Origin of the sequence: Actinoplanes oryzae (assembly GCF_030757795.1) — a bacterium.
Lineage (GTDB): Bacteria > Actinomycetota > Actinomycetes > Mycobacteriales > Micromonosporaceae > Actinoplanes.
Map to the genome: position 1 here is coordinate 1 of NZ_JAUQWH010000007.1, position 57,671 is coordinate 57,671.

The 57,671-nt window shown below is 71.3% G+C and carries 32 protein-coding genes (1 of these 32 running past the window's edge); 14 read left to right on the forward strand and 18 right to left on the reverse strand.

The window, feature by feature from the left end:
- Positions 1–46: 46 nt before the first annotated feature.
- The 3 genes from RBH18_RS04220 to RBH18_RS04230 are packed head-to-tail and all read left to right on the forward strand — an operon-like array spanning position 47 to position 4,119.
- Positions 47–1,909 carry a S8 family serine peptidase gene (locus RBH18_RS04220; protein ID WP_306204558.1) on the forward strand — a complete coding sequence of 621 codons (1,863 nt, stop codon included), beginning with the start codon at positions 47–49 and terminating at the stop codon, positions 1,907–1,909.
- Between the two features lie 16 nt (positions 1,910–1,925).
- On the forward strand, positions 1,926–3,053 hold the full coding sequence (locus RBH18_RS04225) for a zf-HC2 domain-containing protein (RefSeq protein WP_306204559.1): 1,128 nt from the start codon (positions 1,926–1,928) through the stop codon (positions 3,051–3,053).
- A 55-nt stretch (positions 3,054–3,108) separates the two neighbouring features.
- On the forward strand, positions 3,109–4,119 hold the full coding sequence (locus tag RBH18_RS04230) for a CE1758 family FMN-dependent luciferase-like monooxygenase (protein WP_306204560.1): 1,011 nt from the start codon (positions 3,109–3,111) through the stop codon (positions 4,117–4,119).
- A gap of 7 nt (positions 4,120–4,126) precedes the next feature.
- Here RBH18_RS04230 and RBH18_RS04235 read toward each other — a convergent pair whose 3' ends face one another.
- From RBH18_RS04235 to RBH18_RS04260, 6 genes are all read right to left on the reverse strand, one after another.
- Complete coding sequence (locus RBH18_RS04235) at positions 4,127–12,502, reverse strand: hypothetical protein (RefSeq protein WP_306204561.1); 8,376 nt, start codon at positions 12,500–12,502, stop codon at positions 4,127–4,129.
- A gap of 12 nt (positions 12,503–12,514) precedes the next feature.
- Positions 12,515–14,629, reverse strand: coding sequence for a hypothetical protein (locus tag RBH18_RS04240; RefSeq protein WP_306204562.1), 2,115 nt, complete (start codon positions 14,627–14,629; stop codon positions 12,515–12,517).
- Positions 14,630–14,641: 12 nt separating this feature from the next.
- Positions 14,642–14,956 carry a YbaB/EbfC family nucleoid-associated protein gene (locus tag RBH18_RS04245; RefSeq protein ID WP_306204563.1) on the reverse strand — a complete coding sequence of 105 codons (315 nt, stop codon included), beginning with the start codon at positions 14,954–14,956 and terminating at the stop codon, positions 14,642–14,644.
- 92 nt (positions 14,957–15,048) lie between these two features.
- A complete protein-coding gene (locus tag RBH18_RS04250; protein WP_306204564.1) occupies positions 15,049–15,360 on the reverse strand; it encodes a WXG100 family type VII secretion target in 312 nt (103 codons plus the stop codon).
- A 12-nt stretch (positions 15,361–15,372) separates the two neighbouring features.
- Positions 15,373–15,702 carry a WXG100 family type VII secretion target gene (locus RBH18_RS04255; RefSeq protein ID WP_306204565.1) on the reverse strand — a complete coding sequence of 110 codons (330 nt, stop codon included), beginning with the start codon at positions 15,700–15,702 and terminating at the stop codon, positions 15,373–15,375.
- 13 nt (positions 15,703–15,715) lie between these two features.
- Positions 15,716–20,224, reverse strand: a complete 4,509-nt coding sequence (locus RBH18_RS04260; RefSeq protein WP_306204566.1) for a hypothetical protein — start codon at positions 20,222–20,224, stop codon at positions 15,716–15,718.
- A 144-nt stretch (positions 20,225–20,368) separates the two neighbouring features.
- Between RBH18_RS04260 and RBH18_RS04265 the strand changes: the two genes are divergently transcribed.
- The gene (locus tag RBH18_RS04265) at positions 20,369–20,983 is read left to right on the forward strand and encodes a response regulator transcription factor (protein ID WP_306204567.1); all 615 of its coding nucleotides are present in this window, start codon (positions 20,369–20,371) and stop codon (positions 20,981–20,983) included.
- A gap of 45 nt (positions 20,984–21,028) precedes the next feature.
- Here the strand turns inward: RBH18_RS04265 and RBH18_RS04270 are convergent, their stop codons facing one another.
- From RBH18_RS04270 to RBH18_RS04295, 6 genes are all read right to left on the reverse strand, one after another.
- Positions 21,029–22,387, reverse strand: coding sequence for an EsaB/YukD family protein (locus tag RBH18_RS04270; protein WP_306204568.1), 1,359 nt, complete (start codon positions 22,385–22,387; stop codon positions 21,029–21,031).
- A gap of 7 nt (positions 22,388–22,394) precedes the next feature.
- Positions 22,395–26,411 (reverse strand): type VII secretion protein EccCa, encoded by a 4,017-nt coding sequence (eccCa, locus tag RBH18_RS04275; protein ID WP_306204569.1) that lies wholly within the window; start codon positions 26,409–26,411, stop codon positions 22,395–22,397.
- On the reverse strand, positions 26,408–29,164 hold the full coding sequence (locus RBH18_RS04280) for a right-handed parallel beta-helix repeat-containing protein (RefSeq protein WP_306204570.1): 2,757 nt from the start codon (positions 29,162–29,164) through the stop codon (positions 26,408–26,410). Before RBH18_RS04280 ends, eccCa begins: the two co-directional genes overlap by 4 nt.
- Positions 29,154–29,954, reverse strand: a complete 801-nt coding sequence (locus RBH18_RS04285; RefSeq protein ID WP_306204571.1) for a hypothetical protein — start codon at positions 29,952–29,954, stop codon at positions 29,154–29,156. The genes RBH18_RS04280 and RBH18_RS04285 overlap by 11 nt, the downstream gene beginning before the upstream one ends.
- A gap of 83 nt (positions 29,955–30,037) precedes the next feature.
- Positions 30,038–37,549: a hypothetical protein gene (locus RBH18_RS04290; protein ID WP_306204572.1), complete on the reverse strand. Its 7,512-nt coding sequence runs from the start codon at positions 37,547–37,549 to the stop codon at positions 30,038–30,040.
- A 4-nt stretch (positions 37,550–37,553) separates the two neighbouring features.
- Entirely contained in the window at positions 37,554–38,039 is a 486-nt protein-coding gene (locus RBH18_RS04295; protein ID WP_306204573.1) for a hypothetical protein, read from the reverse strand.
- 125 nt (positions 38,040–38,164) lie between these two features.
- On the opposite strand from RBH18_RS04295, the gene RBH18_RS04300 reads away from it, so the two are divergent.
- The 3 genes from RBH18_RS04300 (at position 38,165) to RBH18_RS04310 (ending at position 40,238) form a co-directional block, all read left to right on the forward strand.
- A complete protein-coding gene (locus RBH18_RS04300) occupies positions 38,165–38,842 on the forward strand; it encodes a hypothetical protein (protein ID WP_306204574.1) in 678 nt (225 codons plus the stop codon).
- A gap of 86 nt (positions 38,843–38,928) precedes the next feature.
- Complete coding sequence (locus RBH18_RS04305; RefSeq protein ID WP_306204575.1) at positions 38,929–39,561, forward strand: LuxR C-terminal-related transcriptional regulator; 633 nt, start codon at positions 38,929–38,931, stop codon at positions 39,559–39,561.
- 71 nt (positions 39,562–39,632) lie between these two features.
- A complete protein-coding gene (locus RBH18_RS04310) occupies positions 39,633–40,238 on the forward strand; it encodes a TetR/AcrR family transcriptional regulator (RefSeq protein WP_306204576.1) in 606 nt (201 codons plus the stop codon).
- 96 nt (positions 40,239–40,334) lie between these two features.
- On the opposite strand, the gene RBH18_RS04315 is transcribed toward RBH18_RS04310, so the two are convergent.
- The 5 genes from RBH18_RS04315 to RBH18_RS04335 form a co-directional block, all read right to left on the reverse strand.
- On the reverse strand, positions 40,335–41,462 hold the full coding sequence (locus tag RBH18_RS04315; RefSeq protein ID WP_306204577.1) for an NAD(P)/FAD-dependent oxidoreductase: 1,128 nt from the start codon (positions 41,460–41,462) through the stop codon (positions 40,335–40,337).
- A gap of 117 nt (positions 41,463–41,579) precedes the next feature.
- On the reverse strand, positions 41,580–42,251 hold the full coding sequence (locus tag RBH18_RS04320; protein WP_306204578.1) for a response regulator: 672 nt from the start codon (positions 42,249–42,251) through the stop codon (positions 41,580–41,582).
- Positions 42,248–43,558, reverse strand: coding sequence for a sensor histidine kinase (locus RBH18_RS04325; RefSeq protein WP_306204579.1), 1,311 nt, complete (start codon positions 43,556–43,558; stop codon positions 42,248–42,250). Before RBH18_RS04325 ends, RBH18_RS04320 begins: the two co-directional genes overlap by 4 nt.
- Before the next feature lie 25 nt (positions 43,559–43,583).
- The gene (locus tag RBH18_RS04330) at positions 43,584–44,414 is read right to left on the reverse strand and encodes an ABC transporter permease (protein WP_306204580.1); all 831 of its coding nucleotides are present in this window, start codon (positions 44,412–44,414) and stop codon (positions 43,584–43,586) included.
- Complete coding sequence (locus RBH18_RS04335) at positions 44,411–45,331, reverse strand: ATP-binding cassette domain-containing protein (protein WP_306204581.1); 921 nt, start codon at positions 45,329–45,331, stop codon at positions 44,411–44,413. The genes RBH18_RS04330 and RBH18_RS04335 overlap by 4 nt, the downstream gene beginning before the upstream one ends.
- A 553-nt stretch (positions 45,332–45,884) precedes the next feature.
- Between RBH18_RS04335 and RBH18_RS04340 the strand changes: the two genes are divergently transcribed.
- The 4 genes from RBH18_RS04340 (at position 45,885) to RBH18_RS04355 (ending at position 54,768) form a co-directional block, all read left to right on the forward strand.
- Entirely contained in the window at positions 45,885–50,987 is a 5,103-nt protein-coding gene (locus RBH18_RS04340; protein WP_306204582.1) for a hypothetical protein, read from the forward strand.
- Positions 50,908–52,830 (forward strand): hypothetical protein, encoded by a 1,923-nt coding sequence (locus RBH18_RS04345; protein ID WP_306204583.1) that lies wholly within the window; start codon positions 50,908–50,910, stop codon positions 52,828–52,830. The genes RBH18_RS04340 and RBH18_RS04345 overlap by 80 nt, the downstream gene beginning before the upstream one ends.
- A 127-nt stretch (positions 52,831–52,957) precedes the next feature.
- Positions 52,958–53,638, forward strand: coding sequence for an SDR family NAD(P)-dependent oxidoreductase (locus RBH18_RS04350; RefSeq protein WP_306204584.1), 681 nt, complete (start codon positions 52,958–52,960; stop codon positions 53,636–53,638).
- Between the two features lie 125 nt (positions 53,639–53,763).
- Entirely contained in the window at positions 53,764–54,768 is a 1,005-nt protein-coding gene (locus tag RBH18_RS04355) for a helix-turn-helix transcriptional regulator (protein WP_306204585.1), read from the forward strand.
- Positions 54,769–54,795: 27 nt separating this feature from the next.
- Here the strand turns inward: RBH18_RS04355 and RBH18_RS04360 are convergent, their stop codons facing one another.
- Positions 54,796–55,746 carry an NADP-dependent oxidoreductase gene (locus tag RBH18_RS04360; protein WP_306204586.1) on the reverse strand — a complete coding sequence of 317 codons (951 nt, stop codon included), beginning with the start codon at positions 55,744–55,746 and terminating at the stop codon, positions 54,796–54,798.
- A 69-nt stretch (positions 55,747–55,815) separates the two neighbouring features.
- On the opposite strand from RBH18_RS04360, the gene RBH18_RS04365 reads away from it, so the two are divergent.
- The 3 genes from RBH18_RS04365 to RBH18_RS04375 all read left to right on the forward strand — a co-directional run.
- Positions 55,816–56,274, forward strand: coding sequence for a winged helix-turn-helix transcriptional regulator (locus tag RBH18_RS04365; RefSeq protein WP_306204587.1), 459 nt, complete (start codon positions 55,816–55,818; stop codon positions 56,272–56,274).
- Positions 56,275–56,361: 87 nt separating this feature from the next.
- Positions 56,362–57,528 (forward strand): MFS transporter, encoded by a 1,167-nt coding sequence (locus tag RBH18_RS04370; RefSeq protein ID WP_306204588.1) that lies wholly within the window; start codon positions 56,362–56,364, stop codon positions 57,526–57,528.
- Positions 57,525–57,671, forward strand: partial view of a TetR/AcrR family transcriptional regulator gene (locus tag RBH18_RS04375; protein WP_306204590.1) — the beginning only. Its footprint extends 432 nt past the window's final position; the window shows 147 of its 579 coding nt (coding positions 1–147); it begins with the start codon at positions 57,525–57,527; its stop codon lies off the right edge, out of view. Before RBH18_RS04370 ends, RBH18_RS04375 begins: the two co-directional genes overlap by 4 nt.

The window sequence follows — 57,671 nt, forward strand, 5'->3', positions numbered from 1 at the left end:
CCCCTCTCGGTAGCCCGGCCGCACCGCCTCCCACGAAGGTGAAAGCATGTCCCTGATCACTCGAGCGGCTCTGCACGCGAGCCTCGCCGCAAGCGTGGTGACCGCAGTGCTCGGTCTCGGCGCCACGGCCGCGCAAGCCGGCGACGAATACGTGAAGTACTACACGGTGACCTCCTCCTACAACGGCGCCCAGGAGAACCTCAGCGAGATCGCCGCGCGCTTCCTCGGCGACCAGGCCCGCTCCCCCGAGGTGTTCAACCTCAATTCCGGCCGGCCCCAGCCCGACGGCGGCGCGCTGGTGGATCCGGCCCGGCTCAGGGCCGGCTGGCTGCTCGTCCTGCCGTGGGACGCGGTCGGCGGTGGCGTGCAGTACGGCGTCCTGCCGACCGAGTCACCGAAGGCGGCCGTGACTCCCAAGCCGGTGCCGTCGGCCACCCCGGCGCCGAGCAGCACCCGTGACGCCGGGGCCGGCACTCCGGGGCCCCGCGGAACCACCGAGGCGCCCCGGCCCGCCCCGTCCGGGAAGCCCGGCAAGTCCGGGAAGTCAGGCAAGTCCGGGAAGTGTGCGGAGACGGCCCCAACCGGATCCGCCAGCTCCACCAACTGGGCCCAGCTGCGACTCGCCGCCGATCAGGCCTGGCCACAGAGCCGCGGCAAGGGCCAACTCGTGGCCGTGGTCGATTCCGGCGTCGACGGCAACCTGTCGCCGCTCACCGGGCACGTCGCCGTCGGCTCGGACATCGTCTCGGGCAGCGGCCGCGGCGACGTCGACTGCCTCGGCACCGGCACCGCCATGGCGGGACTCATCGCCGCGCAGGGCGGCTCGGGCGGCGGCGTCACCGGCGTCGCGCCCGACTCCACGGTCCTGCCGGTCCGGATCACCGGCTCCGCGGGCAAGGGCGTCAAGGTGCGCGCCGCGGACGCGGCCGCCGGCATCACCGCGGCAGCCGGCGCGGGTGCCACGGTCATCGCTCTCGGATCGTACGTCGACGTCCAGGACCCGGCCGTCGCGAAAGCCGTCGCCGACGCCACCGAGCACGACATCGTCGTGGTGCGCGGCGCGTCGTCGCAGTCGGCCGCCGGCGCGGCGGACGCCGCCTCCGGCAAGGGCACACTGCGCGTCGGCGGGGTCGGCGTGGACAGCCAGGGCGCCGCAGACTATCAGCGCGGTGGCGTCGACGTGGTGGCGCCCGGTGTGAACGTCACCAGCCTCGGCATCACCGGGGCCGGTCCGGTCACCGGCAGCGGCACCCACTACGCCGTGGCCCTGGTGGCCGGTGTGGCCGCGCTCGTCCGGAGCGCCTATCCGGAGCTGAGCGCCGAGCAGGTGGCCCACCGGGTGGAGGTGACCGCGGACAAGGTCGGTTCCGCCACCCCGCCGAGTGGCAGCTTCGGCTGGGGACTGGTCAATCCGGCCGAGTCGGTGACCAAGGTGCTGCCCGAGGAGGCCGTGCCGGCCGAGTCGGACGAGCAGAGCCTCGCCCGGATGACCTCCGGAACCGGGAGCGGCCGGGTGGCCCTGCTGGTGGTGGTGACCCTGGTCGCCCTGGCCGCGGCCGTCCTGCTGGTGTTCCGGATCCGCCGTCTGCTGCGTGACGACACGCCGCCGGAGGAGGATGCCGCCGAGCCGCCCGCCGGGGACGACACCCCGCCACCGGCCACCCGCCCACCGGCGGTCAAGCCGTCCGCCGCGCGGGAGACCGAACCGCTCACACCGGGGGTACGGCCGGGAGCCGGCGTACCGTCGGCGCCCGCACCGGCCCCCAGCCGTGTTCCGTCGGCGCCCACCCCGGCGCCCAGTGTCCCCTCGGCGCCCGCACCGGCCGAAGCGGGCACGAACGAGCAGCAGGATCCCGACACCGATCTCAAGGCATCCGTGGGCGCCAAGTCGGCGCAGACGAAGTCCTGACCGGACGATGACGCGCATGGCGGACGACGCCGGGCACGTGGAGGAACTCGTCGGCCTCTATCATCTCGGCGAGCTCGGCCCGGCGTCGGCGGCGCGTGTCCGCGAGCATCTGGAGACGTGCGGCCGGTGCCGGGACGAGGCGGCCGCCGTGTGCGACCTGCTCGGCGCCCTCGCGCTGCTCACCGAGGAGCGGCAGACGCTGGCGAACGCGTACGGCGCCCTGGGGACCGCGGTGCCGCCGGCGTTCCCGGAACGCTTCGCGCCGGTCGAGGAGCCGGAGGACGAGCCCGGCCCACGGCGCCGTGTTCCGTGGCCGCACCGGCCTCGTCGCACCGACCCTGCCCCGGCGGCGGGACCGGCGCCCGTCGCCGCCCAGCCCGCAGCACCCCCACCCGCAGCACCTCCACCTGCCGCGGAACCGCCGCCTTCCGCTCCGCCGGCGCCGGCGCCGAGAGTGGTCGCCGCACCCGCTTCACCGGGTCCATCGGCCGCATCCACCGAGCAGGCGAGCCTCATCCCGGCCCGCACGTTTCCCCGGACGCGTCCGGCCCCGTCCGCCGCGCGGGTTCCCCGGCCCACCCCCGCACCTCCCGCCGCAGCGTCGTCCGCCCGGGAGCCGGCACCGGCCGCACGGACGACCGTGGACGCCCCCGCGACGGCCGGTGACCCGTCGTCGCGTCAGCGTCGCCGCGCGCTGCTGGCGTCCACGACGATGCTCGCCGCCACGGTCGCCCTGGCGGGCGTGGCCGTGACCGCGCTCCTCCGCGACGGCTCCGACGACGCGGAAGCGCCCGGGGTGCCGGTCGTGGTGAGCGCGGCGGCGTCCACGACCGATGTGGACAGCCGGGCCACCATGACGGTCGCCCTCACGGAGAACGGCGAATCCGTCCACGTCCGGGTGGAGCTCACCGGTCTCGCCAAAAAGGCCGGCTACCGGCTCTACGGGTACGGCCTCGCCGGCAACCGCTGGCCGGTCGTCAACTGGACGAGCAGGACCGGCAAGAAGCAGTCGCTCAGTGGCACCGTACCCGCTCGTATCGCCGACATCTCGCACTTCGCGGTGGTGCGCAGCAACCGCAGCGTGGTGGTGACCGTCTACATCCAGCACGGCGAAGCCGCCGTCATCGGACCGAACGGCTCGTAAGTCGTTCCATCGGGCCGCTCCTGAACGTGATCGTGCGGCCGGCCGTCGTACGGGCATGCAGATCGGGGTCTACAGCATCGGCGACCGCACGGCCGACCCGCACACCGGGCGGCGGCCGACGGAGCGGGAGAAACTCCAGTCCGTGGTGCGGATCGCGGAGCACGCCGAGGACGCCGGTTTCGACGTCTTCGCGCTCGGCGAGCACCATCTGCCGCCGTACGCGTCATCCGCGCCGGTGCCGATCCTCGCGTACGTCGCCGCCCGTACGCGCCGGATCCTGCTGTCGACGGCCGCCACGCTGATCACCACCGGCGACCCGGTCCGGATCGCCGAGGACTACGCGACGCTGCACCATCTCGCCGACGGGCGACTGGACCTGCTGCTCGGGAGAGGCGCCTCCGGCCCGGTGTATCCCCTGTTCGGCCGGGACCTGCGCGACAGCTACCAGCTCGCCGCCGAGAACTACGCCCTGCTGCGCCGCCTGTGGACCGAGCACGACGTCGACTGGACAGGCGAATTCCGTACGCCCTTGCGTGCTTTCACCGCCGTGCCGCGCCCCCTCGACGATGCGCCGCCCTTCGTCTGGCACGCCGCGGTCGCCAGCGAGCAGACCGCCGACCTGGCCGCCCGGCACGGCGACGGCCTGTTCGCCATGCACCTTTTCTGGCCCTGGCAGCACACCGCTTCCCTGGTCGGCCACTATCGGCAACGGTTCGCCGAGCACGGGCACGGCCGGCCGGACCAGGCGATCGTCGGCCTCGGCGGCCAGGTGTTCGTCCGGCCCCGCTCGCAGGACGCGATCGAGGAGTTCCGGCCCTATTTCGCCGGCGCGGGGTACGGCCCCTCCTCGCTCGAGGAGCACATGCGGCAGACGCCCGTGGCGGTCGGCAGCCCTCAGCAGATCGTCGACAAGGTGCTGGGTTTCCGCGACTACGTCGGTGACTACCAGCGTCAGCTCTTCCTCATCGATCACGCGGGGCTGCCGGAGAAGACGGTCCTGGAACAGCTGGACCTGCTCGGCGCCGAGGTGCTGCCCGTGCTGCGCCGGGCAGCACGGGTGCCGTAGCGGCGGGTCAGCACTCGGCGATCGCCGCCTGCAGGTCGAGGAACTGCTGCTTGGCCACGTCGGTGAGGTCCCGGGTGGAATCCCGGAGCTGGCCGACGGCTGTGGTCCACGCGTTGATCTGCTCTCCCGTCAGCTTGCCCGCACCCTTCATCCCGCGGACCAGTGCCTCCGCGTCGGCGAACTGTCCGGCCCGGGCTTTCTCGATGCTGTCGAGCATCAGGCCGGTGACGAACGGGCCGTAGCCGTGCTGGGTCTCCCGGTCGGCGCCCCGGGTCGCCGCGTCGCTGATCGTGGCGAGCTTCTCCGCGTCGGCCGTGCCGTCCGCGAGCCGGTCGGCGAACACCTTGGCGAGCACGGCCGGACGTTCGCTCACCGGCCTGGTCATGACCTGCACCACGGTGTCGTCCTCGGGACCGAAGTCCAGCAACGGCTTCGCCAGCGCCATCGCCGCGACATCCGGGACACGGTCGACGGTGGTCTTGATCTGCTCCCGCGTGCTGTCCTGGCTGAAGTGCTGCCATTGCGCCTTCAGCGCCCCGAACCGATCCTCGACCGAGCTGAGGCTGTAGAGGAAACCACCGACCGCCTCGTCGATTTCGGGCAGTTCGACGGGCTGCGCCGACCGGCTCAGCGCCGCGTCGTCCAGCATCTCGACGCCGATCGTCTCCGACTGCAAGGCCGGGTCGTAGACGAAGTCCTCGGCCGGGGAGGCACTGACGAAGACGCGGCCGAGCCCGGCCGGGATCTCGAGCACGACGCCGGCGCCGTACTCGCTCAGCACCCGGTCGATCTGCGGGCCACGCGTGCCCCGGACCACGGGCGTCACCGTGCGCCCGCCCGCTTGGAACTGCACGAGGGCGAGGTTGAGCTGGGCCACCGCTTCAGCCGGCAGCTTGCCCGATCTACCCCCGTCGACGACCAGGAACTGGCGGTCCGGCCGTTGCCGGGCCGCGTCGGCCAGACCCGCCGGCAGCTTCACCGCGGTGGCCGACTCTGCCGCGAAGACGGTCACGTTGGGCACGTTCTCGTCGGCGGGGACCAGGCCCGCCCGCACCTGGGCCATCCAGGCCGGCTCGGCCAGCTCGTCCGGGCCCGGCATGAACGCGCCGGGCGACAGCGCCTCGTGCTCGTCGGCCCAGACGAACGTCTGCCGCATCGCCTCCTCGCCGAGCACGCCGCGGCCCGGCGCCCGCGTCGTGGTCGCGGTCCCCCGGCTCGTGGCCGGCGCGAACAGCGACTCGGCGGCCGGGACCCGGCCCGGCGCGATCCGGTACTTGTCGGCGAACCGGCCCAGGTGATGACCCACCCGCTCGACCATCCAGGCCCGGACCGAGGCAGCCCGCAGCCGACCGGTCTCCTGGGCCCGCGCGTTCTCGTCGTGCCCGGTCAGGTGCTCGAAGCCCCGCCGCAGCGCGTTGTGACCGTGCCCACCGCCTTCGACGTGCACGGTCAGCAGATCGGTGGCGCGTCCGGTGGACAGGCTCAGCGCCACCGCCCGGCGCGCGATCCAGGACGCCTTCTGCTCCATCGCCCACGGATCGTGCTCGGGGTGCCTGCCCGCGGCGGTCAGACCGAGGTCGCTGTGCCCGTGATCGACGCTCAGCACGTCCTGCGGTTCCCAGACGAAGTCCGTGAACCATGACGGGTCGAGCACCTTGTGCAGGTTGTACTCGTCGGAGTCGGTGCTGGTCGGCGCCATCGGCTGACCCCACTCGAGGCGGCCGTCCTCGGTGCGGAACACCTTCGTGAAGCTCGTGCCCGCGAACGGTTCCGACCACGTCCCCCGGACGAGGACCTCACGCTCCCGGCCGTCACTGCCGGTGATCTTGTACGAGTAGGAGTTGCGCCCCACCGTCCGGTTCTTCCAGACATGCTGCGGGACGTACGACCCGTCGTCGAGGCGCACCGGCGTGAACTCGCCGGTCTCACCGTCGAGGGAGCCCCACACCTTCGCACCGTGGTATTCGATCTGGACCTGCGACTGGTGCGCGTCGGCGGCGAGTACCCGGTGACCGTGGATCGTCCGCTCGGGAACACCTTCCGGGAGCGGCCCGAACGAGGTAGCCCGCGAGATGGTGGGCACCGGCTGGTACCCGTCGGTCACGTGCGCGCCGGCCAGCGCACGGATACTGTCGAGCATAGTGCTCTCAGTGACCGGGTGTTCCGGATGCAGCGGGATGATTGCCTTGACGATCTCGATGATGCCGGCCACGGCGATGTCCGAGCCGATCCCGGCCAGCCCGAGTACGTCGGCCTCACCGGTGGCGGCACCGTAGAGCGTCATGAGCGTCGAAGGATCCTTGACCTTGTCATGGATCTCGGTCCGGACACTGGTCCAGATGTCCTCCGCCAGCCTCCAGCTGAGCACCCGCTCCTCGACCACCCGGTCGGGGTGCTCCAGCATGTCCTTGGCCAGTTGCAGTTCGGCGTCCAGGTAGGCGTTCCCGATCTTGGCGAGAGCAGCCGAGATGATCGCCCAGCCGGGCACGTAGCCGCCGCCGATGCCCGCGGCGGCCATGAACAACCCGAAACCCTCCTTGACAGCCTTCAGGTTCTGCTCGGCCATGAGCAGGGGGTTCCTCTGGTGCTCGTGCAAGGCCTCGGTGAGGGTGTGCTCGTCGGAGAAGTGCCGGCTCTGCCACTGCTGGTACATGTGCGTGGCCGCTTGCGTCGCGCCCGTCGTACCGAGGTTGACCAGAGCGGTGGCCCACGACATGCCGGTCGGGATCAACATGCCCGCGCCCATGTTCGCCGCGGTGGACGCCGTGGCGAGGAACTTGTCCAGCGCCGCGCCGAACCTCGTTTCCTGCTGCCCCACCACCGCGTTCACGGCACGGTGCTCGATCGTCGTCTTGACCTGGTGCGCGATGGTCTCGCTGTATTTCGCCAGCGCCTCGGACGAGTGCGCGACATCGGCGTACGCCTGGTTGAAGCCGGCCTGCTCGGCAGCGGACGGGACCACGCCCGTGGGCAGCCGCCGGCGGGCGTCCTTGAGCCGCTCGGCCGCATCGGTGAGCAGATGACGGAAACCCACCAGCGTGACCTGCCGGCGCACAGTCTCCGCGGCGTTGGACCCGAGCAGCGACCCGGTCAGCCACTTCTCGTGCGACAACTCCCCCAGGATCTGGGACAACTCGCGCGCACTCTGGAGCCGCTGGGCGGCCAGGTGGTCGAGCTCGGCGGCCTGCGCCGTGGACGGCTGCTCGCCCAATGGCTGCGCCCGCCGCAGCGTACGGGTCGGCAACTCCTGCTCATCCAGCTGGGCGGGGTACGCCTCCACCCCCGTGTCGACCGGTTGCGCCGTGAAGTAGCTCGGTGCCAGCGTCTGCTCGATCGGCGGCAGCGGATGTGCGGCGGCCGGGTCCAGATCGGCCAGCTCCTGATGCACCTGCTCGTAGAGGTTGACCAGGGTCTGCAACCCGGACCGCCCGAGCGTACCGGCCGCGAAGGTGTAGCTCTCCCACAGCGCCTCGACCGTCTCGTGGGCGGCGAGGCCCTGCCGCTCGCCGAGGTACCGGGCCACGCCGGTCGCGGATGCGCTGTCCTTGGCGCCCAACCCGGCCAGAACCTCGCGAAGGGCAGACACATCGCCGGAGGCCAAATCGCTTTTCAGTACGCGCAGCTTAGCAGACCCGGCGGTCACCAAACCGATCGACGCCATGTTGATGTAGTAATCGTTGGCCGGGCCGGCAACGGCGCGGTGCTGCTGATCGGGTAGATCGATGCGGAAGCGGTATTGGTATTGACGGCGAAAGTCACGCAGTCGCTCAGCCTGTTGAGCCACGCTGGGACTTCCTCCTGAAATGACGACCCGCTCAACGTCCGCCCACCCGAGATCACCATGGATCTGCGCCTCGAAATAAGAGAGCACAAATTGACCGTTAGCGACGTCGCCGTTGCGCACCTCGCTGAGCATGCCAGGGTCATAGCGAAAGTTCGTTGCCTCAGCAAGGACTAACCGGACGACATCTTCTCGCCCATAGGCTAGAAGCGGGTAGGCGTGCTGAGAGCTGCTGTAACTGCCAGCGCCCAGCGCACCAGAATGGAAGCTGTCGCCGGGCGTGATAGTGGATCGCCCACGAACTGTCGCTGACCAATGGAAAGAAACATTCCCAAATTGGGCGATCCCCCTGGACCGCTCAGGCGACACAAGAGCGGCATACTTAGGCAGATCACGCCTGTCCATATCACCGGGATTGAACCGATCGCGATCATCTGGGTGGGAACTCTGGAATGCGCCTCCGCCATTCCTTTCTCGGCGCAACGTGGCGGCGTAGCCAAAGCGCTCCTCAGCCACTCCACGGCGGGCACTATCGGCTGCACCCCCAGTTGTGCTGGTTTCCCAGAAATTGCGGAATCGGGCGTCACTACCTGAGATCAACTCATCCAGTACAGTCCGGCCGCCAGCAGTCATCCTATTTAGATTAGTCGTTGTGACTAGGTTATATTCGTGGACCAGCCGATTGTGGGCACGATCCAGAATACGCTCGAAATCATGACTGCGCACATCAGGGTAGGATTCCAGCCACGACCATTGCGCTCGCTGGAAGCGGCGCATTGCGGCGTTTCGTTCGCGTTCTGCGTAACGCCGCCCGCGGCGGGCAGCCAAAACTAAGGCAGTGGCCGGCGCATCCCGCAACGCCTCCCAGTTAGTGCGGTGGGAGATTTCGTTGAAGATGTCGAGGTCTTCATCGAGAGAGGCGACTCGATCGCGGAGAACATTCCTCGTAGCTGTTGTGCCGGATGCATCACGGGGCAGACCTTCCAGCACACGCTCAACCGCAGCGCGATCGTCCTCGAGCTCGCGCCGCGCCGTCGATGTCGGCTGGCGGAGAAGCTGGACCAGACGCAGATCGCGCGCGGCCGGAACCATTCGCTGAGTGGCTCTCTGGGCGGCCCGGTTAGCAAGCTCCACATTGAGGGTGAAAAGTTGATCAGTGAGCAAGACGTGATAATTACGAGCATCGCCTAGCTCCGCTTCTCGATCAGGGCGCTGCTGCAGATGACTGATCCGCCGATCCAGCTCGCGCAACTCCCGTTCCCGTTCCCGCTGACCGCGATTCAGCAGCGGGGTTGATGCAGTCAGGAAGGACTCGAAAAGGCGGTCGGCGTTGTCCATTTCTTCACGAGACATACGGACATCGGCCAGAATGTCAGCACGACCGGAAGACCGGGTACGCCGGTATGCGCGGTGCGCCTCGGTGATCTCCTGCCAGGCATCCTGCATAGTTCGTAAGGGGTCACTACTTGGCGGACCCGGCCTTTCGCGCGGTAGATCGTCGGGATGGATCGCCAGCGACATCCGGCGCCATGCCGTAGAAGGAGGAGCCGAAAGCGCCGTCGGCGCCTCCTCGACTACATAGTCAGCGTTCGACACCCGGCGTGGCGCTCGGGCGTAGTAGTCGTCATCGTCGAAGTCGCGGTGCTCCCAATACTTAAGGTCGTGATGCTTGTCGTCGTGCTGCTTGGGCCTGTGATGAGAGCGGGAGGACGGCGAACCGCTGAAGGACGAATCGCGCTCCCCCGTCGAGCGGTAGCGGGGCGAGGGCAGCGGCTGCCTGTGCAACGATCCGCCGGAGCTCGGGCCGCCGAAGACGGGCGACGGTGCGAAGGTCTGCGGATAGCCGTACGGCGCGTGCGTCGTCGGGGGCGAGAACCGCTGAGCCGCGGAGCGGGGAGCGTGGGCGCGCGAAGCGAGCTGCTCCGTGACGTGGAATCCGTACCGGCGGAACATCTCGGCCCGGACTCGGTTGACCGCCTCGTCGACGGTCAGCTCCGACCGGTTCTCCGCCGCACGCTGCTGATTGACGAAGGCGGCGATACCAGCCGCTGTCCTGGGGCTGGCCGGAAGGGTGAAGCTGTACGTCGCTTCGGCCTCCGGCTCGAAGGTGCGTACCGGCGGGATGCGATTGCCGTACTGATTCGCCCCGCCCGGATAGTTCGAGTCCCGGACGAAGCCACGGCCCGTGGTCAGTACCCCGACCGCGGCGCTGTCCGGCACTTCCATGGACACGAAGTTGCTCGTCCGCGGCACGGAGCCCGTCAGCGTGTAGACGTAGGTCCGGTCCCGGCCCCCGGTCGGCAGGCCGATCCCCTCCGCCGCCCCCGGGCGGAGGCCCTGCTGACCGATCCCGGCGTAGTTGCCGCGGTTGGTCAGGTGGATCTGCACCTGCACGCCCTGGGGCAACGGGCGCACGTTGTCGAACTCTCGCCGGAGCTCCGAGAGGCGCACGGGCGAAGGCGAGCCGTCGGGCGATATCGCCGCACCTTCCGGCAACGCGTTCATGCGCATGGCGATCGGTACCGCTTCGCCCCGCTCCTCGCGCCGGGCAACACTCCGCGCTGCCGCCGTCTGCAGGCGAGCGAGGTCGTCGTATTCCCGGCGCACCAGCTGCCGGAGTTCCTCGCCGAGCCGGCGCAGCCTGTCGACCCGGCCCCGGTTGAAAGTGCGCAGATTGGTGGCCAACGATGAATGATGCTCCACCCAGTTGTCCAGCGAGCCGCTGATGACAGCGAGCTGTGCACGCCGGCCACCGACGTCCCCGTCCTGCAGCGAGATGTAGCCGCGCACCGCTTCCTCGACCGGCCACCACCGCGAGGAGGGCGAGGATGACTCCCGCATCACCGCATTCGCCACGTCCGAGCCGATCCAGCCCGTCGGCCCCACGGCCGGGGGCGGCGATGCGTCCCTCGGCCGGCCGGGGCGCGGGCCGCGGGCGGAGAGCGGCTCGGCCTCGGACCCGCTGGAGGTCTCCGGATGTGCGTTGCCCGTCGTCGCGCCGTCCGGCTGGAAGGCTCCTCGCGGCACATTCGCGATCCGGTCGAGGTGGCGCTGCTCGAGCCGGGGATTGTCGGCCGGATCCGTGGTCTGCATGATCGATCGGCCGGGGCCGGGATCATGCCGCTTCAGGGCCCACCGCAGGGGGACGCCGTCGCGATCGATGAAAGCGTTGACGCCCTCGAGGACGTACTCGTCGAACAAGCCGAGGGTGTGCGCGAGCTCGTGGACGATGTCGAGATCCGTGGTTTCCGGCGTCCAGTGCCGCTGTGTCGTCACTCCCTCGGTCATCGTGGTGACCTCGAGGTGGGCGTCGGCCGCGTTGTCGACGAAGACCAGCCGGACGTTGAACTGGTCGTCACCGGGACCGATACGATATTGGGCGTTGTAGAAGTCGCCGGCCGCCCGCTCGATCCGGCGTAGTCGCTCCGGGGAGAAAAGTCGTCCCGCGTCCCCGTCGTCCGGCCGCACATGCAGCCGGATCTCGAAGTCCTGGACGCGGGAGCCGTTGCCGGCGATCAGTTCTCTGTGGTCGTACGCCAGGTCGCGCCGGATGCCCCGCAGTTGCGGCTTGACCGGGGCGAAGGGGGCCATCTGCCGCCGGGCCAGCCGATAGGAGTCCCGCACGATCCTGGGCACGGACGGCGTCGTGGACGCCAGGCGCTCGGCCACGTCGATGACAGTCGTCGACCGGAGGACTCGGGGTGGCACTTGAGCCCGCAGGACGGCGATGTCCCGTTCCGACACCCAGGAAGATTCGTCCCGTTGCTGTTCGCCCGGGTCGCCGATGCTGTCGCCGGCCTGCGTGATCCCGGCGTACCGGAGGGTGCTGAACTGCCGGGGCAGCAGGCCCGGGGCGACCTGGCCGTCCGTCACCCGCAGGGTGGAAAGGCCGTCGCGATCGTTGATGACGAGGAACGTGGTGCCGTCGGCGACGACCGAGGTACGGCTCCCGACCGGCAACGCGCCGAGATGGGCCAGCAGGTCCGCGTAGCCGGCGGCGGCGATCGTCTCCGCGGGCGCCGCCGGAATGGTCGTCTCCCCCGCGTGCCGCTCGGCCACCACCGAGCTCGGCAGGCCCAGCAAGGCGTGCTCGCCGGCGAACCGCAGCTGTCCCGGGAACGGCAGGTCGCGGGACATGGCCGACGGCAGGGTCAGCCCGTGGTCCCGGTCCAGCACGTGGGTCCGGGGCAGGACCCGTACGCCGGAGGCCGAGCTCGGGCTCACCACCCGGTGGTCGTTGTCGATCGGCAGGCCGCGGTCCCCGAACGCCCCGATCAGGTCGGCCCGGCCCACCACATCGATCGGAAGGCCGTGCCGGTCGCCCCGCCGGTCGACCTCCGTGTCCGTGAGGGCGCCGGCGGCCTCTCCGTCCACGACGTCGACCCACCGCGCGAGCGTCGACGCGTTGCGCAGCAGCACGCCCTCGACGCTGAGGGCGCCGATGCTGCCCTCGTCGAAGAACACCCGCACGACGCCGTCGATGCGCGGCGCGGCCCGTACCTGGGCAGGCGGTGTGGCGCCACGGTCGAGGGAGAGAAAGACGCCGCTGTCGACCAGCGAGAAACCCTCGAGGCAGATCGCGGGGGTGACGGTACCGGGCATGACGAACCTTCCTCAGTGGCAGGTCACGATGGTGTTGACGAGCTCCGTGAGCTGCGCGTCGGCCGCGGGGAAATGCGGCCTGACCTGGTTCTTGACGATGTAGAGCCAGGCGACCCGGTCCTCGCCGGTGAGGCAGTCGATGGACTCGAGCAGCGCCTGGCGATCGGCGTCGGCGCCCAGGCCCTGGGCAGGGAAGATGGTGCCGAACAGAGTTTCGGCGATGACCGCATGGGCGCGCAGGGTCTCGGGCTGCATGACCGGGCGGGCGGCTCGTTCGCCGTCCAGCTCGCCCTTGGCCTTCATCACCGCGATGCCGTCGGCCGGCGCGAGGCCGGTGGCCGCGGTGAGCATGGCCTGCACCATCTCGCGCAGCCAGAGCAGGGTCAGCATGTAATCGCCGACCTCGGCGTCGAACGGGACCCGGCGGTCGGTGAGATAGCCCAGCAGGAACCGGTCGTCGGCGGTGCGGGTGTGCGGCCCGATGGGCTCGGTGATCCACGCGTTCGCCGGCGCGATCGGCGGCTGCCCGGCCAGGGCCGGATCGGCGGCGGCCCGCAACGCGGTGGTCACCAGCGTCCGGTACGCGGGCAGGGCCACCTCGGGCTCGGCGAACGGGCTGGCGCCGATGGTTCCGCCCAGCAACCGGTCGGTCTTGAGCAGGCGCTGATCGTGCTGCTCGATCAGGCGCGCGATGAGATCGGCGGCGTCCTGTGTGCGTACGGAATCAATGTGCTCGTGGAAACGCCCGGCGGCCTCTTCCCACGTGTTCGACGCCAGCAGGTTCCGCAGTTCGGGCGGGACGATGTCGGGCGCCGTCCGGGCCAGCGATCTTCCGCGGGCGAGGATCTCGGGAGCGAGAGCGCCGTACCGGTCGCGCCGGCCGTCAGGGCCCATGACGTCCCAGACCCGCACGAAACCGTCGGGTACGGGCTGGATCGCCGAGCGCTGGTGCTGCTGGGTGACCAGCCACATGAGCTGGTCGTTCGCCTCGGTGGCGAGGACCAGGGGCATTTGGGGGTTGTTCTTCAGGATCGAGTGCAGGGCACGGCTCTGCGCCGGTTCGAGCGTGCTGGGCCCGTTCACAGACCGGCCACCCCGGACGTTGACCAGGACGACGTCGGCGTCGGTCCGTCCGGCCTCCGCCAGCAGCTCGCGCTGGGTCGGCGTCAGAAGCCCTTCGTCCCACGGGCCGACGAGCATGGTCCGGCCCGGGCCAGAGGTGTCGACGCTCAGCCGGAAGGTGTCGTCGGCAACCACGGCCGGGGCGTACGCGGTCCCGTCCGGGCCGAGGAACAGCGCCGTCGTGCCGGCCTGTTCCAGAAGCCGGGTACGGGGGTCCGCGGCGCCGTCGCTGGTGAAAGCGGGCAGGATGCCGTCCGGCGCGTTGACCGCCCACCTCGCGACACCGTCGTCGTCGCGGATCAGCCAGCGCAGCTCCGGCTCGGTCGCTCCGGGACTCCACCCGTGGACCAGCACGGCCCGGGCCCGCCCCTCGGCGATCTCGTCGACGATCTGCGGCAGGGCGATCCGCGCGAAGGTGCCGCCCAGAGCCTCTTCCAGGCCCGTACGTGTGACCGGGGCCGGCGATCCGAGCACCCGCAGGTCGTATCCGGGCTCGGCCCCGAACAGCGACAGCGGTACGCCGAGCAAACCCGAGCGGTCGGCCAGCCACCCGGGCTCGTCGGTCAGACCATCGGGCCGGCCGCTCAGATAGTCGGTGAGCTTTTCCTGCGACGGCGGGCTGGCATCGGCTCGCAGGCTCGCCACAGCCTCGCGCTGCGCGACGGTGGACGGCGGCCTCAGGTCCGCCACGTCGACGCCGAGCTGATCGCGGGCCCGCTCGAGGAGCGCCAGGTCGTCGACCACCGTGAACTGCCCGGGGTCGAAGACCGTCACCGCGACGTGCCCGCCCTTGGTGACCTCACCGCGTACGTAGTCCCGCAGCTGCGGCCGGGCGATGTCCTCGCTCGACGCGAAGAGGGTGACCGTGCCCGGCGGGACGGTCACGTCGCCGATCAGGTCGATCAGCCGGTCGGGGAGCCCTTCCGCCGCCGAGCCGTGGCGGAACAATGCCTTGCCCGCCCCCATGACAGTGACGAAATCAGCGCAGTCCTCGAGCACGCCCACGTTCGCTCCTCGTTACTGACCGAACGCCGTGAGCGCCTCGGTCACTTCGCCCATCCGTTGCTCGGTCAACCGGCGCAGCTGCGCGCCGGCGTCCTTGAGCGCCTCCAGCACGAGGTCTTCCACCTCGTCGGGACGGCGACGCTCGAACAGTTCCGCATCCAGCCGGACGTCGCGGAAGTCGGCGTCCGCGGTCATCGTCACCGCCACGGTGCCGTCGTGCGACGTGCCGACGACCTCGCTGTGCGTCAGACGGTTCCGCATGTCCGCCATCTGCTCGGAGACCATCCGCGCCCGCTCGAGCAACTGATCCAGATCATCCGACGCCATCGCGTTCCTCCTTCAGGACCGCACATTCCCATGGAGAACGGGAGCACCGGCCAGGTCCCCGAAGGGGGACCTGCCGGACCACCGCGGCCTGCTCAGCCCTTCCAGGTACGTACGTTGTCCGACTCACTGACGACGTAGTTGTTCCACGACACGTTCACGGCCGAGGCGATATGGCCGAGAATCCCGTTCTCCCCGAAGAGGCCCTCCGCGGCCATGTTCCACTGGTTCTGCAGGTCCTGGTAGTACGACCACGCCGGGCCCTGCCAGGTGTCCTGCAGGGGCGCCAGCTTGGCCCGGAGGGCGTCGAGCTGCTCGAGGATCAAGGTCGCCTTGGCCTGGAGCTGCTGGCCGGCAAGTTCCAGCTCGGCGGGGACGCGCAGGTTGCTGTTGGCGACATCAGCCATGGTGAACTCCTCTTACAGGTTGGCTACGGGGAAACCGCGAGTAGCGCTGTCGACGGCGGTCAGGGTGGAGACGTTGGCCGTCTCGGCCTCGACATAGTTGGTCGACGTCCTACGCAGACCGGCCGCGATGCCAGTAAGCGCGTTGTGCAAATTCCTGCCGCACGTGTCGAAGTCGTACGTCACGTTGCTGAAATTGTTTGCGGCCGTGCCGTGCCAGAGCGCCTCCAGATTGACGACGAACTTGCGGACCGACGCCAGTTCAGCGTCGATCTCGGCGGCGGTGTTGTCGCAACTCACCGCCGCGTCGGAGATCATCTCCGGTGTTACGAGAATGTGGTCCATCGCTAACGCCTCCTCATGCGCTTGTCATGTTCTTGGTGTTCGTGCTCTCGGCTCCGACATAGTTGTCGTACGACTTCTGCATGGCCAGAATCGCGTCGTCGAGCAGACCCTTGGTATCGGCCGCCAGCTTGCCCATGTCCTTGGCGAGTTCCTGATACTTGGCCCCGGACGGGCTCACCCAGACGGAGCCGATCGCATTCTCGAAGTACGACTTCAGCGTGTGCAGGTCGCCTTCGATCAGGTCCCGGCGGCCCTCGATCGTCTTGATCGCGGCGCCGAGCTTGGGGATCTCGACGGCGTACTCCGCCTTCTCCCCGTTGACGATCTGATAGACCGGGTTGCCGTCCTGGTCGGTGCCCACCACGGTGCCGTCGCTGAACGTCGACTCCGTGATGCCGTCCGCCTTGTACTGGATCTCGACGGCGGTGCCTTTGCTGTCGTACCCGTGCGTCGGCTTCCCGTCCGCGGTGAACTCGTCGTAGGTCCAGCCGTTCGACTGCATAGTCTCGACGTCACCGTCGGCGTTGCGGGTGACCACGGTGCCGTCGCTGTAGGTCCAGACGCTCCCGCCGTCCTCCGCGTTGACGATCGTCACCGTGTTGCCGGTGCCGTCCTCCTTGCCGGCCGTCGGCGCACCGTTCGCGTCGAACTGGTCGAACGTCCACCCGTCGGACGACAGCCGGGTGACATCACCCTGGCCGTTGTGGGTCACGGTCGTCCCGTCGCCGTACGACCAGGTGCTCGAACCGTCGGCGCCGTAACCGATCGACACTGTCTGCGGCGGCCGGCCGTCACCGGCCGGGATCGTGCCGTGCAGCGGCCGGCCGTCCCCGTCGAACTTGTCGTAGACGGTGCCGTCGGCAAGGACCTGCTTCGTGACCTCGCCGTCCGGATCGCGGTGGACCTGGGTGCCGTCCGACTCGTACGTCCAGACGCTGGCACCGCCGCCCTTCTGCTCGATGTCCACCGTCTGACCGCCGACGACACCGTGCACCGGCGCCCCGTCCGCGTCGAACTGGTCGAAAACCGAGCCGTCGGCCAGCTCCTGCCGGGTGACCACGCCGTCCGGGCCGCGATACACCTTGGTGCCGTCACCGTCGTACGCCCAGACGCTGCCGCCGTCGGCACCGTAGGAGATGTCGACCGTCTGCCCACCGACCGTCCCGTGCGTCGGCTTGCCGTCACCGGTGAAGGCATCGAAGGAGGCGCCGTCGGCCGTCGTCTGGCGGACCACCTCCCCGGCCGAGTTCCGCTCGACGGTCGTACCGTCGGAGAAGCTCCAGGTGCTGCCGCCCCCGTCGGAATAGCTGATGCCGACCTGCTGGCCATTCACCGTGCCGTGCGTCGGCCGGCCATTGCCGTCGAACGCATCGAAGGACGCGCCGTCGGCGGTGACCTGGCGCTCGACGTCGCCGTCCGCCGCCCGGTCAACCCGCGTACCGTCGCCGTACGACCAGGTGCTCGAGCCATCACCGTCGTAGGACACCGACACCTGCTGCGCCGGTCCGCCGTCCGCACCCGGCAGCGTGCCGTGCGTGGGCTTGCCGTCCTCGGTGAACGCGTCGAACGAGGCCCCGTCGCCGGTCGTCTGATCAACCACGTCACCGTCGGCGTTGCGGGAGACGCGCGTGCCGTCGGCGTACGACCAGGTGCTCGAACCGTCATCGCCGTACGAGACGGACACCTGCTGCGCCGGCCCGCCATCGGCACCCGGCAGCGTGCCGTGCGTCGGCCTGCCGTCGCCGTCGAAGCGATCGAACACCGCACCATCGGCGGTGCTCTGACGGGTGACATCGCCGTCAGCATCACGCGCCACCGACGTGCCGTCGGCATACGACCAGATACTCGAACCGTCGTCGCCGTAGGACACCGACACCTGCTGCGCCGGCCCGCCGTCCGCACCCGGCAACGTGCCATGCGTGGGGCGACCGTCGGCGTCGAACCGGTCGAACACCGCACCATCACCGGTCGTCTGACGGATCACGTCACCGTCAGCATCACGAGAAACCCGCGAACCATCCGCGTACGACCAGGTACTCGAACCATCATCGCCGTACGACACCGACACCTGCTGCGCAGCACCACCATCAGCACCCGGCAACGTGCCATGCGTGGGGCGACCGTCGGCGTCGAACCGGTCGAACACCGCACCATCACCGGTCGTCTGACGGATCACGTCACCGTCAGCATCACGAGAAACCCGCGAACCATCCGCGTACGACCAGGTACTCGAACCATCATCGCCGTACGACACCGACACCTGCTGCGCAGCACCACCATCAGCACCCGGCAACGTGCCATGCGTGGGGCGACCGTCGGCGTCGAACCGGTCGAACACCGCACCATCACCGGTCGTCTGACGGACTACGTCACCGTCAGCATCACGAGAAACCCGCGAACCATCCGCGTACGACCAGGTACTCGAACCATCACCGTCGTAGGAGACGGACACCTGCTGCGCCGGACCGCCGTCCGCACCCGGCAACGCGCCGTGCGTCGGCCTACCATCGGCATCGAACCGGTCGAACACCGCACCATCACCGGTCGTCTGACGGACTACGTCACCGTCAGCATCGCGAGACACCCGCGAACCATCGGCATACGACCAGGTACTCGAACCGTCATCGCTGTAGGAGACGGACACTTGCTGCGCTGGCCCGCCGTCCGTGCCCGGTAACGTGCCGTGCGTGGGGCGACCGTCGGCGTCGAACCGGTCGAACACCGCACCATCACCGGTCGTCTGACGGATCACGTCACCGTCAGCATCGCGAGACACCCGCGAACCATCGGCATACGACCAGGTACTCGAACCATCACCGTCGTAGGAGACGGACACCTGCTGCGCCGCACCACCACCAGCACCCGGCAACGCGCCATGCGTGGGGCGACCATCAGCGTCGAACCGGTCGAACACCGCACCATCACCAGTGCTCTGCCGCGTGACGTCACCGTCAGCATCACGCGACACCCGGGAACCATCCGCGTACGACCAGGTACTCGAACCGTCATCGCTGTAAGAGACCGACACCTGCTGCGCCGGCCCACCATCAGCACCCGGCAACGACCCATGCGTCGGCCGACCATCCGCGTTGAAGCGATCAAAAGAAGCACCATCGGCGGTGCTCTGCCGGACTACGTCACCGTCAGCATCACGCGAGACCCGGGAGCCGTCGGCGTACGACCAGGTACTCGAACCATCGTTGCTGTACGACACCGACACCTGCTGCGCCGGCCCACCATCAGCACCCGGCAACGACCCATGCGTCGGCCGACCATCAGCATCGAAACGATCGAACACCGCACCATCGGCGGTCGTCTGACGGATCACGTCACCGTCAGCATCACGCGACACCCGCGAACCATCCGCGTACGACCAGGTACTCGAACCATCGTCGCCGTACGACACCGACACCTGCTGCGCCGCACCACCATCAGCACCCGGCAACGACCCATGCGTCGGCCGACCATCAGCATCGAAACGATCAAACGAAGCACCATCGGCGGTGCTCTGGCCGGTGACATCACCGTCAGCATCACGAGACACACGCGAACCATCGGCATACGACCAAGTACTCGAACCATCACCGTCGTAGGAGACGGACACTTGCTGCGCAGCACCACCATCAGCGTCCGGCAACGTGCCGTGCGTGGGGCGACCGTCGGCGTCGAACCGGTCGAACACCGCACCATCGGCGGTGCCCTGCCGCGTGACATCACCGTCAGCATCACGCGACACCCGGGATCCATCCGCATACGACCAGGTACTCGAACCGTCATCGCGGTAAGAGACCGACACCTGCTGCGCCGGCCCGCCGTCCGCACCCGGCAACGTGCCGTGCGTCGGCCTACCATCGGCATCGAACCGGTCGAACACCGCACCATCGGCGGTGCCCTGCCGCACCACATCACCGTCAGCATCACGCGACACCCGGGAACCATCCGCATACGACCAAGTACTCGAACCATCATCGCCGTACGACACCGACACCTGCTGCGCCGCACCACCATCAGCGTCCGGCAACGTGCCATGCGTGGGGCGACCGTCGGCGTCGAAACGGTCGAACACCGCACCATCACCAGTGCTCTGCCGCACCACATCACCGTCAGCATCGCGAGACACCCGCGAACCATCGGCATACGACCACGTGCTCGAACCATCACCGCCATAGGACACCGACACCTGCTGCGCCGGACCGCCGTCCGCACCCGGCAACGTGCCATGCGTCGGCCGACCGTCGGTGTCGAACCGGTCGAAGACCGCGCCGTCAGCGGTTTCCTGCCGGACCACGTCGCCGTCCGCCGAGCGGCCCACCGACGTCCCGTCGGCATAGGACCAGGTGCTCGATCCGTCGGGGCGGTAGTCGATGGTGACCTCGCCCGACCCGGCGATCACGCCGTGGAGGGGATGGCCGCCGGCGTCGAAGCTGTCGAAGACCGTGCCGTCGCTGAGCTGTTGACGCACGACGGCACCGTCGGCGCCGTATTCGACGACGGTGCCGTCGGTGAGCTTCTCGGTGGGCACAGGACGCTCCTGCCATTGAACGACTGGACAGCGAGCAGAGCGTACGAGCGGACCGGGAGCAGGCGGCAAGACATCCGTTAGGGGACGTCCCCGTGCCCTCGACCTCGTTCGAACAGCGGAACCCCGGCGTACGTCGTGTGGACCGTGTACGAGATTGCTGTGGTGGCGAAGTTGCCGATCTGGCGGGCCGGGCTGGAAAAGCTGGCCGGGGACGACCCGGAGGCGACGGTCCGTTCCGCGGTGCCCGGCATCGACGCGCTGAGCGGACGGTACGACCTGGTGCTGCTGGCGCTCGCGCGGCCGGATCCGGCCGCGGGCGAGCTGGTCGAGCGGGCGCTTCCGTACGGGCCGGTGCTCGTCAATGCGGAGTGGCCGGGGCGCGACGCCCTGCGTAAGTCGATCGTGACCGGCGTACGCGGCTGGGTGAGCCGGCACGCCGAGCAGGCAGCGGTACGCGAGGCGCTCCGGGTGACCGTGCGGGGCGGCTTCTACTTGTGCTCGCACCTGTCGGGCCGGCTGTGGGAAGAGCCGGCGGAGCAGAAGCAGGAGGCGCTGGCGCCGCGCGAGGCCGAGACTCTGCGGTGGATCGCCTCGGGCTACACCCATTCGCAGATCGCGCTGCGCATGGGGCTGTCGCAGGCGACGGTGAACACGTACGCGAAGCGGATCCGCGCGAAGTTGAACGTCGGCAACAAGGCCGACCTGACCCGCCGTGCGATCGAGCTGGGCCACCTGCGCGACAGCGCGCACACCCGATGACCGGCCGGGGGTGTCACCTTATCGGCGGCACCCCCGGCGAAGGCCTCAGAACAACGTCCGGCCCACGGTGACGAGGTGGCCGAGCACGCCGAAGACACCGATCGTCAGCGGGGCGATCACGAGCGCGGACGCCGCGCCGACGACCTCCGAACGACTGCGGCGCACCGGCGGCTTCGGCCCGGAGCCGGTGTGCCTTGTCCGCGGCGGGACCAGCACGCTCAGCCCGATACCGGCCAGCACGACGATGAGGCCGCTGCCCACCAGGAGCAACGACCCGGTGGCCGGGGCCAGGGTGTCGGTCACCGCGGCGAGCAGGCTGAAGAAGGTGAGGGCGGTGGTCACGCCGAGGATCCACATCTCGGCCGTGAACGCGGCGATCCGGCTGCGGGTGAACAGCACCAGGCAGCAGACCCAGGCGAGGACGATGGCGAAGGCGCGGCCGGAGAACGCCAGCACGGGCACGGCCACGGCGAGCGCGACGACCGGGCCGGCCATGACCACCGCAGTGATCTGGGCCGAGCGGTCGACCAGGCCGGTGGTGGCCTCGGCGAAGGGCTGACGGCCGCGGGGCAGCTTCTGGCCCCATACGGTGACGGTGGCGGCCAACCGGCGGGCGATCGCCAGCATGCCGATGGCGACCGCCGCCACGACGGCACTCGATTCGACCGCGTCGGATTCCAGCCCGGCGGTCAGCGCGACCAGACCGCCGCCCACGGCCAGCCAGAGCTCGACCGCGACGATGAGGACGTCGCCCAGCGTGGCGATGGCCATGACCGCCGCGATGTTGGCGCCGACGGCGGCGCCGGCCCAGGCCGAGCCGGCGAGCCCCTCGGCGATCAGCGCGCCGGCCCCGGCCAGCACCGGCACGGCGGCCAGCGCTATCAGCTGGATCAGCAGCGGCGGGGTGGCGGATTCCTTCTGCCGTACGCCCCACGCCGCGCCGAGCAGGGCGAGGCCGCCGGCCGTGAGCCCGACCGCGCTGCCGGTGTCGGCGTCGTAGCGCCACCCGGCCAGCACCGCGGTGGCCACCAGCAGCAGCAGGCCGACGCCGATGACGACCGGCCCCGGGTGCACCGAGCGCAGCCGCAGCTCCTCGGTCTCCTCCGCGACGATCTCGTCGATGTCCATGACGATCGGGGAGTCGACCGCGCCGCCCGCCAGGTCGTACAGATAAAGCACCTCGCCGTCGACGACGCCGGCCTGCAGCAGGCTGGTGTCGAGCCCCAGCGGTCCGGTGTCCGGGCGCGACAGCGTCCACACCGGCGGCAGCTGATCGTTGGTGTCCTGGCCGCACAGCTCGGCGAGGCGGGCGGTGAACTCGCCGAGCGGGCTCAGCGACGGGAGCGCGATGTCGGCACTGCGGTAGGTGCCGACCACGGTGACGCGGGTCTGTTCGTGGGCCATGAGTGGTCTACCCCTGCGTGTTCTCGGTGAGCGCGATCTGGATGAGCTGGCCGGGCCGGCCCCGCCGGACGAGCGTGCCGCGGCCGGGTGGTCGCTGCGCCGCTCGTTCGTCGCCGAGGACCACGCCCTCCTTGGGATCGCCGGACAGGATGACACCGCCGCAGCCCATGTCCCGGATGCGGGCGGTCAGCGTGTCCGACATGCCGCTGCGGATCAGTCCGGCGACGCGGCGGGCAAGGACCAGGTGCAGCCCCACCTCGCGCGCCTGCGGGATGAACGGCAGCAGTGGCGACAGCACGTTCTGCGGGCCGGTGATCAGGTCGTAGTCGTCGACCACGACGTAGATCTCGGTGCCTTCCCACCAGTCGCGGGCCTTCAGCTGGGCGGGGCTGATGCCGGGCGGGGGCACACGTTCCTTGAGCTTCTCCACCACCTGCTGGACGTACACCTGGGCGCTCTCGGCGTCGCCCGCGTACGCCCCGAGGTGCTCCCCCGGCACGGCTTCCATGAGCGTGTGCCGATAGTCGACCAGCACGACCCGCATGTCGTAGGGCGAGACCCGTTCGGTGAGCCCGGCGAGCCAGGTCCGCAGCAGCGTGCTCTTGCCGGAGCCGGCGTCGCCGTACACCAGGAAGTGGGGGTCGCCGCCGACCAGGTCGAGCCCGACCGTGGACAGGTCGTGCTCGGCGAGGCCGATCGGCACCTCCGCGCCGTCCAGCGGCGGCAACTCACCGGCGAGCACGCGCGACGGCAACAGCCGGACCGGTGGGGCCGCCGGTCCGTTCCAGTGCTCGGAGATCTTGTCGAGGGTCTGTTCCTGGGCTTCCCGCAGCTGATCGGCGGAATCGACGCCGTCCAGGCGGGGCAGCACCAGGTGGAAGAACACGCCGGGCGCGGCCACGCCACGACCGGACATCGTGGCCGGGATCCGCGCGGCGAGCCGGCGGTTGACGTCGGACTCGGTGGGGTCGTTGAGCCGCAGCTCGATGCGCGTGCCGATGCTGTCGCGCAGCGCCGGCCGGATGTCGTTCCAGCGTCCGGAGGTCAGCACCAGGTGCACCCCGGCGCCCAGCCCCCGGGCGGCGAACTCGGTGACGTACGCCTCCGCCGCTTCGAACTCGGCGCGTACGGCACCCCAGTTGTCGATCAGCAGGAAGATGTCGGCCGAGCGCAGCCCGTCCGGCAGCAGGCCGGCCTGGCGGCGTTCACGCAGCTCGGCTATCGACTCGATGCCCAGCTCGCGCATCTGCCGCTCACGCTGCACGATCAGGGTCCGGATCTCCGCGAACATGCGGTTGACCAGCTCGGGCTCGTTGCGTCCGGCCACGCTGCCGACGTGCGGCGCGACGGCGTACGGGTGCAGCGTCCCCCCGCCGAAGTCGATGCAATAGAACTGCATCTCGTCGGGCGTGTGGGTGAGCATCCCGGACATCAGCACGGTGCGCAGGAACGTGCTGCGCCCGGTGCGCGGGGCGCCGACCGCGGCGAGGTGACCGTGCACCCCGCCGAAGTCCATCACCAGCGTCTCCTGGTCCTGCTTGAGCGGCAGGTCGATGAGGCCGATGGGCACGCTCAGCCGGCCCGAGAGCGGCCACACGCGAGCGGCGTATCCGCGGCCCGCCTTCGGCGCCGGTCGGCCGATCAGGTGGTCGAGGGCGAGGGCGGCCGGAAGCGGCGGCAGCCAGACCTGGTGCGCCGGGCTGGCGATCGAGGTCATCCGTTCGGCGAGGATCTGCAGCTCGGTCGGGCCGGGACGCGCGGCGAGCCGGGCGAGCTCGTCGTCCTCGCGCTCGACGACGACCGCGTCGGACCGCAGGTCGAACGGCACGATCGAGGTGTCGCCCGCGCCCATCGCGGCGCGCCGCTCGGCCGGGCTGACGTACGGGGCGGAGACGTGCGCAACCCGGAACCGCTGGTAGATCGACTCGTCCACCTTGAGATACGCGGACCCCGGAATCGAGGGCAGCTTGTACGCGTCGGTCGTGCCGATCACCGTACGGCTCTCGGCCGCGGAGAACGTCCGCAGGCAGATGCGGTACGACAGGTGCGAGTCGAGCCCCCGCAGCTTGCCCTCCTCGAGCCGCTGGGTGGCCATGAGCAGATGCATGCCCAGCGACCGCCCGACCCGGCCGATCTGAACGAAGAGCTCGGCGAACTCGGGGCGCCCGGACAGCAGCTCGCCGAACTCGTCGACGATGATCAGCAGCGTCGGCAGCGGTTCGAGGGGATCGCCACCGGGCCCGGTGGCGCCCGCGGCCCGGCGGATCTGATAGTCACGCACCGTGTCGAAGTTGCCGGCGTCGCGCAGGATGCGCTGCCGGCGTTGCTGCTCGCCCATCAGGGCGGCCAGCACCCGGTCGATCATCGCGGCGTCGTCGGCCAGGTTGGTGATCAGGCCGGAGACGTGCGGGAGCTCCCGCAGCGGCGCGAACGCCGCACCGCCCTTGAAGTCGATCAGGACGAACGACAGCAGCTCCGGCGAGTGGGTGAGCGCCAGGCCGGTCACGAGCGTGCGCAGCAGCTCCGACTTGCCGGAGCCGGTCGCGCCCACGATGAGCCCGTGCGGCCCGGATCCGCCCTGACCGGACTCCTTGATGTCGAGGATCACCGTCTGGCCGTCGCCGTCGGTGCCGATCGGGGCGCGCAGCATCCGCGGGTCGCCCGCCCGGACCCACCGGCTGGTGACGTCCGCGCGGCCGGGATCGCTGCCCAGGACCATCTCGCTCAGCGAGCGCGTACGTGCCAGCACCTGCTCCCTCTCGTCGCTGAGCCGCAGCGGGGCGAGGTTGCGGGCGATGAGCTCGGCGAGCTGCGGGGTGAGCTCGTCCGGCCGGCACCGGTGCGCGGGCGTGACGACCGTGTCCGGGTGGCCCTCGGTGACGAGGTGTCCCTCCTGGTCGAAGCGGATCCGCAGGTCCACGCGGCTCGGCTCGTCCCGGTCCTTCTCGCCCAGGAAGATCAGGGTGATCCCGAGCTGCCGTCCGGCCGCCTGCAGCAGCGCGGCCATGAGGTCCGACCGGCCCCACTCGGAGAACGGCGCGAACCCGGTGAAGACCACGATCAGCCGGCGCTGGGGCGCGTCGGCGGACCGCTCGCTGCTGAGCATGTTGCGCCGGTTCGACGCCTCGTCCCGCCGCCTGGTCAGCTCCGCGGTGAGGAAGGCACCGAGCACCTCGGGGTGCTCGGCGACCAGGGACACCGAGCCGCTCTCCCCCTTGGCGTCGGGCTCGAAGGTGTGCGGGAGCCACTTGGTCCACTCCCATTGCTCGGCGCCCGAGGTCTCGATGGCGATGGTCACGTCGTCGGGTGCGTGCAGCACGGCGATCTGGGTGAGCATCGCGCGGGCGACCGCCTCGGTCCGCGCCGGGTCGCCGACCACGCTGAGCACGCCGGCCCGGCCCAGGTCGACGACCATCGGCTGGTCCTCGACGTGACCCATCCGGTCGATGAGCCGGTGCGCGCTCTGCAGCGAGTCCCAGTCCCAGTCGCCGAGCGGGTCGAGGTTGGGGTCCAGCCCCAGCGGTGTGGTCAGCCGGACGGCACCGTGGCCGACGCGTACCTGGAGAAAGTCGCCGTCGCCCGGTCGCCGTTCCCAGACCCGGTTGCGGTTGGTGCTGATCGACCAGAGCCGCAACGGATCCGGGTCGGCGAGCGTGGCCACCGCTCGCTGGGCGGTGCTGACCTCTCGCGCCTGGTCGCGGGCGAGCGCGAGGTGGCGGCGGTACCGGGCGCGGGCCTTGCGGGCCTGTTTGCTGTTCTCGCTGCGCTGCGACAGCCGCAGGCCGATGACCGCGCCGGTGGAGGTGACGAAGAACAGCACCCCGATGATGATCAGCGCGGGTTTGCCGAAGGTGACCATGTACGCGGCGATGCCCACGCTGGACAGCAGCGGCAGCACCAGGCTCCAGGCGTTGTTGCCCGGAGCCTCCTTGGGCGGCTCGGGCGGGTTGGGCAGCGTGACCGGTTGAGCGGGCAGCTGCGGCAGCAGCATGCGCGCGGGCCGGTGGAACGCCAAGCGGGTCATCGGGCTTCTCCGCCTCTCAGGTCGAAGGCGACGCCGGTGACGTCGGCGGCCTCCAGGGTGCTCAACTGCTCGTCGCTCGGGTCGTCGAGCTCGGCGATGCGGCCCGCGTGGTTCTCGGTCATCTCCTGGAAGACCTTGCGGGCGAAGCGGCCGTTGCCGAAGCCCTCTCCCCGGTCGACCGACTCGAAGTACTGGACCAGCCGGGTACGGGCCTCGCCGGACAGCTGGTAGTCGTGGTCCTCGGCCTGCTTGTCGACGATCCGCACCAGCTCGCTGCCGGTGTAGTCGTCGAACGTCAGGGTGCGGGAGAACCGCGACGACAGCCCCGGGTTGGCGCCGATGAAGCGGGTCATCTGGTCGGGGTAGCCGGCCACGATGACCACGACCTCCTCGCGGTGGTCCTCCATCAGCTTCACCAGCGTCGAGATCGCCTCGTTGCCGAAGTCGTTGCTCTGTCCCTCGGGCACCAGGGCGTACGCCTCGTCGATGAACAGCACACCGCCGAGCGCGCGCTGGAAAGCGGCCTGGGTCTTGGGGGCGGTGTGCCCGACGTACTCGCCGACCAGCATGCCGCGGTCGACCTCGACGAGATGGCCGCTGGTGAGCATCCCGAGCGCGGCCAGCAGCTGGCCGTAGAGGCGGGCGACGGTGGTCTTCCCGGTGCCGGGGTTGCCGGCGAAGACCAGGTGACGCGACATCGGGGGCGGTGCCAGCCCGGCGTCCCGGCGGCGCTTCACCAGGTGCATGAGCTTGACCATCTGGCCCACGTCGCGTTTGACACCGACCAGCCCGATCAGTTCGTGCAGCTGGTCGAGCAGCGGCTGCAAGGTGTCCTGCTGCTGCTGCTCCTCGGCGTTGTCGTCCTTGGTCGCGGCGCGGACGGGGGCGGGGGCGGCCTCGGCGGTGGCGGGCCATGCCGCTGTCCCCACCCGTTCGCTGCGGCACTGCTCAAAGACCGGCTCGGCCCCCTCGGCCAGGCTGACATCCTCGTCGGCGTCCAGCACGGCGCAGCGGCGCAGCACAGGATCCGCCCCGGCGCCGACGTAGAGCGCCGGGTAGCCGGTGCGGGAAATGGTGGTGTCCTCGGCCGTGCCGTGCGCTCCCGGTCCGAAGTAGAGACCGTTCTTCTTGACGCCCGCGATGGTCACTCGCCGCAGCGCCGGGCGGGCGCCGGTCCACACCGCGACACCGCTGCCGCCGATCGTCTCGATCGTGCAGTCCTCGAGCACCGGCTCGGCGTCGACGTCGACGAAGACGCCCGCCGCCGCGCACTCCCGCACGGTGGTGCCCACCAGCATGGGCGCCGAGCCGGGAGCGATCTCCACACCGCTGCCGGCGATGTCCCGTACGGTGCATCCCGCCAGCAGCGGACGGTGGGCGGTGTCGACGTGCACGCCGGTGCGGCAATGGGCGACGGTCACGTCGCGCAGCACGGCGTCGGCCGTCTCGTCGATCTGCACGCCGGCGAGCGCCGCACGATCGACGCCGGTCCCACTCGCGTAGAGCACGGAGTGCCCGGCGGCGCGGATGCCGAACTCGGCGCTGCCGGCCACGCTGACGCGCAGCAAAGTGACGGCCGCGGTCCCGGTCAGGTGGATCGCGGTGAAGCCGGTCCCGCGGACCTCCACATCGCTCAGCTGCAGGCGACTGTCGCCGACCGCGTAGACACCGTTGGCCTCCGAATCGGTCAGCGACCCGCCACGCCAGCGCACCTGGCTGTTGTCCCGCACCGCCACGCCGGTCTGGGCGCCGGCGGTCACCCGCACCGAGCTGACCGCCACCCGGCTGTCGTGCGCGGCCAGCACGCCGGCGCTGCCCGCCCGGTCGACAACGCTGTCGTCGAACACCGTCATCGACTCACCGCCGGTCACCACGCCCGCGGCGCCGGTCCGGCGGATCTCGCATCGCCGCAGCACCACTCCCCCGGTGTCACCCGGCTCGGCGGGCGTCAGGTCGTCGGGGCGGCCCGGGCGCAACGCGGGCCACCACTCGGCTCCGAGCCCGGCGCTGCCCAGGACACGGACACCGTCGCCGCCGATGTCGTGCAGGTGGCTGTCCAGCAGGCGCAGGCTGGCGTCACCGCGGACCTCCACGCCCGCATCCGTGGCCGACCCGATGTCACAATGATCGATCACGGCGGAGGCCGCGTCCTCGACGCGGACACCCACGCCACCGACGTCGGTGAGCACTGCACCCGACAGGGCCAGCCGGGCGGAGCCGGAGGCCGCCACCGCGACTCCAGCGACCTTCGCGACCCGCAGGCCACCCGCCTCCACCCGCGCCCCGTCGGCCACGCTGAGCGCGCACGGCCCGCCGTCCTCGACCGTGCAGCCGGTCAGCGTGGCCTCGGACTGGCCCCCGACGTGCACGAAACCGGCGCTCACCCGGCTGTCCCGAAGGTCGAGGCGGCCGGCCGAGACCACCACCGCGGCGGCGCCGGCCCCACTTCCGCGTACGGTGATGCCGCGCATCGTCACCGTGCCGCCGCGGACCTGGACCGCGGGGCCGTCCGGCGCGACCAGCTCGACCACGCCGGACTCGTCCTCGGCGACGATCGTCACCGGATGCTCCAGGACCAGACTCTCCCGGTACGTGCCCGGTGACACCGCGACGACAGTGTCCGGCTTGGCCGCGCGCACCGCCGCGCCGATCGTCTTGTGCCGGCTCCACGCCCGGGTGGAGACCCGCTCGACCCGGCCGGTCAGGGCGGCCCGGGCGGCCGTCCCCCGCCGGGCGGGCAGCTCAGGAAGCACAGGTCACCCGTACCTGGCCGAACACGACCCGGGCTCGGTCGCCACCGCCGGAGGCGTCCGCGGCGTCGAGGCCCACCGCGAACTGGTTCTGCCGCACGGGATAGGTGCCCGCCCGGACCCACTTCCCGGCATGGGCGCCCTGGTCCACGGTGAAGCTCGCGTACGCCGTACCGGAGGCGCCCGCCATCACCTGGTACTTCGCCTTGCTGACCAATGTGGAGCCGGTCTTGGGCACGTACACGCTGAGGTCGCAGGTCCGGATCGCCTCGCCCGGCGTGAACCACCAGGTCGCCGCCTGTCCGCGCTGCTCGTCCGAGGGGGGCAGCGTCACCGCGGTGCCGTGACAGCCGTCCTGCCACCACCCGCCGGTGCCCGCCGTGCGCCAGTCGCCGGTGCGGCCGCGGGCGTCGAAGCCGCGATCCCCGGCGGCCTGGCAGTCCCAGCCGGCCACCGCCTGGAACCGGCCGGTCGGACGGACGCTCGGCGCCACCGTCGTGCCCTTGGCGGCCGCCTTCTGCTGCGGGGTCATGGGCCGCAGGAGGTTCCAGAACACCCCGACGACGACCGCACCGACGGCCACCGCGGCAGTCACGGTGATCAGGGTGGGCAGGCGTACGGTCGTGCGCTCGCTCGCCGGGCGTTCGGCAGCGTGTTCCACGAACGCCCGGACGAATTCGCGCCGCTGGCCGACCTCGGCCGACGCCCGGTGCTCGGGCGCCGGTGGGGCCGCCATCGCCGACCGGCGCACCGGTTCGCCGGCCGCGGGCTCGGTGCTCACAGGTTCAGTCATCAGGCTCTTCCGCGGTTCGGCTCCGGCAGTCGTGACCTATTAAGACGGCTCCTGGTCCAGGGGTGTTCACGACGGCCGCAAATTCAGCAATCGAGAAGCACCTTGGCGAAGCGGAGCACGGCCGGGCGTCTGTCATCGCCAATCGGGACGAGCATCAACAGTCCGCTCAGCAGCTCGGTCCTGGTCTCCGTCAGCAACCCCCGCGCCGCCTGCCGCATCTGGCCCTCGACGACGAAGGCGCCCCCGAGCGCGGTGCCGGCGAGCTGCAGAATCTCGGCCAGCGCCGCGTCGGAGCGGGCCGGGGTGGCCAGCCCGAGGTGCAGATCGGGCAGAACGTCCCGGATCGCGTCTCCGGTGCGGTACAGGCGGATCAGCCCCTGGTCGCGAAGCGCCGGGTCGGGCTCGGCGAGGAACGCCTCGGCCTCGGCGCCGTGGCCGGCCGACCGGAGGGCGTCCACGGCGATGCTCGCCGGCCCAGGTTCGGCCGCGCCGGTGCGCACCCCGGACAGCCCGCCGAGAGTGGTGTCCAGGTCAACGACGGGCACGGCCTCGGGAGTCAGTTCGGGCAGCGGGCTGAGCCACTCCACCGCCGGCTCCCCGAGCTCCACCGGCAGGTGCCCGATCAGAGACAGGCCGGCCCGGACGACCGGCTCCGGGACCTCGACCCCCGGCACGCCGACCACGATGGCGGCGTCACCGGCCACGGCACCTGAACGGACATCGGCGGCGAGGCCGGGCTCGACCAGCGAGGCGGGCCGGGCCCACAGGCCCCAGGGCAGGTCCTCCAGGACCCAGTCGCCGGGCAACTCGAACAGCTCCGAGTCGCCGCGGCGCCGCAGACCGTACGGTCCCTCCGGCTCCTCGGTGCCCGGCCGGACGAGCCAGTGCTCGGCCCAGCGCCGCAGGGTCGGCGTGCCGTCCGCGGTGACCGGCAGCGCCGGCTCGGTGCCGGCGGGCGGTTCGGCGAAAGCCACCGTGACGCCGTAGCGGCTGACCAGCGTCCGGAGCACCGGCTCGGGCGTCATCGGGGCGTGCACGACGACCCGGGAGCGCTGCGCCGGGTCACCGAGCCGATTCGTGAGCTCGGTCAGGAAGGGTATGAGATCCGTGCCGGGCGCGACGATGACGCGCTGGTGACCCGGGATGGGCCGGAAGAAAGCGGCGATCTCGGTCATCAGCCGGTTGGGCGGGACTCCCGGCCGCTGCAGCAGCACGCTCGAACCGGCCGTGGTGTAGCCGCCGGGCAGCGTCGCCGCCACGTCCAGCAGCACCCGGCGCAGGGCGTCCGGGCTGAGCACATCGTGGTGGGGCGCCGTGATCTCCACCCGGCCCGCGAGCTCCCGCAGGCCGGCCGCGACCGCCGCCGCCTTGGCGACACCGGCGCCGCCACGGAAGAGCCGGTCGTGACGGGTCAGCCAGTCGTTCGCGAAGGCGACCGACAACCCCGCGGTCACCGCGCCCGGCAGCGCCTCCGCCGGCGCCAGCAGGCCCTCGAAGGCGTGGCCGGCGCGCTCCAGCTCGGCGCTCGCCCGTTCCTGGTGCGACAGCCGGAGAGGCACCGAGGCGGCCAGGCCGGACAGGCGCTCGTCCAGTTCCGCCGTGGCCGCCGCGAGCGCGGTCGCGGTGTTGTCGCCACGCTCCGCACGCTTGCGGGCCGCGGTGTCCGCCTCGCGCACGACCGCCGCGATCTCGGCGGCGACGCGATCACGGACGTCGGCGGGCACCTCACGGCCGTCGGGGCGCAGGGCCGCCGACACCGCATCGCGTACGCCGTCCAGGATCGGTTGCGCCTTTTCCTCGTACGCGGCCGGGGGCGCCGCCAGTCGACCGGCGTCCACGGTGGCCGGGACGGGGGGCTCGGCCCGGGTGGCGTACTCACGCAGCTTGTCGTGGTTGAAGTAACGCCCGAGGCTGCGCTCGATCGTGCCCGCCAGACTGTCCCAGTGCGCGGCCTGGCTCTTGGCGAACGGGTCGAGTTGCTCCCGCACCGAGGCCCGCAGCTTCGCGGTGGCGTCGGCGAGGAACTCCTCCCGGGCCTTGGCGTAGACCGTCTCGGGCACGTCGTCCCAGCCGTACTCCTCCGACACCGTCCGGTAGTTCTCCACCGCCGCCGCCAGCGCCGTGTCGTGCCGGTGGACCTGCAAGTGGACAAAGGCCTCCTGGCGCAGGGCGGTGCGCAGGTGGTCGTACTGGTGCCGCCACACGGTCTCGGCCCGGGTGAAGACGGAGTCGTAGCCGTGCGCCCCCGCCCTGACGGCCTCGGCGAACGTCTCCTCGAACAGGCGCCGGCCGGTGGTGACGAAGTCCGCCCGGAACGCGTCGGCCGCCGCCGGGGACAGGCCGTCGAGGGTCGCCAGGCCGGTGCGGTCGGTGAGCTCGGCGGCCTCGATGAGCGCGGTCTCGAAGGCAACGGCCAGGTCAGGACGCTGCTGCTCGACCAACAGCGCGGTCTTCAACCGCCGGGCGTAGTCGGCCTGCAGCTCGGCCTTCTCCTGCTGCCAGCGCTCATCTCGCTCGGCGTCGTCCAGCGCCGCCAGGTCGTCGACTGGGCGCACCAGCTCGTCCAGTTGCTCGCGGAACGCCTGCTGCTGCAATTCGTGCAGACCGTAGTAGTGCTCCTGACGCAGGACCAGCGTCTCGGTGGCGAACTGCTCACCGAAGGCACGCAGGGACAGCTCGGAGAGAGCCTGATCCGGGGAGTCGAGGCGGCCCGCACCGACCAGCGCGTGAAACTGCACCGCGGCACGCTGCGCCGCCGCCCAGGCCCTGTCGGCCAGCCGGAGGTCGGCACGGACGCTGTCGAGCTGTCGTTCCTGGTACGCCTCCCACACCGCGGCGCGGCCGCCGTCCTCGGCGAAGCGCTCGTCGCTGCCGCCGTGGTGGATGTCGGAGTAGTGGCGCTGCAAACCGTCGGTGAACGTGTCCCGCATCCGGTCCAGCACGGAGGCGGGCAGGTCCAAGCCATGCTCGTAGTCCACGATGCCGGCCGCCCGGGTGAAGATCTCGCCGGCCAGCTCGGCCACCGCCGGTTCCGGGATCACGCGGTCGGGGTCGCGCACCTCGGCGGCCGGCTTCGTGCCCATGCCGACCTCGCTCTGCGCGAGAAGCTCCGGCAGCCCGGCCGCGGCCGCGGCGACGTATCCCGGCCAGGCCGAGGGCAACGGCTCGGCCCGCCACGCGTCCGCGATGCGCGCGTCGTAATCGACCCGGACCGCGTCGAGGTCGAAGCGGGCGTCCGGATTCGCCGCACGGAAGTCGGCCACCGCCGTCCGGAAGCGACTGTCCGCGTCGAGTCCGGCCGCGTGCAGGTCCCGCTCGGCCGTGGCCGCCGCGGCGTGGCGCTCGGCGAGCTCCAGCTCGAACTGCTCGAGCGGCGTCGGCTCGGCTGCCGCGCGCGGCGGCGGGTCGTACCGCAGATCGGCCCGGGTGACCGGACGCGGCGAGTCGTGCTGCAGCGGCTCCCGCATGAGCATTTCCTCGCCCAGCGGTGCCGGCAAGCCCTCCTCCGCCCGGGCCGGACCGCCCGCCGGTGGCCGGGTGACGAGCTCGTCGAGCACCTTGCCGAAGGCGTCCCGGCTCGACACAGCCTGGTCGACCGCCCGGGCCGCCGGCTCGTCGCCGTCCCCGGCCGCCGGGGCGACGGGGTCCTCGGCGCGCAGTTCCGGCAGGCCGGCGAACCGCTCGTTCAGGCTCTGCACCTTACGGGCCGAGGTCAGCTCGTAACGCAAGGCTACGCGGGCCGCATCGCGCAGCGTGCCGTTGTCGCCGACGAGGTCCTGCATGCGGGTGCCGGCAGGCCGTGCGCTCTGCAGCCCGGCGTCGTCGGGCGTCGCGTCGAGCCGCCGGTACATCTCCTTGACGAGGGTCCAGCGCGCCTCGACGCGGCCGGCCTCGTCCAGGACCACCGGGCCCCAGCGGTCGTCGATGCCCTTCAGCAGGTCCTCGGTCGCGGCGGCATCCAGGCCGCCGTCCTTGGCCAGATCCCGGCCGAACGCCCGCAGCGACTCCAGTCCCGGGCTCTCCGGCACGTCGGGCAACACCGGCAGGTCCTCGTGCGGCAACCGTCCCGTCGGAACGTCCAGCCCCTCGAACAGTGCCTGCGTCTCCGCGTCCACGGAGACGTCGGGCGCCTGCGGATTCTCGGCGGGCGTCTCGGCCCTTGCTCCCACCGGCTCGGTCACAGGATCCGAGGCCGTCGGCCCCTCGGGCCGGGGCAGCGCGTTGAAGCGGTTCGTCAGCTCCAGCTCCGCCTTGAACGCGGCGGTCTCGGCCTGCCGCTCGGCGAGCGCCCGCTCGACGTCCAGCCGGATGGTGATCTCCTCGGCCGCGGCCTCGTCGCCCTGCCGGTAGGCCTGCGTCAGCCTCTCCCGGGTCGCCTCGTCGAACGCCAGTTTCAGCTCCTGGAACCGCTCGCCGACCTGCTGGACGACCCGGTCGATGAGGCTGTTGGTGGACCGCAGGTCACGCAGCTCGTCCCGGTAGACCTGCATCGCGTGCCGGCCGATCACGTTGTCGCCGAGGCTGCGGGTGGCCAGCGTGGCCGCCCGCTCCGGGTTCATCCCGGCCCGCCCGGCCACGCCCTCGTACAGGGTCAGTCTGGCCTCGTCCAGCGACAGTGTGTCGATGTACCGCGTCTCGACCTCCGCGCGGACCTGATCGATCTGCTCCGGACGCAGACCGGCATGGGCTCCGAGGTCGTCGGCCGAGGCCAGCAGGTCGTGGAGCTCGTGCGCCTGAGCCTGCTGCGCCCTCTCCGCGTCCACGGCAGCGAGGAATTCGTCCCGCTCCGGCCGGGCGGATTTTTCGAGGGTCCTGAGTTCCACGCTCGCGTCGCTCTCGCCGGCCTGCTGCTTGATCTCGGCGAGCAGGCCGTCGCGGAAGCTGTGGATGAATTCGTCCCGGGCAGCCCCTTCGGCGGCGGCGGCGTCGGAGGCCGCAACGGCATCGCGGTCATTGGCCGAGCGCAATTTGTCCAGCCGGTCGTCCAGGGCTCTCACGGCCTTGTCCGCCTCGGCCTGCCGCGTCACGTCGCGAGCCGCGACAGCCCGGTCGAGGTCGCCGCTCACGCCGGTCACCGCGGTCTCGTCGCCGGCCCGCAGCGCCTGGGTCAGCTCCGTCCGGAAGCTCTGCGTCATCGGCACGCCGGCCTTCTCGGCGTGGTCGATCCGCATGTCCACCAGGCGGTGCGTCAGCCGGTTCAGATCGGCGGACGCGCCCACCTGGGTCCGGAACTCGGCCCGCGCGGCCTGCGAGACCGCGGCGTCCGGCGAGGTGATCCGGTCGGCGAAGCCACGCGCCGCGTGAGCGTCGAGCCCGGCCCGCACGCCGATGTCCTCGACCAGGGCCCGGGTCACGGCCGACTCGGCGTCCGGACCGAGCACGCTGTCGCCGTACGCCGACAGCTTCCCCACCAGGTCGTCGAGTTCACGCCGCGGCAGACCGGCCGCACCCCCGAGGTCATCGATCAGCTGCTTCGGACGCTCCAGCCCCGTGGGCGCGGCCGGCGCCTCGTCGAGCGCGTTCAGCACCGGGTCGCTCGGTGCGTCCTTCGGCGCATCCGGCAGCTTGCCGTGGGCGCCCGGGGACGGGCTCGGAGCCGCACCGCGCGGCACCGCACCGGGTTCATGACCGGGAACGTCCGGAAGCTTCGGTCCCCGCAGCCCCTTGACCTGCTCCATCAGCGAGGGTGTGGCCGGCGTGTCGGCGAACAGGTCGTCACGCCAGCGCACACCGACGGCGTCGAGCGGCCGACCGGCGTCCGGCGCCGCCGAGCCGCTCGTCACCGCGCCGGGACGCTGGTCCGGGACTCGTACGCCGGAGATGTCAGCGGGCCCCCGCGGCGCCTCGACGCGCGGCACGTCGGGCAGCGCGGGCTGCTTGGCCGCGGAACCGCCCAGGGCCTGGAACCTGTCCTCCAACGCCCGCGCCGCCACGGCATCGACCGGCGCCTTGGACGACGCGGGCCCGCCCAGGGCCTGGAACCTGTCCTCCAGGGCCCGCGCCGCCGCGGCGTCGGCCGGCACCTTCGCCGAGGACGCCGGCAGCCCCGCCGGCGGCGCCGTGACGTGTGCGGCGGGCAGGTCGGGCAAGCCCCCGGGCCGCATCGCGGGCGGCAGGCTCACGCCATGCGGCACCGAGGCCGGCCCGTTCGTCACCGTGTGCTGCACCACGCGCCCCGCCCCCGGCCCCGGGACAGGGCCGCCGGATGCGGCGGCCGGCAGGGTCGGCGGCTGAGCGACCGGGTCGCCGTGTCCCGCAACCGGCGTACGCAGATCGAGACTGCCACGCCCGCCCACCGACGAGACCGGCGAGACGTCACCGGGAACGAAGCTGCGGCCGCCCAGGGAGGAGACCGGCGAGACCTCGCCCGGAGCCAGGTGCACCGGTGTGCCCTCGCCGCCGGTCGCGAGGCGCAGCGGTGGCGGCCCGGCGGCGCCGCGGCCGAGGTTGGCGGCCGGCAGCGCGTCGCCGTTCGACGTCACGGGCGGACGGCCGACGGCGTCGCCGCCCGGCGGAACGGTCCTGACCGCGCCGGTGGTGACCTGCCCACCCGGCGGCATGTCGCCGATGGTCCGCCCGCCGGCAGCTCCCCCGGGCGCTCCCGTCGCGGTCTGCGGGACCGGCGGCGGCGTGGTGAGGCCGTGCTCCACGGTGTGCGCGACGGTCTGCGGGTTGCCGTGCTCGGCCCCGCGACCGGCGTTGCCCAGGGCACCGGAGCCGGTGAAGATGCGCTGGTCCGCGCCGCTGGTGGTCGGCACGCTGTGGCTCGATCCGGGGGTGAACGGCACTCCGCCGGCATCGGTCGCGCTGACCGCGACCTCGTCGGGGTTGATCGTGACGACGTCGCCGCCTGTGCCCTCGGACGGCCGTGGCAGATCGACGACCGCGCTGTCGACGTCGGCGCCGGCGCCGGGACCGCCCTTCGGGGAGGGCAGGACGGCCGGCGCATCGGCGGGCCGGCCGCTGATGGTCCGCAGTGGCACGTCGTTGACGCCGCGGAAGGAGAACAGACCGCCGACCACCGCCGCGATGAGGACGCTGATCGCGATGCCGGCGTTGTACTCGGGAGTGACGCCGACGATCTGGGAGACAACGGCCGTGGTGCCAAACTCGAAGGCGACCTGGAGGGAGCCCCAGAACACGGTGCCGAGCGCAACGTCGATGACCGCGGTGACGATCCGGCCGGCGAGCTGGCTCATCGCGGTGAGCAGGCCGGCCAGCAGCCGGCCGAGCGCCGCCAGCACCGGGCCGAGAACACCGGCCAGGCCGATCGTGAGCAGTCCGAGGAGGGCCAGGACGACCTCGATGATCGACTGGGCCCGCTCCCGGTCGATCTGCTCCTGGACCTTCTCCGCGTAGTCGTCGAGGAACTGCGCGAACTCCTGCGCGGAGTCCTGCACCTGGCGCAGTTTCAGGTCGACCAGGTTGGCCGCGATGCCCGCGGACAGGCTGGCGAAGCCGATCCAGTCCACGCTGCGGTGGGCCGCCTTGATGTTGTCGCCCAGGGTTTCCAGGCGGTCGCCCTCCGCCCGCCAGTCCGCCGCGAGCTGCCGCAGCGCCGCCGGATCGGGATGACCGTTTCTCGGACCGCCCATGGTCTCAGTCCTTCTCGGGCTCGTGCCAGGGGTACGGGTTGTCGGTGTAGTCCGCCCGGATGGGATCGAGCGCGGTGTCCTGGCTCGGCGCCGGCTCGCCGTTCGTGGTCTCGCCCTCCTGGCGCATCTGTGCGCAGAAGGCGTCCCACAGATCGGTGACGGAGTGCTCCGCCGCGTTGTAGTTCGCGGCGGCGACGATGACTCCGGATCGGGCCCGGTCCAGCAGCCCGGGCGTCTCGACGGACTTGCCGTCGGCCGCGGGCACTCCGAACAGCCGTTCCTGGATGTCCTTGAGACGGGCGTTGAACTCGTCGGCGGCGTCGGCGCTGTCCCCGATCCAACCGAGCTTGAGATCCTCCCACGTCCGGCCGATCGCATCCCAGTTGTCCACCAGGCTGTTCATGACGACCTTCATGTGCTCGGCGGCGTACTGGTGCATCGACTGCGGCGACACGTAGATCTCCGTCGACACCAGGTTGTAGTCGGCCATCTCGTCACCCTTACTGCGGATCGGCGCACCCCGTCGCCGGAACCATAGCCACGGGACCGGCGTGTCCCTCCAGACCCGGTTCGGGGACGTTGCGGTCGCCCCGGCCCCGCGCGCAAAGGTGCGGTATGGAAACCGACGCCGTACCCGTCGATCTCACGCAGACCTGGAGCGGGGCCCGCACCGTCGACGGCGAGGACGCCTCGTTCGTCGTTCCCCCGCCGAAGTCGGACGGCAAGGGAGGGTACGTCGACGCGGACGGCAACCCCGTCGATCAGTACGGCCACGACATCCCGCAGTCCGACGGCAAGGGCGGCTGGGTCAACGGTGACGGCGACCCGGTCACCCAGGACGGCGCGCCGCTGCCGACCGGCGACACACCCGACGCGCCCGACCTCAGCGACTGGAAGGTCAGCACCGGCGGCTTGTACGACGCCGAGAACACGGTGCTCAGGCTGACCGGGACCGAGATCGACGAGTTCGAGCGGTTCCGCGACAGCGTCATGCAGCGGGCGAGCTGGATCTTCTACGCCCGCAATCACGAGGAGACGGTCGAGACCGAGCAGATCGGTGACCCGGTGCAGAGCAACAACTACGCCGCCTGGTCGCCCGGCCGGACCGAGCACTACGCCGAGGTCAAGGATCCGCACCCGGAACAGACCGAGCAGATCCAGTACACGCAGTACCAGCTGCTGCAGTCGGTGGGCTCCGTGCTCGAGCTGGTCGGCCAGTACGTCGCCAAGCTGAACAACACCGCGCAGTTCTACGCCGCGGCCGACATCAACTCCGCGCCTCCCACCGATTGAGGTGCCGCCCGTGAACCGGGCGCCGGTGGCATCCGTCGTACATCCGGCCCGCGCCCGCGGGTGGCAGCCGAGCCGGAGGAGCCAGCGTGTTCGAGATCGCCGTCGTGTCGGAGCAGCCCGCCCGGCTCCGGGTGCTGGCGTCCGGCGCCGGGATGCGGGTCGCCGCCACCGTTCCCACCATCGGTGACCTGGCGGACCGGGGCGGACGCTACGACGTGGTCGTCCTCGACCTGCCGGACAACCCGCGCCCGGGCGACATCGCGCGGACGACGGCGGCCGGGCCGCCCCTGGTCAGTGCGGACTGGCTCGAGGCGGATCTGTTGCCGGCGGTACGCGCCGGCGCCCGGGGGCTGGTCGAGCGGCACACCCGGATGCGGGACACCATCGACGCGTTGCGGGTCATCGCGGGCGGCGGGTTCTACGTGTGCCCGCCGCTGCTCGGCCGGTTCCGGACCGAGCTGGCCGGCGACGGCGACGGACCGCGGACCCTGGCGCCCCGCGAGATCGAGACGTTGCGTTTCATCGCCTCCGGTTTCACGCACGCGCAGATCGCCGCGCGGATGGGATTGTCGCGGGCGACGGTCGACACGTACGCCAAACGCATCCGCGCGAAGCTCAACGCCCGGAACCAGAGGGAACTCGTCCGCGCCGCCGCCGCGCTGGGCCATCATCCGGTCCGGGGGCCACGACCACCGCGGCCGGTCCCGGCCGACGGTTGAGATCGCGGGCGACGGCCAGGCGTGACGGTCAGCACTGGCAGACCGAACGTTCTGCCCGCTAGGATGGGCGCATGACCCGCGCCGCCACCGAGACCAGGCCCTCCGAGGCCCGGCAACGGCTCCTCACCACCGCGACCCAGATCTTCTACGCCGACGGCATCCACTCCGTCGGCGTCGACCGGATCATCGCCGAGGCCAAGGTGACCCGGGCCACGTTCTACCGGCACTTCCCGAGCAAGGACGACCTCGTGGTCACGTACCTGCAGGATGTGCACCAGATGGAACGCACCGGCATCACCGCTGCCATCGCCGCCCACACCAAGGCGGCCGACTCGCTGCTGGCCATCGCCGACGCGATCGCCGCGAACATTCAGTCGCCGGGCTTCCGCGGCTGCGCCTTCCTCAACGCCGCCGCGGAGTTCCCCGACCCCGGCCACCCGGTCCACCAGCAGATCATCGCGCACCGCCAGTGGTTCCTCGACACCCTGACGACCCTGATGGCCCAGGTTGCCGAGGACACGTCCGACGCCGCCGCTCGCCACTTCGTCATGCTGCGCGACGGCGCCATGGCCGCCGGCTGCCTGCACGACCCCGCCCTGGTGGCCGCGACCTTCCTGCGCGGCGTCGAGGGCCTGGTCCGCATCCACGGCCAGCGCCGGCCCGCCACCGCCGGCTAGCGTCCCGGCAGTCACGAGGCGGGCCGCCCACGGCGCGCGACTGCGGCGCCGCGAGGCCGCCGAAGCTCGCCCTTGCCCAGCGGCCTGCCCTCGGAGTCATCCCAGGTCGAGGGCGCCTTCCGTCTCGGCCCAAAGCTCGCCGACCACAGCGTCCCGCGCCTGGATGCAGTCGCGGCTTCCGGTGGCCAGGTTGCCGCCGCCGGCCATGAATTCCGCGATGATCGACGCCTGCCTGGCCACCGAGTACATGCCCTGGCCCCGAATCGGGTCGAAGCTGGCCACCGAGTCCCCGACGGCGAGAAGGCCGGTCGGGAAGGATGCCGCATCGACGACAGGGCGGTAGACGCCGGCCCGGTAGAAGTACCTCGCGATCTCCCCGACCGGCCGTCCCCGGGCCGCCTCGCGGAAGACCTCCGGCAAGGCGGCGGCAAGGGCTCGAAGCTCATCGATCGTCACCTGCCTGCGGTCCCGTCCGTACGCCATCACCACCAGCTGCCAGAGATTTCCCTCCACCGCGTAGACAGCGGCACCCGCCGGACGATCGCCCCCGACGCGACTCGGCTCGGAGGTCACGAACTGATCCAAGGCACACACCACTCCTGGCCCGCCCGCGGTGTGGCGCCGCGCGAAGAGTGCCGTGGTGTAGCCGATGTTCACCGGGTGACGCAAGACAGCGGGCACTGGGAAGCCGGCCTGGCCGAGCCACCGGAACAGAGGTGAGTTGCGGCCCGTCGCATCGACCACCACGTCGGCGGCCAGTACCTGCTCCGGATGCTCGCCGCCGCCGTCCTCGACCGGGCGGAGGGCCACTCCGTCGACCGCGTCGCCCCGGAAGCGGAGGCCGCCGGCTCGTGCCCGCCGAAATTCCACGTTGGGAAGTGCCCGCACTCGTCGGTAGATCTGGTGCTCGAGGAAGGGGCGACTCGCGATGAGCATGGTCACGTCCGGGAAATCGACGGGCACACCGTCGGCGTACAGCTGGTGGCGGCCAGGCGAAGCCAGCTCCGCACCGAGGGCGACGGCGCTTGCCGTGAGGCCCGGGAACCAGCCCTCCAGCAAGTCCAGCCCGGCCGGTTGCAGGAAGTGACCGTGTCTGCCCTGCGGCACCGAGGGACGCGGAAGCGGCCCATGGTCGCGGTCGTCCCGTTCGAGCACCACGACCCGGCCCACGTGATCCGCCAGCACCCGTGCGACCAGAAGTCCGGCGAAGCTCCCGCCGATCACGCACGCGGTGCCGACCGTTCTTTCACCGGACACAGCTGCTCCCTCGCTGAGCCGAGGCTGACGGCATCACTGACACGCGGAACACGACGTCGCCGGAGAGGAATGCGTTCAGCGAGGTCAGTGCCGCGGCCGGACCAGCCCGGTGTCGTAGGCGAAGATGACGGCCTGGATCCGGTCACGGGCGCCGATCTTCGCCAGCACCCGGCCCACGTGCTTCTTCACCGTCGACTCGGTCAGGACGAAGCGCTCGGCGATCTCCGGGTTGGAGAGGCCTTCGCCCACCGCGAGGAGCACCTCCCTCTCGCGGTCGGTCAGCGAGGCCAGGCGCCGGTCACCGGCGGCGTGCAGGGCGGGCTGACCGTCCGGGACGCGCTCGGTGTAGGCGGCCATGAGCCGGCGGGTGAGGCTGGGCGCGACGACGGCGTCTCCGGTCGCCACGGCGCGGATGCCGGCCAGCAGCTCCTCCGGGAGTGCGTCCTTGAGCAGGAATCCGCTGGCTCCGGCGCGCAGCCCGGCGTAGACGTACTCGTCGAGGTCGAAGGTCGTCAGGATCAGCACCTGGGTACGCTCGCCGGTCGCGCGGATCCGCCGGGTCGCCTCGATGCCGTCCATCCCGGGCATGCGCACATCCATCAGTACGACGTCCGGGCGCAGCGCCTCGACCTGGCGGACGGCATCCGCGCCGTTGCCTGCCTCCCCGACCACGCTCAGGCCCGCGGTGCTGTCCAGCAGCATGCGGTAGCCGTAGCGCTGCAACGGCTGGTCGTCGGCGATGAGGATCGTGGTCATCGGCCCTCCCGCCCGTCGACCGGCTGATCGGTCATGACCACGTCGACGACCCAGCCGTCCCCGGTCGCCGCGGGGCCGATCTCGGTCCGGCCGTCGTAGAGGCCCGCCCGCTCGCGGATGCCGATGAGGCCATGACCGGGACCGTCGGACGACGATCGGTCCGTGCCCCGGCCGTCGTCGTCGACGCGCAGGTGGACCTCCCGGCCGGTGACGCTCAGGCGAACGCGGACGGCAGCGCCCGGGCCGGCATGCTTGAGCGTGTTGGTCAGCGCCTCCTGCACGATGCGGTAGACGGCCAGCTGCACGCCGTTGCTCAGGTCGAGGAGGTGGCCGCTGGTGCGGTAGGTGACGGTGAGCCCGGCGGCGCGCACCGGCTCGAGCAGCTGTTCGACGTCGCCGAGCCCGGGTTGCGGTCGCAGCTGCGGCCCCTGGTCGTCGCGGAGGGCGCCGACCACCCTGCGAAGCTCCCCGAGCGCCTGTCGCCCGGTGCCGCCGATCAGCCGGAGTGGCTCGGCCGTCTGCTCGCCGCGCGATGCGGCGAGCGACGCGCCGCCGTCGGCGAGGCCGATGATGACGGCGATGTGATGGCCCACGACGTCGTGCATGTCCCGGGCGATGCCGGCCCGCTCGGCCGCCACCGCGAGCCGGGCACGCTGGTCACGCTCGGTCTCCAGCCGGGCGTTCCGGTCGACCAGCGCGGCCAGGTAGGCCCGGCGGGTGCGGGCGGTGAGCCCCAGGGCCAGGCCGGCCGTGCTGGTGCCGAGGACCAGCAGCAAGCCGATGAGCCGGTTGCCGTCGTCGTCGCGCAGCCCGTAGACGGCGACGGTGAGCAGCACCGCCGTCGCCGCGGCGGCCCAGGCAGTGACTCGCAGCGAGGCGTGCGCGGCCAGGCTGTAGAGCATGATGAGCAGTCCCGCGTCGGCGCTGACCCAGACATCGTAGGACCACTCGACCAGCAGGATCACGGCGAAGGCGGCGAACGCGGCGGCCGGGGCCCGGCGCCGCCAGAACAGGGGCACGAGCAGTGCTGCGACCGCCGGCCACAGCACATGTGCCTCGATCGGGGTCTGCAGGCCGGGACCGTCGTCGCCCGGGCGTAGCCGGCTGATGTTGTTCGGCAGCGTCAGCACCAGGAAGCCGGCGACGACGGCCAGGTCCAGCAGCACAGGGTGGCGCCGGCCCCAGCCCCTCAGCCGTTCCCGGCGGTCGAGCAGCCGGCGCTGTGCCGGGCTCGCCCACGAAGGGTCGGAGCCGGGCCCGGGCGGCACGGTGGCCGCCGGAGCCGTCGCACCGCGCGTACCGGCCATGCTGTGATCATGCCCTTTCCGACGATCAGACATCGGTCTTCCGCAGGCGGACCGCCGCCGCGGCCAGGACCAGGGCGACGTAGCCCGTGAAGACGGCCAGACCGGCCCACGGCCCGAACGCGCCGTCGGCCTGCCCGGCCGACATGATCGTAGCCCCGGCGTTGCTGGGCAGATACTTCGTGAGGTCGTCGGTCCAGGAGCCGGGCAACAGCGAGACGAGCCCCGGCAGGACGAGCAAGGCGCCGGCGAGGATGGCGACGCCGCCGGCGCTGGAACGCACCAGCGCGCCCACCCCGACCCCCAGCACCGCGACCAGGCCGAGGTAGAGCCCGGCGCCGAGCACACTGCGCAGCACACCGTCGTCGCCGAGCGTGAGCCGGGTGATGGAGTCGTCCAGCAGAGGGGTGCCGAGCTGGAACGCGGCCAGCGCCCCGATGGCGGTGGCGACCAGCGTGACCACCCCGGCGACCAGTGCCTTGGCCCCCAGCACGGGCAATCGGCGGGGCACCGCGGTCATGGTCGAGCGGATCATCCCGGTGGTGTACTCCCCGGCCGCCAGCAGCACCCCGAGCGCCCCGACGGCCAGCGCGGCGAACGTGTTGCCGGCCAGCGTGAGCGACAGCGCGTCGATCTCGTCACCACGGGGACCGCCGGGGCCACCGGGCCCCGGGCCGGGTCCGCCGCCGTCGGCGGTGGCCGACGCCGCGGCGATCACGCCGACGGCGATGAGCACGAGTACGGCGACGACCGTGGTGATCGCGCTGGAGCGCAGCGACCAGAACTTGGTCCATTCCGCGGTCACGACGCCGCGGAAGGTGACCCGGTAAGCCGGGCGCTGGTGGGTGACGGCGGTCATCGGGAGGCCTCCTGCAGGGCGCCGTGGTACTCGACGGCATCGCGGGTCAGGTTCATGAAGGCCTCCTCGAGGGAGACCGAGGTCGGTGTCAGCTCGTACACGGGAATGCCGTAGTGCGCGGCGAGCGTGCCGATCTCCCGGGCGGTGCGCCCGGAGACGAGCAGTTCGTCGCCGGCGGTGGCGCTGATCGTCACGCCCGGCGCGCTCAGCCGCGCCCGCAGCCGGCCGGCGTCGCCGCTGACCACCTTCACGCCGTTGCCGGCGGCCTCCGCGACGAGGGCCTCGACGCTGGTGTCGGCCAGCAGCCGGCCGCGTCCGACGACGACCAGATGATCGGCGACGAGCGCCACCTCGCTCATCAGGTGCGAGGACAGCATCACCGTACGGCCCTCGGCCGCCAGCCCGGTCAGCAGATTGCGCACCCACAGCACGCCCTCCGGGTCGAGACCGTTGACCGGCTCGTCAAGCATCACCACGGCCGGGTCACCGAGCAGCGCCGCGGCTATGCCCAGCCGCTGGCCCATGCCGAGGGAGAACGCACCGACGCGCTTGCCCGCCACCCGGTCCAGCCCGGCCAGCTCGATCACCTCGTCGACCCGGCGGCGCGGGATGCCATGGGTACGGGCCAGGGCCAGCAGGTGGCTGATCGCGGTCCGCCCGGGATGCACCGATCTCGCCTCCAGCAGCGCCCCGATCTCCTGCAACGGCGACGCGTGCTCGACATAGCGACGGCCGTTCACCAGCGCGGCCCCGGCGTCCGGGGCGTCCAGCCCCACGATCATCCGCATGGTGGTGGACTTGCCGGCGCCGTTCGGTCCCAGGAAGCCCGTCACCTGACCCGGCTTCGCCACGAAACTCAGCCGGTCGACGGCGGTCCGGGCACCGTAACGCTTCGTCACCTCGTGTACTTCGATCATGGGATCAACGCTAGGAGCGCGGCCGGTCCGGCACGTCGTACCGCGGGTCACTCCGGCCCGGTCGTCGTGATACCCAGGTACCACTCGACCGAGGTGGCGTGATAACCGGATCGGGAGACAACCCGGACGGCCGCGGTGAGAACGACCTCGCGTCGCTCCCCCGCGGGCTCGCAACCCGGCGACCGCGGCAGCCCCGGCCCTTTGCGGACGGCTTGCCGCTGATGACTCTGAGCAACGATGGCGAGCCGGGATCGGACGGTCTGCGGCAGGCGGGCTCAGCGCGTCACACCACGCGGGAAAGAGGTGCGGTATTGCCGCACCATTTCTTTCTCGTGTACGGAGGAAACACGGAAGAGAAATCGCCACTTACCTTTTGCCGAAGAGCCGCCGAGGGTACGCGCGGTGAGCCCCGAAAGGGGAATATCCGCTGTACCCGTACGGGCCGGAAACTGCTCTCAGCACTGGTGCGGTATCGGTTGCGTCGAGCATTCGGAAGGGCCTGTCGATGGTGGGTTCGGTCAGATCCCCGATCTGCCTCGAAGGCATCTCGCCGGTGCCCAGCGGTGTTTTCCTCTCCCTGGACGCGGACGCGGCCGTCCCCGCGCGTGTCCGGGCCGCGCCCCGGATCAACGGCTTGGTCCGGGTCTGGTTCGACCGAGGCGCCCTGGGCGCCGCGAGCATCACCGGTGTGCAGGCGCGCAACGCGGCCACTCTGGACCGCTGGACGGACGTCCTGGAAGCCGGTGAAGGTTCGACCGTCAGCCGGGCGCAGATCGACGAGCGCGGCAAAGCCCATGGCATGTACGTCGACGCGCCGGGGCGCCGCGACCTGCTGGACCCGGCCGACGATCGGATCCTCCCGATCGACAACGATCACCGAGTCGTCGATGCCCGGCGGGCCACCGGCGTGCGCGTCATTCCCGAGATCCACATCGTGGACCGCATCGCCGGCCTGATCCGCCCGCACATCGTTCCCGGCGACGATCCGTTCCCCGGCCAGCTCCGCTTTCACGGCGCGATCGCGTACCTCGGCCTCCCGGCCGAAGTGGTGTCCCGGCGTCACGCCGGCGTCGGGGCCGTACCGGAATCTCCGGCCGGCATGGCAGCTGCGGACGGCTACGCGGACCTGTTGAGTCATCTCGGCTCCTTGCCGGTCGGCAGCCGGACCACGGTGGAGACTGTGCCGCTCGACGGCATGCGGACCGACAGGTTCCTGGTCATCAACGACCCCGACGGCCTGTCCGTGCTCCAGGACGCCGGCGGAACCATCGGCGCGGCCCGCATGCCGCGCGCCTTCAGCGCCCTGCGCTACGCGACCAGCCCACGGGCCGGGTTCGATCGGGCGGTCGCCTGGGCCGGCGACCGTACGAGACCCGTGCGGAGCACCGTCGAGATCGCCCGGGGCAATGGCGTCATCGTGCGGACGAGGCCGGGCCACCCGACCGCCGCCGGCCACACACTGCCGGCCGTCGAGGTGGTCGCCGACCCGGCCGCGACCCGCCGTGGTGAGCCGGCATCCGACCGTTCGACGATGCTGCGGACCGTGCGGGACGTACTGATCCGTCTGGCCGGAGCCCACCCGGGCACCTCCCTGACCGAGTTGCTCGACGGGCTGCCGATGGCGGTGACCGAGGCGGGCCGCCGGCTCGAGGTGGCCGACGGCAGCGGCGGCGGGAACGCGTACGCGCTGATCGAAGCCGAGGTGGCGTTCTCCTCCCTGCCGGCGGTGCTGGGCGGCCTGCGCGACCAGGTGACGTCCACGACCGAGGCTTCCGGGCAACGGCCGGACCGGCGCTCGGTGCTCGAGGACGGCCTGCGATTCGGCCGATCCATGGGCACCATGTACGCCGCTGCGGCGAATACCGCGGGCACCGAGGCGAAAGGCACGGTCGAGGGCTACCTGTCGCTCGTCTACACCCACGCGGCTGCCGCCTGGCTCACGGCGATCGCGGCTCTGCGCCATGACCTGCCCGCGGAGCAGTCAGCGCCGGCGGAATACCTGATCGCCGTCTCGGCACCGGCTTTCGGCGACTACCTCGAGGCCATGCCGGAGCGTCCGCTCGCCTTCCTGCGGAACAACCACGACCTCATCACCCGGCGGCTCCAGCTCGCCTTCGTCGCGGACAACCCGGCCCTGCAGGGGCTGCTCGCCGATCACGGCCTGCTCGGCGAGGATCCGGCCACCGGTGACGTCACGGTGGGCCTGACGGGTCTGCCGCTCCCCGGCAAGCCGGCCATCGGACACTACGTGAGCAACGCCCTGCTCAAACCCGGCGAGCTTCGTCGCCGCGGCATCCCGCTGATCGGCCGGGACTATCTCGACCGGACCGGGGCGGCAGGCGTCGCCACGGGCGCGCGCGGTCTGCGCGCGCTGCTGCGGCTGCGTGCCTATCTGCCTCCGGCCTCGAGTGATGTCCACCGGGCCGCCAACGACCTCCTCGACACGATGCGGGGTTACTACACGGCCCTCGACCAGCCGTCAGACGTGGCCGCGGCGCGCAGAGAGCCCCTGCTCGCACCGCTGTGGCGCCTGGGCCACAGCGATCAGGTCATGTCGCGGGTGCTCGCGGACGGCCGCGGGAAGCCCTTCGCAACCGTTTATCCGCTCGACCCGCGGCACGAGCGCGAGCTGATCAGACAAGCGGCCGGCCTCCGGGACTTCCAGGTCTACACCCGCCTGGGCGAGAAGGGCCGGAGGAAGGGCCGCCCTGTCGTGCGGGCCGTTCCGTGGGCCGGAAGACGCGTGTACTTCGTCCTCGGCCTCACCGACTCGTCGGGAAACCACCTGGTCCGGATCGACGGGCGAGGCGCGGTGCGGCTCGACGGCGCCGGGATCGCCGCCGACCTGCACAGGCAGGGAGCGGATGACGGCGGCATCCCTGAGGGGACCGAGGACCTCGTCGTCGTCTCCGACCGTGCCGCCCGCTTCGATCCGGACACCGAGTCGAGCTTCGCGGCCGCCCTCGCCGACAAGCTCCATGACCTCGCGGGCCTCGATCTGCGGGTGATCGGCAGCAGCGGAACCGTCTCCACCGCGCCGGGGGTCCGCGCCACCGGCGAGACGGTCGCACGGCTGACCCTCGGCGGCAAGTTCGCGTTCGTGACACCAAGGGCGGACTCCGACCGGCTTCGCCACAGCACGCGGCTGCGCTTCGCTGACGCGGCTCCGCAGGAACGGGTGTTCCCGACGACCTCGGCCCTCGCGGGCCTGGTCGAGGACCTGGGACTGGCCAGCGGTCCTCATCTGTTCCTGCTGTCCACGGCCGCGACGGGGGGATTCGCTGACACGGCGGTTCCACCCCTGCCCGGCACGCTGGTGGAGCAGCTTGTCGTGCGGCTCGGGCAGCAATATCCGGAGTCGCGGGTCCAGCTGATCGGTCCCGACCCGCACGGCGACTTCCGCGGGCAGCACCCGGCTGCCTTCGTCCTGGCGGATGCTTTGCAGGCGGAGGGATACGCCCGGCTGCGGCCCCAGGACCGGGACCGGCTGCTGACCGAGCTCGGCTCGGCCGGCGCCACATTGATCGGCGCGACTCGGGACATCGCCTCCGCACCGACCGGCTCCGGGCTGCGGACGCTCTGGCTGGGCGGCGCGGTCGAACCGGACGGACCCGTGGGACCGGGGCCGGCCCAGTCGCAGCGACTCGATCTGCCCGTGGACTGGGCCGGACACCGCGATGTGGTCGCCTCAGCCGTTCGTGATCTTCCCGGATCGGCGGACGCCTTACGAAGCGCGCTCGGGAAGTGGCGGGACTCGGTGGCCGGCTACCGCGCCCGGTTGCAGCCGCCGCAGTCGCAACTCGACCGGCATCCCGGCCTGGTCGACGACGTCCGGGAATGGCGGCGGCACCTCGCCGGTGAATTCGAGTATCGGCTGGACGAGGAAATCGTCGCACTGGAGCGGCACCGAGGGCGGATGTCCGCACGATGGCCGGCTTTCCGCGAGCACATCGACTATTACCTGACCCAGCTTTCCCGGTTGTCTCCGGTGGAGGTGTTCGGCCTGCTGCGCCGGGCGGTGGACAACGACGCGGCCTTCGGTGCCGCGGTGGTGCCGGAAAGGGTCAAGAGCGTCGAGCTGTTCCCGCCCGGCAAGGACGTGGAGAGTCCGGACACGGTCGGCACGCCGGTACGCCCGAATCCGGTCCTGACCTCGCTGGCGGACCTGACCGCCGAGCACTTCACCGACCGTCCGGGGGCGACGTGGCAGTTCATCGTCACGCCCGGCAATGCGCTGCCCAGGTTCGGCACCGAGACGGTCTCCAAGGTCTTCACCGACGCGCAGGCGACGTGGCTGAGTGACTTCCGGCTCGGGGCCGCCCGCCGGGCGATCGTCGCGGAACTTCGGGGAGAGGCCCGGCCTGCCGAGCTCTACCAGGCGCGGGACGCAGCTCCGGAGGATCAGGTGCCGCTGACTTCCCAGCAGATCAACGATCTCGCCGCGACACTGAGCTTCGACGAGCTGGTGGACGACCTTCGGACGTCGCGGCCCGACCCGGACGAGACGCGCCGGATCCTGGAGCTGCCCGAAGTTCGCCGGGTCCTGCGAACCCGGGCCGAGACGCGCCGCGAGTACGACGGGCTCGGCCATCCGACCATCGGCGGCGCCTTCATCGGAGCCGGCGAGTACGTTTCGCAGCGGCTTCAGGTCGGCGGCGAAGTACGCTATGACGCGGAGTACGGAGTCCTGGTCTTCAACGACATGTCCGGGCGATCCATGAGCCCGAAGGTCCGCCCGACCGAAGCGGAGAAGTTCAAGGTCTGGGTGAGCAACGTCGCCCGGATGGTGGAAGCGCAGACCGGTCTCCCGTGGGAGATCGGCCTGTCCAAGCAGGCTGCCAAGGCCGCGATCAAGCGGAATCCGCGGGACGTCGAGGCGCTCGCTCAAGTGTCGATCGTCAAGTCGGCACTGCCCGACCGCGGCGCCGTCGCACGCCTGCGTGCGGAGAGCGACCGGCTGCACGACAGAGTCGCGGCGGCACTCGCGCGCTTGCCCGGCTCGCCGGCGACGGCCGAGGCAGCGCGCGCCTGGCAGGAGTCGCTGAACGAGCTGGCGCGGACGGACGGATCGACCGTCGGCGCGGCCGAGCGCGCCGTCGCGGCGTACGCGACGGCGGTCCGCAAGCTGGCGGACGCCACCGGGCCAGGGGCCGCCCGAGTGCTTCCGGACCCCGCCTTCTTCTTCCCGCAACCCCGCTTCGACGTGGCGTCCGGCTGGTGGATCGGTACCAAGCCCCCGCCGGACCGGGTCAGGAGCGCACCGGCCCGCGCCGGCGACCGGCCGGTCGTGGAGGTGCGTTTCCGCGACAAGCCCGATCCGGAAGACTTCGCCCTGATCCGCATGACCTTGCTGAACCAGCCGATCGACGCGCTGCTCGCCGCGGTCTACCGGCCGTCGGAGGCCGACCTGGCCGGCTTGGACCCGAAGGCCGTGGCGGACGAGCTCGGACTCCCCCTCGACATCGCAGAGGCCCAGCTCCCGGACCGGCTCCGGACCCGGCTGCCGGCAGCGGCCCGGGTGGCTCGACGAACGCGGACAACCGGCCGACTCCCCGAGCCGCCGGCACTACCTGCGGGTGGAGCCGGCCGTCCACCTCGTCACGCAGCACCTCGACTTCGTGCCGGGCAGTGCGCAGTCACGCCCTGCCGTCGCTGATCACGACGCCCACGGCCACCGGGTGATCGGCCACGACGCCGGAAAGTCCGCCCCCGGTGACCGGCGGTACGTCGCGATCGAGTACCACGGCGCCCGGGTATGGGGACGGTTGTCGGACGAGACCGGCGAGTTCACCCCGGACCGTGTCGACCCCGCGTCGTTCGTTCCACCGCACACGTGGCGGAACCGCTCGATCGGCCGGGACTTCTACACCTACACCGTCGTGGACGACGGCGGCCGGGACCGCCAGGTCACTGTCCGGGGCACCTGGTCGCAGCCGTTCGCCGGTGACTCCACCAAGGTCTTCCGGACCGAGGACGGCCGCCTCGAATGGGCACCGGCGCCGGCGAGCACCGATCCCGCCGGTTACGACGTGCACGAGGTGATCGGCCCGGATGCGCTGCACCCCTTCGTCTGGGATGCGCCGGACGTCCTGGCTGCCGGCCTCGCCGACCCGTGGGCGACGTGGCAGTTCGCCTCCCGGATCGCCCGGGAGGCCTTCACCCGGAGCCAGGCCACCGGCACCACCGGCAGCCGGCCCAGGGTGCATACACACGAGAGTGCCCCCGGCCGGGCCGCCGCCGTTCGTGGTGAGCTGATCGACATGGTAGGCGGACAACTCGCCAAGATCGCCCAGCGCCGCGGCATGCCGCCGGAGTCCATGCCGGATGCCGCGTCCTTGTTCACGCCGGCGACGACACGGGCCCACGGGCGGACTCGCTTCTGGATCGAGGACCCCCTGCCCGCCGGTTCGCTGTCGATCGGCCCGGACGACTTCACGGACCCGTCCTGGCTGGCGCCGGTGCGGGAGAGCCTGCACCGGGCGGACGAGGGCACGCCCAACCTCTCGAGGTTCGTGTCGTCGGCGCCCGGAAGGCCCGCCGCGCTTCCCGCCGGGTTGCTCGATGCCGTCCGGCAGCGCCCGTACCGGCAGTTCATCGTGCTCGACCGGGACATGACGGGAGCCGTCCCGGCGCAGGACGTCAGGCGGCTCAACCTCACGCTGGAGCAGTTCCGCTCGGGTGGCCTGCCGGTGACCGTGATAGTCCGCGGCAAGGTCGGCGACGGGCTCAGGCGGGTGCTGAGCACCTATGGCGACGGCGTCGTCCTCGAGGTCACCAAGGGGTTCGCCAACGGGTTCGCCGCGGTGCGGGCCCGAGGTGACGCCGCATTCCGGCCGGACCACGTGTCCGGCCGCTTCGACGTGGCGCTGCTCGACGCGGCGGCGCGGACGGCAGCGCCCGCCGATGACCTCGCCCCGGTCGACGAGGCGCTCGGCGGCTGGTTCTTCGGGCTCCGGACAGACGTGCGGGGCCAGCACGAGATGCTTCGGGCCCAGTGGCACCGGCTCGGCGGGGTGGACATCCACCGGCAGATCGACGCGATGATCGCGCGGGTGCCGGACGAGACGGCGGTGGCGAGGCTGAAGTCGCTGGTGACCTTCGGCCCGGAGACCGACTTCGTCCCCCGGTTCCTCACGACGCCACAGGCGGAGCGCCCGGCTGTCATCGTCGGCGAGTTCGGCGGCCGGCTGGCGACCGGCACGGCCGGCACCGCGGACTTCGTCCAGCTCGCCGACGCCGCCACCCGGGGATCGGACGACCGGACCACCTTCGGCTACGGTCCGTTCGTCACCGACATGATGCTGCAGAGCGTGGCCAAGGCCGGCGCCGGCCAGTTCGACGACGCGCAGCAGTTCATCACCGTCATGAAGAGGGGCGAAAAGCTGGACCCGGAGCAGATGCAGGCCTGGTCGGCGGCCATCGAGCAATTGGTGCCGTCCATGCCGGCGGCCCGGCACCAGCTGCTCAGCCTGCAGGCGGCCATCTTCGCGTGCGCCTGACGGGTGTGACAGCGACCGGGAGCCCTACGACGTCGAACGACCTCCTCGCGTTCAGCCGGGCAGGCGTGGCAAGAGTCATGGAGTCCGGCTATTGCGGACATCTCGGCGGCTGAGCTTCCCTGAACGCATGACCACGATCGTGATCACCGGTGCCTCGCGGGGCATCGGCTTCGAGACCGCCCGGACACTCAGCGCCGCCGGTCATACGGTATGGCTCGGATGTCGCGACCGGGAGCGTGGTGAACGCGCCGCTCAGCAGGCTGGAGGACGATTCCTGCACCTCGACGTCACCGACGACACCCTGGTGCGGGCGGCCGCCGGCACCGTCGGCGCGCTCGATGTGCTGATCAACAACGCCGGGATCCTGGAACCGAATCCCGCGCTGTCCGATGTCACGGCGGAACAGATCCACACAGTCTTCGACACCAACGTCTACGGTCCTGTCCGCGTGACCAACGCGTTCCTGCCGGCGCTCACGCGATCGGACTCCCCGGCGATCCTCAATGTCACCAGCAGCATCGGGTCGCTGGCCAAGTCCGCCGACCCCGACGACGAGTTCACCGCCTATCCGCAGGACATCTATCGGGCCGCCAAGGCTGCCCTCAACATGTTCACCGTGCAGTTCGCCAAGGCCTTTCCCGGCGTACACGTCAATTGCGTCGACCCTGGCCTGACCGGAACCGACATGATGAACGGCTTCGGCCAGCCACCGGCGGCCGCGGCCGCGGTCATCGCCCGGATCGCGCTGCTGGGCCCGTCCGCTCCCACCGGCCGGTTCCTGAGCGCCGACGGCACCGTTCCCTGGTGATCGGCGATACTTGAAGCGCCCGTCAACGCGCTTCCCGTTCGTGTGGCACTCTCGCCGGCGCTTCTGCCTCCGCCTGACGCGGATTAGCCTTGCAGGCCAATCAGTTGCCGGCGGGAGGATCGAGGGTGACGGTCGCACCGGACAAGTTCACGAGGGTCCCGGGCCCGGAGTCACGACGGTGGCGACTGGTCAGCTCCGACCGGGAGCGTGCCCGGCACGAGATCACCCGGATGTTCGGCGTGGCGTCGCTGGCCCTGTCCGCACCGGCGGGGACACCGTTCGCGCTCGATCTGGCGGCGGCACGCAGCGGGCCGGTGACGACTGCCGACATCTCGTACGCGAAACCGATGGCCTCGCGGTGGAGCGGCTCGCGTGGCTACAGCATCCTCCTTGCCTCCCACGGTCAGGCCCACCTCCGGCGCAACAACGACGACGTGCGGGTCGACCGGCGGTACGCAGCGGCCCTCCGCCCCGGCGACGAGGTCTCCTACCGCCACGACGGCGCCTACCGGCACCTGCTCGTCAGGGTGGACGAGGCCGCCCTGCACCGGGCGCTGTCAGCGCTGCTCGGAGCCGACGAGGTGCACCGGGTCGCCTTGCCACCGGAACTGGACCTCACCCACGGGCCCCTGGCGAGCTGGCAACGCCTGGTCCGCCAGTTCCACCACGAGTGCGTGACCGACGCCAGCCTGCTGCAATATTCCCTGATCGCGGAGCACATGCGCCACGTCGTCGTGTCCGGGATGCTGGCCTGCCTGCCGCGGGTCGACGATGCCGGGGAGCGGTCGGCCCGGCCCGCGCGGGCTCCCTCCGTCCTCCGGGTGCTGGACGCGATCAACGCGGAGCCGGAGCGTCCGTACACGATCATCGAGCTCGCCGCGATAGGCCGGGTCAGCGTGCGCAGCCTGCAAGAGGGTTTCCGCCGGCAGGTGGGCTCGACCCCGACCGCTTATCTGCGGCAGGTCCGGCTCTCCCGGGCCCACAAGCTGCTGCGGCACAGCCCGTACGGGCAGGTGACGGTGGCCATGGTGGCGCATCGGTGCGGGTTCGTCCACCTCGGCCGGTTCAGCGCCGCCTACCGAGCCGCCTACGGCATGAACCCGTCGCAGACGCTGCGCACCGGCACCTGACCGGCGCACCGGGCTGTGCCGAGCCTGTTACCGCTGCGTGGTGACGTTCAGGATGATCTTGCCGCGCAGGTGGCCGGCTTCCATGGCCTTGTGGGCCTGGTCCGCCTCGCCGAGATCGAAGGTGCGCTGGATGACGGGGCGCAGCTTCCCGGCGTCCACGAGCGCGGCGATCTTGCCCAGGCGCTGTCCGTCGGACTCGAGGACGAAGCCGGCCGCGTGGATGCCCTCCCGGTCGGCCCGCTCGGCGTCGGGCGCGCCGGCGATGGTGATCAGGTGCCCACCGGGAACGACGCTGTCGTACGCCGCTTCCAGGGTGTCGCCGCCGACCGTGTCGAACACGACGTCGGCGAAACGACCACGGGCCGCGAGTTCACCGGTGCGGTAGTCGATCACCTCGTCGGCGCCGAGCGACCGGGCGAGTGTGATGCCGTCGCCCGACGCGGTGGTGACGACGGTCGCGCCCGCGTGCCTGGCCAGCTGCAGGGCGACGGTGCCGACACCGCCGGAGCCACCGAGGATCAGCACCGTCTGCCCGGCGGACAGTCCGCCGATCTCGAACAGCGCCTTCCACGCCGTCTGCGCCGTCAACGGCAGCGCGGCCGCCTCCGGCAGCGGCAACGACTCCGGGGCACGCGCGATGTGAGCCGGGTCGACGGCGACGAACTCGGCGTAGGTGCCGTCACGGTGCAACGCGGGGCGGCCGAAGACCCGATCGCCCACCCGCAGGTCGGTGGTCGCGGTGCCGAGCCGTTCGACGGTTCCGGCGAATTCCCAGCCGAGCGTCATCGGGAAGGGGTGATGGGTGAAGTCGAAGCCACCCTGCCGGACGCCGACATCGAGCGGGTTGACGGCGCTGGCGTGCACCCGCACCAGGATCTCGCCCGGGCCGAGGACCGGAACGGGGGCATCGTCGGCGTGCTGCAGCACCTCGGTGCCGCCGAAGTTGTGGATGCGCACGGCGCGCATGTGCTCGGTCATGAGACCTCCTTGGTCGCCCCGACCGTAACAGCCTGACTTTGAAAAACAAAGCCAGATATGATGTACGCCATGTCGAAGACCTCCCATGCCACCAGTGGATGTGCGATCGCTCGCGGACTCGGCGTGCTCGGCGAGCGCTGGACCGGCATGATCGTGCGGGATGCGCTCCGGGGGGTCGACCGGTTCGCCGACTTCGCGGCCGAGCTCGGCATCGCCCAGGACGTCCTCACCAAGCGCCTCAACACGCTCGTGGCAGCCGGCGTGATGGAGCAGATTCCCTACCAGGACGAGGGTTCCCGCACGCGTCATCGGTACGTCCTGACCGCCTCCGGGCGGCAACTGGCCGTCGCCCTGGCCGCGGTCGGCGACTGGGCAGCGACGCATCACCCGGTCGACGGGGGCAGCACCTCGCACTTCGTGGAGACGAGCAGCGGGCAGCACGTCCGAGCGGCGCTGGTCACCGACGACGGCCGCATCGTGGCACCGGCCGACGCGCGCCTGGTGGTCGGCGACAGCGACGCGGTGTGATCCAGGGCGCATTGCGTAACTAGACCGGTCTGTCTAGCTTGAGAGGGGGAAGAGATAGGTCGTTCTCCTCAATGAAGGGAGGCTCCCGTGCCTCGCACCCTCGTGCTGCTGACCTCGATCGTCGTGTCGTTCCTGGCCGCTTCCAGCGCGCCCACGCCGCTCTACACCGTCTACGCCGAACGCTGGCACTTCACACCCGTCACGACCACCGTGATCTTCGCGATCTACGCGCTGGCCGTCCTGGCCGCGCTGCTCGTTCTCGGCCGGCTGTCCGACCATCTCGGCCGCCGTCCGATCATTCTGGCCAGCCTCGGGCTGCAGGCCGTCGCCATGATCGTGTTCGCCACCGCCGGTGGCCTGGGAGCACTGATCGCCGGTCGCATCCTGCAGGGCGTGGCCACCGGCGGGTCGGTCGGCGCGATCGGGGCGGCGATGCTGGACGTGGACCGGCGGCGCGGCGTCCTGACCAACGCGATCGCGCCCGGCCTGGGCACGGCGCTCGGCGCGCTGCTGTCCGGGCTGATCGTGCAATACCTGCCGGCCCCCACCCACCTGATCTATCTGCTGCTGCTGGCGGTGTTCGCGATCCAGGCGGCCGGGGTGCTCCGCATGCCCGAGACGGTCACCCGCCGGCCGGGGGCGGTCCGGGCCCTCGTACCGGAATTCTCCGTGCCGAGGAGCCTGGCCGGACCGGTCCTCACCGTCGCGCCGATCCTGTTCGCGGTCTGGGCACTGGCCGGATTCGGCGGATCGCTGGCGCCGGCACTGGTCCGGGAGCTGTCCGGGTCCCCGGCCGCGGCCCTGGCCGGAGTGCCACTCTTCCTGCTGACGTTCGTCGGTGCCATGACCACGGTGGCGGTGGATCGCGTGCCGGCCCGGCTCGTGCTGCGGTGGGGCATCCCGCTCGTGATCGCCGGCTCGCTGGGCACCCTGGTCGCGACCACGCTCGGGTCGACCACCGGCTTCCTCGTGGCCACGGTCGTCGCCGGTGCCGGCTTCGGAGCCGGGATCCAGGGCGCCATGCGTACGGTCGTGCCGCAGGCCGCGCCCGAGGAGCGCTCCGGCGTGCTGTCGGTCCTCTACGTCATCACCTACCTCGGCATCGGCTTGCCGTCGGTGACAGCCGGGGTCTTCGTGGTGCACAGTGGCCTGGACGGCACCGCCCGCGGCTACTCGGTCTTCGTGATCCTGCTCGCCGTGGCGACGCTGGCCGGCACGCTGCGCACGGCACGACGGGTAGAGTCGGTCCGATGACAAGGCGGTCGCCGGCCCGGGAGAAGCTGCTCGACGCGGCGGACGAGCTGTTCTATGCCGAGGGCGTCAAAACGGTCGGCATCGACCGGGTCATCGAGCACGCCGGAGTGGCCCGGGCCTCGCTCTACAACAGCTTCAGCGGC

Bases quoted from the DNA above. Each gene is read 5' to 3' on its own strand.
- RBH18_RS04235 (WP_306204561.1), bottom strand. From the start codon at position 12,502: ATGCCCGGTACCGTCACCCCCGCGATCTGCCTCGAGGGTTTCTCGCTG.
- RBH18_RS04350 (WP_306204584.1), top strand. From the start codon at position 52,958: ATGACCACGATCGTGATCACCGGTGCCTCGCGGGGCATCGGCTTCGAG.
- RBH18_RS04310 (WP_306204576.1), top strand. From the start codon at position 39,633: ATGACCCGCGCCGCCACCGAGACCAGGCCCTCCGAGGCCCGGCAACGG.
- RBH18_RS04270 (WP_306204568.1), bottom strand. From the start codon at position 22,387: ATGGCCCACGAACAGACCCGCGTCACCGTGGTCGGCACCTACCGCAGT.
- RBH18_RS04230 (WP_306204560.1), top strand. From the start codon at position 3,109: ATGCAGATCGGGGTCTACAGCATCGGCGACCGCACGGCCGACCCGCAC.
- RBH18_RS04285 (WP_306204571.1), bottom strand. From the start codon at position 29,954: ATGACTGAACCTGTGAGCACCGAGCCCGCGGCCGGCGAACCGGTGCGC.
- RBH18_RS04255 (WP_306204565.1), bottom strand. From the start codon at position 15,702: ATGGACCACATTCTCGTAACACCGGAGATGATCTCCGACGCGGCGGTG.
- RBH18_RS04320 (WP_306204578.1), bottom strand. From the start codon at position 42,251: ATGACCACGATCCTCATCGCCGACGACCAGCCGTTGCAGCGCTACGGC.
- RBH18_RS04290 (WP_306204572.1), bottom strand. From the start codon at position 37,549: ATGGGCGGTCCGAGAAACGGTCATCCCGATCCGGCGGCGCTGCGGCAG.
- RBH18_RS04335 (WP_306204581.1), bottom strand. From the start codon at position 45,331: ATGATCGAAGTACACGAGGTGACGAAGCGTTACGGTGCCCGGACCGCC.
- eccCa (WP_306204569.1), bottom strand. From the start codon at position 26,411: ATGACCCGCTTGGCGTTCCACCGGCCCGCGCGCATGCTGCTGCCGCAG.
- RBH18_RS04300 (WP_306204574.1), top strand. From the start codon at position 38,165: ATGGAAACCGACGCCGTACCCGTCGATCTCACGCAGACCTGGAGCGGG.
- RBH18_RS04225 (WP_306204559.1), top strand. From the start codon at position 1,926: ATGGCGGACGACGCCGGGCACGTGGAGGAACTCGTCGGCCTCTATCAT.
- RBH18_RS04365 (WP_306204587.1), top strand. From the start codon at position 55,816: ATGTCGAAGACCTCCCATGCCACCAGTGGATGTGCGATCGCTCGCGGA.
- RBH18_RS04330 (WP_306204580.1), bottom strand. From the start codon at position 44,414: ATGACCGCCGTCACCCACCAGCGCCCGGCTTACCGGGTCACCTTCCGC.
- RBH18_RS04295 (WP_306204573.1), bottom strand. From the start codon at position 38,039: ATGGCCGACTACAACCTGGTGTCGACGGAGATCTACGTGTCGCCGCAG.
- RBH18_RS04220 (WP_306204558.1), top strand. From the start codon at position 47: ATGTCCCTGATCACTCGAGCGGCTCTGCACGCGAGCCTCGCCGCAAGC.
- RBH18_RS04360 (WP_306204586.1), bottom strand. From the start codon at position 55,746: ATGACCGAGCACATGCGCGCCGTGCGCATCCACAACTTCGGCGGCACC.
- RBH18_RS04245 (WP_306204563.1), bottom strand. From the start codon at position 14,956: ATGGCGTCGGATGATCTGGATCAGTTGCTCGAGCGGGCGCGGATGGTC.
- RBH18_RS04250 (WP_306204564.1), bottom strand. From the start codon at position 15,360: ATGGCTGATGTCGCCAACAGCAACCTGCGCGTCCCCGCCGAGCTGGAA.
- RBH18_RS04325 (WP_306204579.1), bottom strand. From the start codon at position 43,558: ATGGCCGGTACGCGCGGTGCGACGGCTCCGGCGGCCACCGTGCCGCCC.